The sequence below is a fragment of the Aquitalea sp. ASV15 genome, assembly GCF_016429115.1.
Classification (GTDB): domain Bacteria; phylum Pseudomonadota; class Gammaproteobacteria; order Burkholderiales; family Chromobacteriaceae; genus Aquitalea; species Aquitalea magnusonii.
The window spans coordinates 1-44,651 of sequence record NZ_JAELTZ010000034.1; the positions used below are offsets into that span (position 1 = coordinate 1).

The following is a 44,651-nucleotide window of genomic DNA, read 5'->3' on the forward strand; positions in this document are numbered from 1 at the left end:
GCTGTCGCTTAGCCCGGAAGGGGTGCAGGAGTTTGCCCGTAATATCGCGCACTACCGCGAGCGCATCGTGCTGCGGCCGCAGGAAATTTCCAACCATGCCGAACTGGTGCGCCGTCTGGGTTGTATCGGTATCAACGGCATGGTGGAGGCGGACATGTATGGCAACGTCAATTCCACCCATGTGGCAGGTACCTCCATCATCAACGGCATTGGCGGCTCTGGCGACTTTGCCCGCAACGGCTTCCTGTCCTGCTTTGTTACTCCCAGCACCGCCAAGAACGGGGCGATTTCCTGCATCGTGCCCATGGTCAGCCATGTCGACCACACCGAGCACGACGTCTGCATCATCGTCACCGAACAGGGCCTGGCCGACTTGCGTGGCCTGTCGCCCAAGCAACGCGCGCGGGTGGTGATTGCCAACTGTGCCCACCCGGACTACCGCCCGCTGCTGCAGGATTACTTCGACCGCGCCTGCCGCGACAGCAAGGGCAAGCACACGCCGCATTTGCTGGGCGAGGCACTGTCCTGGCATGAGCGGCTGGTGGAGCAGGGCAGCATGAAGCCCTGAACCCCGCCTGTGTCGGGGATGGTTGGAAACAAAAAGCCCTTGCCGTACCCGGCAAGGGCTTTTTTGACGGAGCGGGAGGTGTGGGCAGGTTTACAGCTCCACCACCTGTTTGCTGCGCAAGGCCTGGGTGATGGCCAGACCAATGCGGGTGGCCTCGGTGGCATCGGCCAGGCTGAGCGCCAAGGCTTGATCGTGCAGCACGGCATCGACAAAGTGCTGGGCTTCACTGACAAAGGCTTCGGCAAAGCGCTGGTAGAAATCCTGCACACATTCGTTGCGCACGCCATGGGCATCGCTGATGTCTACCCGGTTGGCGCGCGGGTTGGCTCCCACGGTCAACCGGCCTGCCGTGGCAAAGATTTCGGTCAGGGTTTCATGGCCATGTGCCTGGGTACGCGAGGCATAAAAGCAGGCCAGCTTGCCATCGGCAAACTCCAGCATGGCCACGCCATTGTCCACATCCCCGCAATCGGCCAGGGCCGGGTGTAGCGCATTGGTGCCAGTGGCCCAGACACGCAAGGGCTTGGGCGAGCCCAGCAGCCAGCGTGCCAGGTCGATATCGTGAATGCTGCAATCCATGAAAATGCCGCCGCTGCTGGGGGCAAACTTCACAAAAAAACCGTTCTCGTCGTTCAAATCGCAGGTTTGCGAGCGCAATAGATAGGCTTGGCCCACCACACCTTGCTGCAGCTTTTCTGCCGCATCCTGATAGCTGGCATCAAAGCGGCGTACAAAACCCACCATCGCCTTGAGCTGCGGGTACTCAGCCGCTACTGCTTCTACTTTCTGGCAATCCTCCACATTCAGGGCCAGCGGTTTTTCGCAAAACACATGCTTACCGGCACGCAGGCAGGCGATGATCTGCTCGGCATGCAGCGCGGTGGGGGTGACCAGAAACACCGCTTGTACCTGTGGCTCTGCCAGCATGGCCTCCAGCGTGTGGTGGCGGTGTACGCCCGGCAGCTGTTCTGCCGCCCAGGCCAGTTCATCATCCAGCGGCGAGCAGGCGGCTACCAGCTTGGCCCCACGAATGCGATCGCGCAGATTGAGCGCATGACGACGGCCCAGCCTACCCAGGCCGACAATGCCGATATTCAGTTCAGACATGACTTCTCCCTGCCCACCGGCAGCTTTGGCGGCGGGCATGTGATAGAGGAAGGGAAGGCTTACAGGCTGATCAGGCGGTTTTCCTGCCAGGAGCGGCTAGCGGCATCGGCCAGCTCCAGCGCCTTGACGCCATCTTCCACCGTGGTGCGCGGGGTGACGCCGCGTTGCACCACCTCAAAGAAGTGCACCATTTCCAGTGCGTAAGCGGCACGGTAGCGTTCCAGGAAAAAGTGTTCCGGCAGATCGGTACTGACCTGCTGTCCGCCATAAGCCGTGACTTCGGTCGGGCGGTGATTACCGGCCTGCAACATGCCCAGGCTGCCCAGCACTTCAAAGCGCTGGTCGTAGCCATAGGCGGCACGGCGGCTGGTGTTGATCTGGCACAGGCGGCCGGAACGGGTGCGGATGGTGACGGCGGTGGTGTCGGCATCACCGGCTGCGCCAATCGCCGGGTCGGTCAGCACGCTGGCGGTGGCCTGCACGCTGACGGCTTCGTCGGCCAGAATCCAGCGGCAGATGTCGAAATCGTGAATCAGCATGTCCTTGAAAATGCCGCCGGAGCGTTTGATGTAGTCCACCGGCGGCGCACCCGGGTCGCGGCTGGTGACCACCAGCACTTCCGGCTGGCCGATTTCCCCGGCCTCGATGCGTGCTTTTACTGCGGCAAAGGTCGGGTCGTAGCGGCGCTGGAAACCGATCAGGCAGGCCACGCCGGCTTCCTTCACTGCCGCAGCGCACTGGCGGGCGCGTTCCAGCGTCAGGTCTACCGGCTTCTCGCAGAAGATGGCCTTGCCACGGGCGGCGGCGCGCAGGATGAGGTCGGCATGGGTGTCGGTACTGGAGGCAATCACCACCGCGCCCACTTCCGGGTCGGCCAGGGCGCTGTCGATGTCAGTCACGCTGGCACCGTACTGGCCCGCCAGCTGCTGTGCCGAAGGCTGATGGGTGTCGACGACATACTTCAGGCGTGCGCCGGGCTGGGCGGCCAGGTTGGCGGCGTGGATCTTGCCGATACGGCCGGCACCGAACAGGGCTACTGCGGTCATTGCTGTCTCCTCATGCGTGTTATTGGCCAACCGTGCTGCAGTTGGTGTGCTTGCAGAACAGTATATATTGGAAAATAATTTCTGAAAATTATTTATTTGGAAATTTTATTTTATTTGGCGCAAATAGAAAAAATGCCACAGTCGCTGTCGGCCACTGTGGCAAGTCCGAGGAAGTGTGCTGCAGAAGCAGGGTTCAGTAGAAGTCGGGGCGTTCCGGCATGTTGATGTCCACCACTGCGCCATTCTGTTGTGCCAGTACGCAGGCATCCGCAGCCACGGCAGCGGCATAGCCATCCCAGGCTGAGGGGCCGGTGAGGGAGCCGGCCTGCACGCCGTTGATGAAGGCTTGCAGTTCCACGTCGTAGGCGGCGATGAAGCGCTGTTTCCAGTCGGTGAGGATGGCGGTGGAATAACTGGCGGCACTGCGCAGCGCTACGCTGGACGGCTCGGGCAGGCTGGCAATGCCGGTCTCGCCGACAATCTGGCACTGGATGTCATAGCCGTACTGGCAGTTGACGAAAATTTCCACATCGATGCGCACGCCGCTGACGGTTTCCAGCAGCACAATCTGCGGGTCGGCCAGATGGGGCAGGGCGTGGCTGCTCTTGCGTGGAAAGACCACCTGGGCCGACACATAGTCTTCATCCAGCAACCAGCGCAACACGTCCAGTTCGTGAATCAGCGTATCGGTAATGGCCATTGGCGTGGTGTAACCTTCGCCCACGGAGGGGTTGCGGTGGGCGCAGTGCAGCATCAGCGGTGCGCCGATGCGTCCCTCGTTCAGTAGCTGTTTGAGCGCACGGTAACCAGCGTCATAGGGCCGCATGAAGCCAACTTGCACCAGCCGTTTGCCGTGGGCACGCTCGGCCTGGACGATACGCATGCAGCCTGCGGCAGTGACCGCCAGCGGTTTTTCGCAGAACACCGGCTTGCCGGCGGCAATGGCATCCAGCACGAATTCTTCATGGCTGGGGCCCCATGAGCTCACCAGCACGGCCTCCACTGCCGGGTCGCGAATCAGTGCCTGGCCGCTGTCATGCACGCTGGCAGCCAGTTGGTATTGCTTGACCGTGGCCTCGGCTTGCAGTGGGTTGATGTCGTGGACGGCGACCACGCGTGCGCCGGACAGGGTCTGGCTGATGCGGCGGATGTGGTCCTGACCGATGGCTCCGCTACCGATGACGCCAATGGCTAAACTCATGTCTGTCTCCTTGTTCTTGCTTGTGGTGTGATGTGCCGGTTTAGCTGGCGAGTTGCTGGCGGATGTAATCCATGCTGTTACGCAGCAGGGTTTCGCTGTCCGGCGCTTCCATGATGTCGTTGGCAAATGGCTCAAACGACACCACCCCCTGATAGCCGCGCGCCAGCAGTTCTTTCAGCTGCGGGATATTGCCCAGCCGGTCGGCACTGCCCACCAGCACGCGGTGGCCGTCGCGCATATCCGTGCTGGCCAGGGTGGTCGATTCCACGCCGGAGATGTGTACCAGCCCGGTCAGTTCCGGAAAGAAAATGTCCTCGCCAGCCAGATGGTGGTGGAAGGTGTCGTGCACCAGGCGGAAATGGCGCTCACCAGCGGCGGCGTAAATGGCGGTGACGGCTTCGGACTTGCGACGCAGCGCACATTCCTCGAAGCCCAGTGCTTCCACCAGGCCGGTGATGCCGTGGTCGTCCAGAATCGGCTTCAACTGCTTGAGCGCATGGATAAGGTCTTGCTGGCGCTGGCTGGCGGTGCGGGTATCGTCACGGCTGTTGAGCGGACACATCACCAGCGCCTCTGCACCACAGTCACGGGCGTAGCTGGCCAGCTGCAGCGCGCGCTGTTGCAGGTCGGCATCGAATACATCAAACGGGTAGAGCGCATTGATGGTGCGGATGGTGATGCCGGCTTCGGCTGCGGCAGCGCGTAGCTGGGCCGCCGGGGTGCCATTGCTGATTTCCACGCCATTCAGATCGTTGCGGATTTCGATATCGCTCACACCCAGTCGGCGGCACATGGCCAGATAGTCGGGAAAGGACAGGCGCGGCGCGCTGATACGGTTGATGGCAAAGCGGATGTTGGGGGCCATGGTGGTCTTTCTGTGAATGAGAGGGACGACTTACTTTTGTTGGTAGTGCTTATCCAGATAGCGCTGCATCTCGCTCAGCATGAAGCGCGACGATTCATCGGCGCGTTCCTCCCAGGCAAACACACAGGAGGACAGCACGCCGTCAAAACCGATCTCGGCCAGGGTGGCGAAGAACACATCCCAGTCGATTTCGCCCTGGCCGATGTCCAGATGCTGATGCACGCGCACATTGGCACCGGGTGGGTTGACGATATAGCGCAGGCCGGATGAGGCCTTGTGATTGAAGGTGTCGGCCACCCGCACATGCGCCAGCACCGGCGCGGCGGCGCGCAGCATGGTGGCCATGTCCTCGCCGTAATAGAAGGTGTGCGGCGCGATATAGGACAGCTTGACATGGTGCGAGCCAATCACCTGCACGATGTCCAGCGCTGGCTGGAAGGTTTCCACCCAGTCTTCCGGATGCGGCTCGATCGACAGTTGCAGTCCTTCGCGCTCGAAAATCGGCAGCAGTTCTTCCATGGAGCGCCAGAATGCGGCTTCGCATTGCTCCGGCGTATTGATGCCGGCACCCAGCCCGACGCAACGTTCCGGCGCTGCGCCCCGGCCAAATTCCGAAATCATGGTGTCGCATTCCAGTTCCACCGCAATTTCAATGGCACGCTTCCAGTATTTCATCGCCGCCTGGCGTTCATCTTCAAACGGGCTGGACCAGCGGTACATCGGTTGCAGCGTGGCCAGGCTGACACCGTGTTGGCGCATGGCCTGCTTGAAACCGGCCAGGCGTTCACTATTGGCACGTGGCATGGCCCACCATTGCAGCAGGTCGGCGCGCGGGGAAAGTTCGATATGGCGGTAGCCCAGCTCCGCCGTCTTGCGGCATAGCTCCGGCAGGCTGAGCTGCCGGTGCATGTACGGGTCCAGCGCAATCTTCATGTCGTCCTCCATTTCTTGTGGTGTTGGCTGATAACCATGTTGCAGTGCACCCAATGCCAAACGGCTAGGTCATCGTGGTAAAAGGGCTGCAGCGTGGTAGCGCTGGAGGCAATCTAGGGGAAGCGAGACAGGGTTTCAGTTGCTGATTTGACGATAAATCGTCAATGTGGGCCGATTGGCACACCGCAGGAAGCCAGAGGTAATACGCATGACCCAGCCGCCACGTCGCAAGAAAACTGCCCGCTTTGTTGAAATTGCCGCCCAGGCCGGGGTGAGCGTGGCCACGGTGGACCGGGTGTTGAACGAACGTGGCAGCGTGTCGGCCCAGGCCCGCGCCAAGGTGGTGGCCGCCGCGCGTGAGCTGGCCGTGCCACGGCTGTTGCCGGATACCCGCCACGGCCTGATCCATATCGACATCCTGCTGCCGGACAACCACTCCCCCTTTTTCCGGCGGCTACGGCAGGCCTTGCAAGCGGCACTGCCCATGCTGGACCGACGGGTGGTGGTGCATCAGCAGACGCTGGGGGAAAAGGATGAAGCCGGCATGGTGCGCGCCTTGCGGCCCCGGCCTTACCCCCGGCAGGGGTTGATTGTGGCGGCACCGGATACCCCGGCCGTGCAGCAGGCCTTGCAAGCCGCCATCCAGCGCGGCGAGCAGGTGGCGCTGGTGGTCAGCAATGTGGCCGCTCTGCCGCAGGCTCGTTATGTGGGCATAGACAACCATGCCGCCGGGCGGACTGCCGGCTGGCTGCTGGGCCGCCTGTGCCAGCAAGCGGGCCGGGTATTGCTGCTGTCCAGCCGGCCGGACTACCGTGGCCATCTGGAGCGTGCCAGCGGTTGTGCCGAGGTGCTGGCACAACGCTTTCCCCATTTGCAGTGTGATCAGGTGGCGACCGCCACCCATGACGATGCCGACCGTTGCTATGCCGCGGTCAGCCATGCTTTCAAACAGGGCCGTCCGATTGCCGGCATCTACAACAGCGGGGCCGGTTCACCCGGCATTGAGGCTGCGCTGCGCCGCTATGCCATCCACGACAAGGTGTGCTGGGTAACGCACGAGCTGTCGGACGACCACCGCCATTATCTGCAACAGGGGCTGCTGGACGTGGTGATTGATCAGGACCCGGATGGCCAGGCCATCAAGGCCCTGCAACATGTGCTGGCGGCGCTGGAGGTGCTGCCGCCGGGAGGAGAAAGCGGAGCGGCTGAATTCCGCCTGTATCTGGCAGAGAACATGTCGGCCTCGCCCTATCTGTCAGCCTGAGCAGGCGGTGTTTGTGTTGCGGAAAATGTTTTTCAAAATAAAATTAAAATGAAAAATAATTTGCAATAATCCGGAAATCTTATATCGTAGTGGCAGGCTGTTCCTTACTCTCGATCACGTCATGCTGGCACCGCCCGGTCAGCTGGCCTCATCGCCCCCTGGAGAATGGATGTGAAAACCGTACGTCTCACCGTGGCCCAGGCGCTGGTGCGCTATCTGGCCGCGCAGTTTGTCACCCAGCCGGATGGCCGCCGCGAGCGGCTGTTTGGTGGCGTGTGGGCTATTTTCGGCCACGGCAATGTGGCCGGCCTGGGCGAAGCCTTGCAGGCGGCGCAGGATGTGCTGCCCACCTTGCGTGCCCACAACGAACAGGGCATGGCCTTGGCTGCCACCGCTTATGCCAAGGCACACTTTCGCCGCCGCATGATGGCTATCAGCACTTCCATTGGCCCCGGTTGTACCAATCTGGTTACCGCTGCGGCGGTGGCCCATGTCAATCGCCTGCCCATGCTGTTGCTGCCGGGCGATGTGTTCATCTCGCGCGCGCCGGACCCGGTGCTGCAACAAGTGGAAGATTTTCAGGATGGCGGTGTATCGGCGGTGGATTGCCTGCGGCCGGTATCGCGCTACTTCGACCGCATTGTGGTGCCGTCCCAGTTACTGACCGCCTTGCCGCGTGCGATTGCTACCCTTACCGATCCGGCGCAGTGCGGCCCGGTGACACTGGCCCTGCCGCAGGATGTGCAGGCGCAGGCCTTTGACTGGCCGGAAGCTTTCTTTGCCGAGCGTGATATCCACTTCCGTCAGCCACCGCCCGAACCTGCCGAGCTGGCGGCTCTGGCCAGCTTGCTGCGCCAGGCCAAGCGCCCGCTCATCGTCTGTGGTGGCGGGGTGCTGTACAGCGTTGGCGGTGTGGAGGCACTGAAAAGTTTTGTTGAAAACCATGGCATTCCGGTTGGCGAGAGCCAGGCGGGCAAAGGGGCATTGGCATGGGATCACCCGCTGCTGGCCGGTTCCATCGGCGTCACCGGTTCCCCGGCGGCCAACGAGCTGGCCGCGCAAGCCGACCTGGTGCTGGCGGTGGGCAGTCGTTTGCAGGACTTCACCACCGGCTCGCATGCGCTGTATGCCCAGGCCACCTTGTTGTCCATCAATGTGAATGGTTTTGATGCCATCAAATGGGGGGGCCACAGCCTGCAATGTGATGCCGCCGTCGGGCTGGCCGTGCTGAGTGCAGCGCTGGAAGGCTGGCAGGCCGATGCCGACTGGACCGCGCACAGCCAGCGACTGTGCAATGGCTGGCGCCGTCAGGTGGACGAGATTGTGCGCAGCCCGCGTGCCAGCCTGCCCACCTATGCCGAGGCCATCGGTGCAGTACAGGCGTCGGCGGCGGATTCGGCTGAGCGAGACATCGTGGTGTGCGCTGCCGGTACGCTGCCGGCCGAGCTGCACAAGTTGTGGCGCACCAGTACGCCCGGTGGTTATCACATGGAGTACGGCTTTTCCTGCATGGGTTATGAAGTGGCCGGTGGCCTGGGGGTGAAGATGGCCCGCCCGGAGCGCGAAGTCATCGTGATGGTGGGCGATGGCAGTTACCTCATGCTGAACAATGAGCTGGCCACTTCGGTGATGCTGGGGCACAAAATCATCGTGGTACTGCTGGACAATGCCGGCTATGCCTGCATCAACCGCTTGCAGCAGGCCTGCGGCGGTGCGCCTTTCAACAATATGCTGGCCGATTGCCTGCATGGCGAACACGGTATCCCGCAGATCGACTTTGCCCAGAATGCCCGCTCCCTGGGGGCCGAGGCCGAAACCGTCGGCTCGGTGGCCGAGCTGCTGGCCGCCATGGTGCGTGCTCGCGCCGCCAGCCGCAGTTACCTGATTCAGCTGCGTATTGATGGGCCGCAATGCACGCCGGAAGGCGGTAGCTGGTGGGAGGTGGGTATTCCGGAGGTCTCCGAGCGCGAAGCGGTACGTAGCGCCCGTGCCGACTACGAACAAGCCCGCTTGCGTCAGCGGCTGTAGCACAGCCATTACACATACATATATAAGGAGTGAGACAGTGCAGCAATTTGATGTGCGCATCGGCATCAACCCGATTTCCTGGAGCAACGACGACCTGCCGCAGCTGGGCGGGCATATCCCGCTGGAAACCTGCCTGCAAGAAGGCGCAGAAATCGGTTACGCCGGTTTCGAGCTGGGCAACAAGTTTCCCAAGGACCCGCAGGCATTGCGCGACAAAATGGCCGAATACGGCGTGGCGGTGGTGTCTGGCTGGCATTCCGGCCATCTGGCAACCGGCACGGTGGAGCAGGAAATAGCCGCAGCCACTGCCCACGTGGACAAGCTGCTGTTCAATGGCTGCCAAGTGCTGGTGTATGGCGAAGTCGCGGACTCGGTGCAGGGACAGCAGCAGACACCGTTATCGCAACGGCCACGCTTTGCCAGCCAACAGCAGTGGCAGGATTACGCGGCACGGCTGGACGCCTTTGGCAGCTGGCTGAAGGGCAAGGGCATCACCCTGGCCTACCACCACCACATGGGGGCGTATTGCGAAACCAGTGCCGACCTGGACTCGCTGATGTCAATGACCGGGCCGGATGTCGGCCTGCTGTTTGATACCGGCCACATCACTTTTGCCGGGGGCGATGCCTATGTCGAGCTGCTCAAGCATGTCGACCGGGTGGTGCATGTGCATTGCAAGGATGTACGGCGGGCGGTGATGCAACAGGCCAGGGCGGAAAACTGGAGCTTTCTGGACGCCGTGCTCAAGGGCGTGTTTACCGTACCGGGCGACGGCATGATCGACTTCGCCCCCATCCTGGCCACCTTGCAGCGCCATGGTTATCGGGGCTGGCTGGTGGTGGAGGCCGAGCAGGACCCGGCGCTGGCACCCAGCTATGAATATGCCAAGAAGGGTTACGACTATCTGGCGGCCTTGTGTGCCAGCCTGCGCCAGCCGGTGGTTGCCTGAAAACCCCGTGTTGCCGGTAAAGCTGGCAGCAGTGTCAGTAGCCATGCCCTATCGGCATGGCTTTTTCATTTTTCACTAGCGCACGCTGTCTTTTTTGAAGAAAAAACCATTTGAATCAGCTGGATAGGGCGTTTCCAGCAGGGTAAGACCGGGCTGCCTGATCACTGTGTTGCCGCTGTTGTTGGCAAAATATAGAAAAACATTTCTAAGTGCGGTGCAGCATGAAATTTTATTTGCAATATTGATGCGGCTCACTTATCTTAGCTGCACGACAACACGATATGCGCTTCGCATTGCACTGCAACATGAGCGGTCGGCGGCATGTCGGGATCGAACCCACACCATAAGGACAGGAGACGCATCAATGAAACGCATCACCAAGCTTGCTGGTTCCGCAGTGTTCTTTTCCCTCACCATGCTGGCCATGCCGGCATCCGCCGCCAAACTGGGCGTGACCATGTCCGCCTTTGACGACAACTTCCTCACCGTGCTGCGCAACAACATGAAAACCTATGCCGGCACCCAGAAGGGCGTGGACATCCAGTTTGAAGATGCGCAAAACGATGTCGGTCGCCAGCTCAGCCAGGTACAAAACTTCATTGCCCAGAAAGTGGACGCCATCATCGTCAATGTGGTGGATACCGATGCCACCCCGAAAATCACCAAACTGGCGCAAAGCGCCGGCATTCCGCTGGTGTACGTAAACCGCATGCCAGCTGACAAGACCCTGCCTGCCAAGGTGGCCTTTGTCGGTTCCAACGAGGCCGAATCCGGCACCGTGCAGATGAAAGAGGTGTGCCGCCTGATGAAGGGCAAGGGCAATATCGTGGTGATGATGGGTGACCTGGCCAACCAGGCCGCACGTCAGCGAACCAAGGATGTGGAAGAGGTGATTGCCAAGGCGCCGTGTAACGGTATCAAGATTGTGGAAAAGCAGACCGCCAAATGGTCGCGCACCGATGGCCGTGACCTGATGATGAACTGGCTGAGCGCCGGCCTGCAGTTTGACGCCGTGGTGTCCAATAACGACGAAATGGCACTGGGTGCCATTCAGGCACTCAAGTCTGCCAAGCGTCTGGACAAAACCATCGTGGCTGGCGTGGATGCCACCCAGGATGCCCTCACCGCCATGAAGAACGGCGAGCTGAAAGTCACTGTGTTCCAGAATGCCGCCGGTCAGGGCAAGGGCGCGGTGGATACCGCTCTGAAGCTGTCGCGTGGCGAGAAGCTGCCGTCCATGATCTGGGTACCGTTTGAACTGGTCACCCCGGCCAATCTGAAGAACTACCAGTCGCGCAACTAATGCTGAAGCGGGCAGCCCGGTAGCGGGCTGCCCGGTACTCAAGGAGGAGAGCAAGCCATGTTGAGCCTGGCCCCGGAAAAACCGCAGGCAGCTACAGCGTCCCACCCGCCCGTGGAGCGTGAAACGCTGTTGATTGAAGTGGAAGGCGTGCGCAAGGCCTTTCCCGGTGTGGTAGCGCTGGATGATGTGTCCTTCCGCCTGCGCGCCGGAACCGTGCATGCGCTGATGGGCGAAAACGGCGCCGGCAAGTCCACGCTGATGAAAATCCTGGCCGGGGTATATATCCCGGACAAGGGCGTGTACCGCCTGCACGGCCGCGACATCGCACTGACTTCGCCACTGGATGCCCTGGAAAACGGCATCGCCATGATTCATCAGGAACTCAACCTGATGCCCTTCATGAGCATTGCCGAAAACATCTGGATCCGCCGCGAGCCGCTGAACCGCTTCGGCCTGATCGACCACGCCAGAATGTACCAGATGACCCGCGAGCTGTTTGCCCAACTGTCCATCGAGCTGGACCCCGAGGCCAAGGTGGCCAGCCTGAGCATTTCCAGCCGCCAGATGGTGGAGATCGCCCGCGCGGTGTCGTACAACTCCGACGTGCTGATCATGGACGAACCCACGTCTGCACTGACCGAGCACGAAGTCGCCCATTTGTTCCGCATCGTGCGCATGCTGCGCGAGCAGGGCAAGGGCATCATCTACATCACCCACAAGATGAACGAGTTGTTCGAGATTGCCGACGAGGTATCGGTATTCCGCGATGGCCATTTCATCGGCTGCAAGCGGGTGGAGCAGCTGACTCATGATGAAGTGATCCGCATGATGGTGGGGCGCGAAATCACCGAGATGTTCCCCAAAACCATCGTGCCGATTGGCGAGGTGGCGCTGGAAGTGGAGCAGCTCACCCTGGATGGCGTGTTCCGTGATGTGACATTTAGTGTCCGCCAGGGGGAAATCCTCGGCGTGGCGGGGCTGATCGGCTCCGGCCGCAGCAATGTGGCGGAAACCCTGTTTGGCGTCAGCCCGGCCAGTAGCGGCCAGATCCGCATCAATGGCCAGGCAGTGACGGTGGACTCCCCGCGCACCGCCATGCAGCACGGCATGGCCTTTCTGACTGAAGACCGCAAGGACACCGGCTGTTTTCTCAACCTGAGCATTCAGGAAAACATGCAGATTTCGGTACTGGGTGGCGACAACCTCAAGGCCGGTTTTGTCCGTCAGCAGGCGCTGGACGCCATGTGCGAAGCCATGTCCGGCACGCTGCGGGTGAAAACGCCGAATCTGGACGAACGCATCGAAAACCTGTCCGGTGGCAACCAGCAAAAAGTGCTGATTGGCCGCTGGCTGCTGACCAAGCCGAAAATACTGATTCTGGATGAACCCACCCGCGGCATCGACGTGGGCGCCAAGGCCGAAATCCACAAGCTGATCTGCAAGCTGGCCGGGCAGGGTGTGGCGGTCATCATGATTTCGTCCGAGCTGCCCGAGGTACTGGGCATGAGCGACCGCATCATGGTGATGCACGAGGGCAGGGTGACCGGCATTGTCGACCGTGCCGACGCCACCCAGGTCAGCATCATGACACTGGCTGCCGGCTGACACTGCCGCAAGCCAGGCAAAGCACAATAACAGCAGGAGAAGACGAGATGGCAATCAGCAATACGCAGCCGCTGGACAAGGCAGCAAAATCCGGCGCATTTGGCTTCAGGATTCCCGCCGAAGCACGCATCTTCATGGTGCTGTTGGGCGTGGCCCTGATATTCGAACTGTTGGGCTGGATTTTCGTCGGCCAAAGCTTCATCGCCAACAAGGAAAGACTGATCGTGATGGTGCTGCAGGTGTCGGTGATCGGCATCATCGCGGTGGGCGTCACCCAGATCATCATCATGGGCGGCATCGACCTCTCATCCGGCTCGGTGGTGGCACTCACCGCCATGGTGTCGGCCAGCCTGGCACAGACTTCGGACTTTGCCCGCGCGGTGTTCCCTTCGCTCACCGACCTGCCGGTGATTGCACCACTGGTGGCCGGTTTGCTGGTGGGGCTGGTGTGCGGCCTGATCAACGGTGCGGTGATTGCCCGCACAGCCATTCCGCCCTTCATCGCCACACTGGGCATGATGGTCACCGCACGCGGCCTGGCCAAGTGGTACACCAAGGGTGAGCCCATCAGCATGCTGTCCGATAACTATGCGGCTATCGGTGCCGGCATCAACCCCATCATCATCTTCCTGCTGACGGCGCTGGTGTTCCACATCGTGCTCAGCTACACCCGTTACGGTAAATACACTTATGCCATTGGTGCCAACCGTGCCGCTGCGCGCGTGGCCGGCATCAATGTCAACCGCCACCTGATTCTGGTGTACACCGTGGCCGGCCTGCTGTCCGGTCTGGCCGGCGTGGTGACCTCGGCAAGGGCGGTGTCCGGTCAGGCTGGCATGGGCATGATGTACGAGCTGGATGCCATTGCTGCCGCAGTGATTGGCGGCACCTCGCTCAATGGCGGTCTGGGCAAGATTACCGGCACGGTGATTGGTGCGCTGATTCTGGGCACCATGACCTCCGGCTTCACCTTCCTGCGTATCGACGCTTATTACCAGGAAATCGTCAAAGGCATCATCATTGTGGTGGCCGTGGTGGCGGACCAGTACCGCCAGCGCAATCGCCGCAGCTGATACCCTGGCATCACACAGCGGGTGTGGCAACAGTTAAACTGTCGCCGGAGTCACACCCGGCTGTCCTGATGCGGCATGACAATGCGGCAGGAATCTCTCAGCAGGGTGTTGATCGGGAAGGTGCGCCTTCCCGTTTTTTCATTGTTGCGGAAACGTGTTGTGCGCCCGAATCCAGTTGTGAGAGTAGATCAAGCTGTACGTCCCGGACTGGCAGAAGCCACGCTGGTGCTGGTTACCCTGATTGCCGGTTTTGGCTGGCTGTGTTCCAAGGAAGTCTTGCGCGGCATGCCCCCCTTGTTGTTTCTGGGAGTGCGCTTTGGCAGTGCCGGTGTGGTGCTGGCCTTGCTGGCGCGCTGGCGTTCCCAGCCATTGCCTTGGCGTTTGCCTGCCAGCAGCTGGTGGAGTGCGCTGATGCTGGCCTTGGCCATGGTGCTGTGGATGTTGGCCTTGCAGCAAAGCAACAACCTGGGCGTGGGTGCCTTCATCGGCAGCCTGGGGGTGGTGCTGGCACCAGTGCTGGCGCGGCTGATGTTTGGCACCGTGCTGCTGGCGCAAACCTTGTGGGCGATGCCGCTGGCAGCGCTGGGCGTGGCGGCCATGGCCTTGCATGGTGGCTGGCAGCTGGGTGCGGCCGACAGCCTGTTTCTGGCTTCGGCCGTGGCGATGTCGATATTTCTCAATCTGAACGGCAGGGCAGGGGCGAAGGCTCCGGCATTGAGCCTGACCGCCTTGCAGCTGCTGCTGGCCGGAGTGGCCGGTTTGGTCGGCAGTGTACTGGTGGAACACTGGCCATCCCGACTAAGCGGCGGGGTGACGGCCTGGCTGCTGGTGAGTATCCTGCTGGCCACCTGTGGCCGCTTCTTCCTGCAAGGCTGGGCACAGGCGCGGGTGCCAATGCAGCGTTCCGCTTTCATCCTGCTGCTGGAGCCGGTATGGACGGCCTTGCTGGCCTGGTGGTGGTTTGGCAGCAGCATGAGCGCCAGTCAGCTGACCGGCGCGGGACTGATCATGTCGTCCTTGCTGATCAGTCGTCGTAAGCCCCGGCGTCGCGGGTCTCTTCAATCACCAGTTCCAGCCGGTAAGACAGGGCAATGAACAAGGCCTGACACAGGCTGATGGTGCTGGTGAGTGAGCGGAAGGAAAACGCGGTTCCCTCTTTTACCGTCAGCACCGCATCGGCATTGCGTGCCAGCGGGCTCAACTGGCTGTCGGTAATCACCAGCTGCTTTGCCTTGTTTTGTCCGGCCACGCGTGCGCAGTAGCGGGTTTCCTTGCCATAAGGCTGGAAGCTGATGGCAATCATCAGGTCGTTTTCACGGATGCTGCGGATCTGGTCGTGGTACATGCCGCCCAGGCCCGAAACCAGATGCACCCGCTTGGCCGTGTGTTGCAAGGCATAGCTGATATAGCTGGCAATCGGAAACATGCGCCGCACCGCCACCACATAGATATTATCTGCCTTCACCAGCAATTCCACCGCCTTGTCGATGGCCGCCGGGTCCAGCGCTTGCGACAACTCGTCCAGCCCTTGCTGGCAGGCAGCAATGAAGTTCTGCGTCACCTGGGTGTTGCTCAGCGGCGTGTCCTGCGTGGCAATCACGCTGCGGATGCGCTTCTGGTAATTGTTGACATTGCCACCTGCCGGGGCAAAGGCATCGCGGAACACCGTCTGCATGTCGGAAAAGCCGCTGAAGCCAAAGCGCTGGGCAAAACGCACGATGGCGGAAGGTTGCACCTCGCAGGCCTGGGCAATGTCGGTAATGCGCTCCAGCACCAGCGTCTGGCGGTGTTCTTCTACGTATTTGGCAATGACTTTCAGCTGCTTGCTCAGGTCTTCGTATTCCTCGGCAATGCGTTGCATCAGCTGATCGGCGCTTATTTCCTTGGTCATGGGGCGTGGTTTCATCAATCCGGATGGGCATATTTTAGTGTGAAACCGCTGCGCTACAAAAACATTTTTCGGAAAATATTTTCTATTAGAAAATAAATACGAAAAAAAAGTTGCATTCATCAGGCCGGCGATTTATGCTGGACTTCACCGATATGGCTGACGGCGCACTTCCCCGGGCGGGTGGAGGCGGGCCGCAGCGGCGGACAGTCACTCAAACGAGACAAAGAATGCACATCATGCAAAACACCACCCATTTTGCTGCCGACCGACCGCTGGACCTGATCTGCCTGGGCAGACTGGCCATCGACTTGTATGCCCGCCAACTGGGAGCCCGGCTGGAAGACGCCAGCAGCTTTGCCCGCTATCTGGGCGGCTCCTCTGCCAACATCGCTTTCGGTACTGCCCGCCTCGGCCTGAAGTCCGCCATGCTGTCACGCGTGGGCGACGAACACATGGGCCGCTACCTGCTGGACACCCTGACAGCGGAAGGCTGTGATGTCAGCCAGGTGAAGGTGGACCCGGAGCGGCTTACCGCGCTGGTGCTGCTGGGCATCAAGGACCGCGATACCTTCCCTCTGCTGTTTTACCGCGAGAACTGTGCCGACATGGCGCTGGAAGAAGCGGATATCAATGAAGACTTCATTGCCTCCAGCAAGGCGCTGCTGATTACCGGCACCCACTTTTCCACTGCCAAGGTAAATGCCGCCAGCCGCAAGGCGCTGGTGCTGGCACGAAAGCATGATGTGCGCACCGTGCTGGATATCGACTACCGCCCGGTGCTGTGGGGCATTACCGGCCGTGGCAATGGCGAAGAGCGCTATATCGCCAGCGACGGGGTGACCGCCCATTTGCAATCGGTACTGCCGCTGTTTGACCTGATTGTCGGGACTGAAGAAGAAATCAATATCGCCGGAGGCTCGGACGATTTGCTGACCAGCCTGGCCACCGTGCGCCAGCTGGCTCCGCAGGCCACGCTGGTGGTGAAGCGTGGCCCGCTGGGCTGCGCGGTGATTCCGGGTGCCATCCCGGCGCGCATCGAGGATGCGTTTTCGGTCAAGGGCGCGCAGGTGGAAGTGATGAATGTACTGGGCGCAGGTGATGCCTTTCTGTCCGGCTTCCTGTCCGGCTGGCTGCATGGCCGCGACTACGGCTGGTGCTGCACCCGCGCCAATGCCTGCGGTGCGCTGGTGGTGTCGCGCCATGGTTGCTCGCCGGCCATGCCCACCCCGGCCGAACTGGATTATTTCCTCGGTCTGGAACAGACACCGCTGCGACCGGGTGACGACGCCACGCTCAGCCGCTTGCACCGGGTCAGTATCAAGCGCAAGCAGTGGGATGACCTGTGCGTGTTTGCCTTCGATCACCGCAACCAGTTTTTCGAGCTGGCGCGGCAAAGCGGGGCGGACGAGGCGCGCATTTCCGTGCTCAAGCGCCTGTTGGTGGAGGCCGTGGCGCAAACCGAAAGCGCGCTGCAACTGCAAGGCCATATCGGCATTCTGGTGGACGACCGCTACGGCGAAGACGCCATGTATTCCGCCACCGGTCGTGGCTGGTGGATAGGCCGTCCGGTGGAGTTGCCCGGCTCCAACCCGCTGGAATTCGACCGTGGCCGCACCGCCACCGCCCGGTTGGAAAGCTGGCCGCAGGAACACATCATCAAATGTCTGGTGCAATACCACCCGGACGACACGCTGGAAAACCGGCTGGAGCAGGAAGCCCAGGTGCGCGCTATCTACGAAGCCGCTCAACTGAGCGGACATGAGCTGCTGCTGGAAGTGATTCCGTCGAAAAAGCTGCCGCAACAGCCGGACACCGTACTGCGCGCGCTCAAGCGCTTCTACAACCTGGGCATCTACCCGGAGTGGTGGAAGCTGGAATCCATGTCGGCCACACAATGGCAGGCGGTGGACGCGCTGCTGGCCGAGCGTGACCCCTATTGCCGTGGCGTGGTGCTGCTGGGCTTGCATGCTTCGCTGGATGTACTGCGTCAGGGTTTTGCCGATGCGGCTGCCAGCAGCAGCTGCCGTGGTTTCATGGTGGGACGCACGCTGTTCCACGAACCGTCACAACGCTGGCTGGCCGGCGAACTGGACGACGCCGGGCTGATTGCAGCCGCCCGTGGCAATTTTGAAACCCTGATCGACATCTGGCGCAGCCGTCGCCAGCCGCGCTGAGCACCCGGGAGAACAATAATGAGCAAGCCATTCAAGGTAAAAATCGGCATCAACCCCATTTCATGGTGCAATGACGACCTGCCCTCGCTGGGCGGGGAAGTCACGCTGGACACCATTTTGCGCGAAGGTGCGCGCATCGGTTATCAGGGCTTCGAGCTGGGCAACAAGTTTCCGCGCGACCCGCAAGCGCTGGCGGCGGTATTGCAGCCCTACGGCGTGGAGTGCGTGTCAGGTTGGCATTCCGGTTATCTGGCGGAAAGCAGCGTGGAGGAGGAAATCCGCCGCGTGGAGCCACACCTGCAACTGCTGGTGCAAAACGGCTGCAAGGTGATGGTGTATGGCGAAGTGGCCAGTGCCATCCAGGGCCAGCCCCAGCCCTTGTACAAGCGCCCGCGTTTTACCAGCCAGCAGCAGTGGCTGGCCTATGGCGCGCGGCTCAACGAATTTGCCCGCCATCTGCAATCCCGCGGCATCACCCTGGCCTACCACCACCACATGGGAGCCTATGTGGAAACCGCGCAGGACATCGACCAGCTGATGGCTGTCACCGGCCCGGAAGTCGGCCTGCTGTTTGATACCGGCCACATCACCTTTGCCGGTGGCGATGCGCTGGCAGTGCTGAACAAGCATATTGCCCGCGTGGTGCATGTGCATTGCAAGGATGTGCGCCCGCAAGTGGTGAAGCAGGCGTGGAACGGCAACTGGAGCTTTTTGCAGGCGGTGATCAATGGTGCGTTTACCGTGCCGGGCGATGGCTGCATCGACTTTGCCGCCATTTTGCATGCTCTGGCGGTTCACGGTTATCAGGGCTGGCTGGTGGTGGAGGCCGAGCAGGACCCGGTCGTCGCGCCCAGCTATGAATACGCCGACAAGGGCTACCGTACCCTGTCGTCGCTGGTGGCGGCCATCAATCAGCAGGAAAGGAATGTGGCATGAGCTTGTTGGTCAAGGCAGGCAAGGGGCGCGAGATTGCCGACATCACCCCGCAAAGTGCCGGTTGGCAGCATGTGGGTTTCCGCGCGGTGCGGCTGGACGTGGGCGAACAGGAAAGCTGGCAGGATGCCGGGCGCGAATGCTGTCTGGTCGTGTTGACCGGCAAGGTGGCGGTGCAAGCGGGTGCGCAGTACTGGGACAGCCTGGGCGAGCGCAGCAGCGTGTTCGACGACCAAGCCCCGTGGGCGGTGTATGTTCCGGCGGGAGAGCCGCTTACCATCACCGCACTGACCCCGGCCGAAGTGGCCTTGTGCTCGGCACCCGGCCAGCCTGGCCGCGAGGTACGGCTGATTGCACCTGCCAGCATGCAGCGAAGCGTGCGCGGCAAGGGGGCCAACACTCGCTATGTGACGGACATCCTGCCGCAAACGGAGCCTGCGGATAGCTTGCTGGTGGTGGAAGTCATCACCCCGTCCGGCCATTCTTCCAGCTACCCGCCGCACAAGCACGATCTGGACAATCTGCCAGCGGAAAGCGCACTGGAAGAAACCTATTACCACCGCATCGATCCGCCGCAGGGCTTTGCCTTTCAGCGGGTCTACACCGACGACCGCAGCCTGGACGAATCCCACGCCGTGGAAAACCACGACGTGATGATGGTGCCGCGCGGCTACCACCCGGTGTGCGTGCCTTATGGCTACCAGTCCTATTACCTCAACGTGATGGCCGGGCCCAAGCGCCAGTGGCATTTCCACAACGACCCGCAGCACGAATGGCTGCTGCAACTGCCTGACTAAAGCCATGGCGCCGGGCTGCCCTGGTCCGGCGCTGGTCGTCACATTCCCGCTCATTATCCATTTGATGCCCACCGCTCAAGGGCAGGTCCCCGGCTTGCCCGCAGCAAGGAGAAACCATGTTGCAGATTCCGCATTTCATCAATGGCCAGCGTACTGCTGGTGTGGCACAGCGTTACAGTGCCGTGTTCAACCCGGCATTGGGACGTCCGCAGGCCGAAGTGGCCCTGGCCGAGCCGCAGGATGTAGCCGCCGCCGTGGCAGCCGCTCACGCAGCTTTTCCGGCTTGGGCGGCACTGTCCCCGCTCAAGCGCTCGCGCATCCTGTTCCGCTTCAAGAGCATTCTGGAAGAACGCCAGCGCGAACTGGCGGCGGTGATTTCCAGCGAACATGGCAAGGTGGAGTCCGACGCACAGGGCGAAGTACAGCGCGGGCTGGAAGTGGTGGAGTTTGCCTGCGGCATTCCGCAACTGCTCAAGGGCGAATACACCGAGCAGGTGGCCACCGGCGTGGATGCCTGGACCATGCGCCAGCCGCTGGGCGTGGTGGCGGGCATTACACCGTTCAACTTTCCGGCCATGGTGCCGATGTGGATGTTCCCGGTGGCGCTGGCCTGCGGTAATACCTTCATCCTCAAACCCTCCGAGCGCGACCCGTCCGCTCCCTTGTTGATTGCCGAGTGGCTGAAAGAGGCTGGCTTGCCGGATGGCGTGTTCAATGTGCTGCAAGGCGACAAGCTGGCGGTGGATGGCCTGCTTACCCATCCGGATGTGGCTGCAGTCAGCTTTGTCGGCTCTACCCCGATTGCCCGCTATATCTATGAAACCGGTGCCGCGCATGGCAAGCGGGTGCAGGCGCTGGGCGGGGCCAAGAACCACATGGTGGTGCTGCCGGATGCCGATCTGGACATGACCATCGAAGCGCTGATGGGCGCGGCCTATGGTTCGGCCGGTGAGCGCTGTATGGCCATTTCCGTGGCCGTGGCCGTGGGCGATGTGGCGGACACACTGGTGGCGCGGCTGGCCGAGCGTACCCGCCAGTTGCGCATCAATGCCGGCACCGACCCCAAGGCCGAAATGGGCCCGCTGGTCACGCGCCAGCATCTGGATAAAGTGACTGCTTACATCGCGCAGGGCGTGGCGGAAGGGGCCACATTGGTGGTGGATGGCCGTGGGCTGGTAGTACCCGGTTGCGAGGAAGGCTTCTTCATCGGCGGCACGCTGTTCGATCACGTCACCCCGGAGATGACCATCTATCAGGAAGAAATCTTCGGCCCGGTGCTGGCCGTGGTGCGGGTAGACAGTCTGGACGCGGCAGTCCGGCTGATCAACCAGCATGCCTATGGCAATGGTACGGCCATCTTTACCCGCAACGGCGGTGCCGCGCGCGAGTTTGCCCATCGCATCCAGGTGGGCATGGTGGGCATCAATGTGCCGATTCCGGTACCCATGGCCTTCCACAGCTTTGGTGGCTGGAAAGCCTCGCTGTTTGGCGACCATCACATGCACGGCCCGGAAGGGGTGCGTTTTTACACCCGCATGAAGGCCATTACCAGTCGCTGGCCGGCCGGGCAGGTGCAAAGCGCAGAATTCGCCATGCCGACGCTGGGCTAGGCCGGGTCAGCGTACTACCCCTCATCCACAGTGGGACTTCCGGGGCAGCTCAGGCTGCCTGTTTTTTTACTCTGCATCATGCAACAGGCCCGCCCTCATTCACTGAGGGCGGGCCTGGCATGCCGGTAAGCGTTTTCTTGTCAACGGCCCTTACTGCGCGGCGGGGGCCAGCAGCGGGGTATAGCCCAGATTACGCAGCTTGGCCATGGCTTCGTCAGCCTCGGCGCGCGTCTTGAACGGGCCGAGCTGGACGCGGGTTTCCGTGTGCGCTTCTATGCCCTTGGCCTTGAGTTCCTTCACCAGCTTTTCCGCGTTGCCCATGCTGGAAAACAGCCCCAGCTGCAGCTTGTAACCCAGCGAGCTGCCTTCGGGCTTGGCTTTGACCACGGCGGGTGCAGGCGGCGGAGTGCTCACGCTGTTGTCGCTGTCGGGAACACTGCGTACTGGCTGTGGGGCAGGGGCGGCCTTGGTGGGAGCACTGTGGGTGGTGACCGCAGCCACGGGTGCTGTGGCCGGGGGCGGGGCCGCAGGGGCTGTGGCTGCCGCAGCAGGTTTGCCAGCTGGTTTGGCGGCGGCATGGACAGCCGGTGGGCTGACCGGTTTGCTGCTGGCAACCGCCGGGGTCTTGCTGATATCCGGGGTTTGCGGCGGTGTTGCCGTTGGCGCCGCGGGCGAGGGCGAGCTGCCGGCATCGGTTTGCGGGGCGCTGGCCTCTTCGGCCGGCGCACTGCTCTGCGCGACGGGCTCTGCTGCTTGCTCCAGTGCCGGGGCCGAACTGGGGTTGACGATCTTGCCGGAGCTGCCCGCTGGTGTGGTGGCGGTCATTTCCACCTTGGGTTTTTTCATGCTGTCCAGCACGGGGATGGCCGCCAGCGCCACGGCAACCAGGCCGCCGGCAATCGCCAGCCGCTTTTTCAGCTTGCTGTTGAGATCTTTTTCATCCGGAGCCGAGCCGGGGTCTTGCCCTTGATTTTGTTCTGTCATGGCCTTGAATTTTTATGCAGCAGAGGCTTGAAAAGGCTGGTAAAATATCGGGTTCCTCAGAATTGCGTAACCCGAGTGGCTGAGCTACAGCCTAGTTTAGCCACTTGTTCTGTTATTTGGGAGTATTTGGGAGATTTTTATGGCAATTGAACGTACCCTGTCCATCGTTAAGCCGGATGCCGTAGCCAAGAATGTTATCGGCAAGATCTACGACCGTTTCGAATCCGCCGGTCTGAAAATTGTTGCAGCCAAGCTGAAGCAACTGTCCCGCGCCGAAGCCGAAGGCTTCTACGCCGTGCACAAAGAACGTCCTTTCTTCAAGGACCTGGTTGATTTCATGGTTTCCGGCCCGGTGATGATCCAGGCTCTGGAAGGTGAAAACGCCATCGCCAAGAATCGCGAACTGATGGGCGCCACCGATCCGAAAAAGGCTGACGCCGGCACCATCCGCGCCGATTTCGCCGAATCGATCGACGCCAATGCCGTACACGGCTCCGACAGCGCTGAAAACGCTGCCATCGAAGTGGCTTACTTCTTTGCTGCTTCCGAGATCTACTCCCGTTAATCTCGCTTTGTTGTAATGGATGTATCTGGCGGCAGCCCGGTGGCTGCCGCTGTTTTACCGAGGACTGCATGAAAACCAACCTGCTCGACTTCAATCTGGACCAGTTGACCGAACACTTTGCCGCCATGGGAGAGAAAGCCTTCCGTGCCAAGCAGGTGATGCGCTGGATGCACCAGATGGGCGAAGACGATTTCGACGCGATGACCGACCTGGCCAAAAGCCTGCGTGCCAAGCTGCACCAGCATGCCGAGGTACGCGTACCGTCGCTGATGACCGGGCAGGCGTCCAGTGATGGTACCCGCAAGTGGCTGCTCGACGTCGGCACCGGCAACGGTGTGGAAACCGTGTTCATTCCGGAAGACGACCGCGGCACCTTGTGCGTGTCATCCCAGGTGGGTTGTGCGCTGGAGTGTACCTTCTGCTCCACCGGCCGCCAGGGTTTCAATCGCAACCTCAGCACTGCCGAAATCATCGGCCAGCTGTGGTGGGCCAACAAGGCCATGGGGATTACCCCGAAAAACGAACGCGTGGTGTCCAATGTGGTGATGATGGGCATGGGCGAGCCGCTGGCCAACTTCGACAATGTGGTCAGCGCGCTGCAGATCATGCTGGATGACCACGGCTACGGCCTCAGCCGCCGCCGCGTCACGCTGTCCACCTCCGGCCTGGTGCCGCAAATGGACCGCCTGCGCGAAGCCTGTCCGGTGGCGCTGGCTGTCAGCCTGCACGCCCCCAACGATGCCATTCGCGATGAAATCGTTCCCATCAACAAGAAGTACCCGTTAAAAGAACTGATGGCCGCCTGCCAGCGCTACCTGGAAAAGGCCCCACGCGATTTCATCACCTTTGAATATGTCATGCTCGATGGCATCAACGACCGTCCCGAACACGCCCGGCAGCTGCTGGAGCTGGTGCGTGACGTGCCGTGCAAATTCAATCTGATCCCGTTCAATCCCTTCCCCAATTCCGGCTATGATCGCTCCAGCAATAATGCGATCCGGATTTTCCGGGAAATGTTGCAGGAGCAGGGTTACGTGGTTACCGTAAGAAAAACCCGCGGTGACGACATCGACGCAGCCTGTGGCCAGTTGGCCGGACAGGTGATGGATAAGACCAGGCGTCAGGTCAAATGGATGCAGATAGCCCAGGAGCGCGAAGAATGAACAAGTGGCGAGTGTGGATGGCGGTGTGCCTGTTGGCGTATTCCCTTGTCGCATTCGCCGCGCCGGCCAACCGCAAACTGGCAGAAATCCGCAGCCAGCTGGCCGTTGAATATGCGGGGCTGGGCAATCTGCCGATAGCGCTGGAGTCCGCCAATGAAGCAGTGCAGGCCGACGACAGCTTTGTCGGTGCCTATCTGACCCGTGCCTATGTATACAATCTGATGCATCTGGATAGCGATGCCGAGAAGAACTTTCTCAAGGCGCTACAGGTCGATCCTTCCAGTCCAGAGGCAAACAATAACTATGGCCAGTTTCTGTGCGAACATGAACGCCCACGGGTGGCCATGAATTACTTCGCCAAGGCCATCGCCAATCCACTGTACCAGACACCCCAAACGGCCTATCTCAATATGGGCCGTTGCAGTGTCAAGCTGGGCGAAACCACCCAGGCCAACGATTACCTGCTGACCGCCTTGCAGATGGCTCCCGATTATCCGCCCGCATTGCGCGAATTGGCTGCCTTGCATCTGGAGCTGGGCAATGCCAAGCTGGCGTCCTTTTATTTTGGACGCCTGCAACAGACCGCAGGCAATGCGCCACTGGGAGCCGATGTGCTGTGGCTGGGCGTACAGATTGCCAGGAAAGGGGGAGACCGGGTGCATGAGGCGGAATATTCCAACGCGCTGAAAAACCGCTACCCGGACTCCAAGGAAACACAACTGTTGTTGAGCGGAAGCTGAAGATGGAACAGGAAGCGCATGGCCAGTCGGCCAGACTGGGTGTCGGCGCAGCGCTGAAAGCAGCGCGCGAACAGGCCGGCATGAGTCTGGGTGAAGTGGCCGAACGGCTGAAACTGTCTGTCCGGCAACTGGATGCCATCGAAAAAGATGACTTCCAGCAATTGCCGGGTGCAACGTTTGTCCGTGGTTTTGTCAGAAACTATGCCCGTTTTCTCAAGGTGGATGCCGAGCCCTTGATGGCGCAGCTGGAAGAGCATTTCCCTTCTGCCGTCAATGACGTGGTCAATCTGGTCAAGCAGGAGCAGGCCGGCCAGCCGGCCAGCATGGCGGAAACCCTGGCCCGGGTGCCGCCCCCGGCAGCCGCTGCCGGCAAAACCGGCAAATGGCTGCTGCTGTTGGTCGTGGCGGCGGCGGTGGCTGGTGGCGCCTTATGGCTGGCTGGCCGGCAGGGCAGTGCTGCGCCGGCGCCGGCCCAGGCATTGCAACCCATGCTGACGCAGCAGGCCGCTTCCGCGCCTGCCGCATCCGCACCGCTAGCGGCTCCGGCCTCGGCCGCTGGGGTGGCCGAACCGGCCACCCCAGCGGCTGCTGCGGCCAGTCAGGCTGCCGCTCAGCCGACCGCGGTGGCCGCTGCGGCAGTGACTGCCAGTGCAGCCAGCCCGGCCGGCAGTGCCGGCAAGGCAGCAGCCAGTGCGGCGGTGGCCACCGCTGCCAGCGGGCACATCCAGCTGAATGCACAGCAGGCGGCATGGATTTCAGTCATCGATGCCACCGGCAAGAAACTGCAGTACGGCACACTGGAGGCTGGCAGCAGCAAGGAATTGACCGGCACGCCGCCGTTCCAGCTGAAAATCGGCAATGCGGCCCAGGTACAGCTCAGCTTTAACGGACAGCCCGTCGCCCTGACGGACAAGATTCGTGGCACTACCGCCAAAATTGAACTCAAGTAGATGCGGATTTTTGCATGAATAGCGTGAATATCGCGCGACGTCCCACCCGCCAGGTCAGGGTGGGACATGTCATGGTGGGGTCGGATGCGCCGGTTGTGGTGCAGTCCATGACCAATACCGACACGGCAGATGCCATCGCCACAGTTGAACAGGTTTACCAGTTGTCCCAGGCCGGCTCCGAGCTGGTACGCATAACCGTGAACTCGCCGGAAGCGGCGGCGCGGGTGGCGGAAATCCGCCAGCGGCTGGATGACATGGGTTGCAATGTGCCACTGGTGGGTGATTTCCACTTCAATGGCGAGCGTCTGCTGAAAGACTATCCGGACTGTGCCCGCGCACTGGCCAAGTACCGTATCAATCCGGGCAATGTCGGCAAGGGTGCCAAGGGCGACGACAAGTTTGCCTTCATGATCCGCACCGCCGCCGAACTGGACAAGCCGGTACGCATCGGCGTCAACTGGGGCAGCCTGGACCAGGCGCTGCTGGCGCGCATGCTGGATGCCAACAACAGCAAGCCGCAGCCGCTGCCGTTGGAACTGGTGATGCGCGAGGCGCTGATCGTCTCGGCCCTGGAATCGGCCGACAAGGCGATGGAACTGGGCCTGCCGGCTGACAACATCCTGTTGTCGTGCAAGGTCAGCAATGTGCAGGACCTGATCACCGTTTACCGCGATCTGGGCAGCCGCTGTGACTTCCCGCTGCATCTGGGCCTGACCGAAGCCGGCATGGGCAGCAAGGGCATTGTGGCATCTTCTGCCGCCCTGGCCATCCTGCTGCAAGAGGGCATAGGCGACACCATTCGCATCTCGCTGACCCCGCAACCGGGCGAAGCGCGTACCCGCGAAGTCGTCGTGGCGCAAGAACTGCTGCAAACCATGGGTTTGCGCAGCTTTACCCCGCTGGTGACTGCCTGTCCCGGCTGCGGCCGCACCACCAGTACCTTCTTCCAGGAACTGGCCGACCAGATCCAGAGCTATCTGCGCGAGCAAATGCCGATCTGGCGCTTGCAATACCCTGGCGTGGAAGACATGAAAGTGGCGGTGATGGGCTGCGTGGTCAATGGCCCGGGCGAAAGCAAGCTGGCCGATATCGGCATCTCCCTGCCTGGCACCGGCGAAGTGCCGGTGGCACCGGTGTATGTCGACGGCCAGAAAGGCGTGACACTCAAAGGCGACAATATCGCCAGCGAATTCAAGGCGCTGGTCGACGATTATGTGCAAACCCGCTACGGCGAAGGTGGCAGCAAACGTCGCGAAAGCAGCAACCGCATCATTCCGATCCAGCCACAACGCTGAGCGGACCGGCTGGCTCCGCTGACAAGATCAATCGAATAGCAAGAAGAACTGAACAAATGGCGCAAAAATTGCAGGCAATCAAGGGCATGAATGATGTGCTGCCCGCCGAATCCTACCAATGGGAATATTTTGAAGGTGTGCTGCGCAAGCTGCTGGCCGACTATGGCTATCAGAACATCCGCACGCCCATCGTGGAAACCACCCCGCTGTTTGTGCGCGCCATCGGCGAAGTGACCGATGTGGTCGAAAAGGAAATGTATACCTTCATCGACAGCCTCAACGGCGACAGCCTGACCCTGCGCCCGGAAGGCACGGCCGGCACCCTGCGTGCGGTGGTCGAACACACCCTGCTGTACAACACCACGCAAAAGCTGTGGTACATGGGCCCGATGTTCCGCCACGAAAAACCGCAGAAAGGCCGCTACCGCCAGTTCCACCAGATGGGCATCGAGGCGCTGGGCTTTGCCGGCCCGGATATCGACGCCGAAATCATCGCCATGACCGCCGACCTGTGGCAGCGCCTGGGCCTGAGCCAGTATGTGCGTCTGGAAATCAACTCGCTGGGCAATGCCGAAGAACGTGCGCAACATCGCCAGGCACTGATTGCCTATCTGGAAGGCTTTGTCGACATCCTGGACGAAGACGGCAAGCGCCGGCTGTACACCAACCCGCTGCGCGTGCTGGATACCAAGAACCCGGCCTTGCAGGACATGGCCGACAAGGCCCCGCGCCTGTCCGATTACCTGGGTGAAGCCTCACGCGCTCACTACGAAGGCTGGAAGAGCATGATTGCCAGCCTGGGCATCGAGTTCGTGGAAAATCCGCGGCTGGTGCGTGGCCTGGATTATTACAATCAATCGGTATTCGAGTGGGTCACCACCGAGCTGGGCGCCCAGGGCACGGTGTGTGCCGGCGGTCGCTATGACGGCCTGATCGAACAGCTGGGCGGCAAGCCGGCACCTGGCATCGGTTTTGGCATGGGCCTGGAGCGGGTCCTGCTGCTGTTGCAGGACAAGGGCCTGCTGCCCGCTGCCCGCAGCGTCGATGTCTACATCGTGCAGCAGGGCGCCGGTGCGGCCATGTATGCCATGAAGCTGGCACAGCAACTGCGCACGGCCGGCCTGTCGGTCATCCAGCATCTGGGTGAGGGCAGCTTCAAGTCGCAAATGAAAAAGGCCGATGGCAGCGGTGCGGAATTTGCCGTCATCATCGGTGAAAACGAAATGGCTGCCGGTCAGGCCGTCGTCAAACCGATGCGTGCCGATGCCGCACAGCAGACGGTGGCGCTCGACCAGGTAGCTTCGACCATTGCCGCTATCAAGGCTTGATATAAGGGGGGTGCGCCATGGCGTACGACTTGCAGGAACAGGAACAGATCGACTCCATGAAGGCCTTCTGGCAACAGTGGGGCAAGCTCATCAGCGGCGCAGTGCTCGCCATCAGCGTGGCCTATCTTGGCTACAAGGGCTATGGCTACTATCAGGCTGGTCAGGCCAGCAAGGCTGCTGTGGTGTTTGCCGATGTCGAGCAGGCAGCCCAGAGCCAGGATCTGGCCAAGGTGAAAAGCTCGGCCGGCTTGTTGCAGTCGGATTATTCTTCCACGGCCTACGCGGCAGATGCTGCCTTGCTGGCTGCCAAAGTCGCTTTCGAAAAGAATGATCTGGCCACTGCCCAGGCCCAGCTATCCTGGGTAGTACAAAACGTGAAGGACGAATCCATGGTGGCCGTCGCGCATTTGCGTCTGGCTACCATCGAGCTGGACCAAAAGCGCTATGATGCAGCGATTGCCGAACTGGGGCAGGCACATCCGAGTGCATTTGATGCGCTGTTCCTGGATCAAAAGGGTGATGTGCATGCAGCCAAGGGCGACAAGGCCGCGGCGCGTGATGCTTATAAGGCCGCCCTGGCCAAACTGGTAGGCGAATCGCCCAACCGCCAGTTCATACAGACCAAACTCGACGCACTGGGAGGTTAATTGATGCGCCGCCAACTGCTGGTTACTGCTGTTCTTTCCTCGTTCATGCTGGCCGGCTGCGCCAGCTGGTTTGAAAGTTCTTCCGCTGCAAAACCCACACCGCTGGCGGCCATCAAGCCCATCCAGGCCTTGAATGTGAAATGGACGCTGTCGCAAGCAGCCTCCGACAGCGGCTTTATCCCGGTATACGCCAATGGCAATGTCGTGGCGGCCGACCCTTCCGGCCATGTGCGCACGGTGGATGCACTGAGCGGCCGGGTCAGCGCTGATGTCGCGCTCAAGCGCCAGCTGTCATCCGGCGTGGCCGTGGCTGGTGACACCGTTGTGCTGGGAACCCAGGAAGGTACACTGCTGGCGGTGGATCGCAGCAGCGGCAAGACGCTGTGGGAACAATCGCTCACCAGCGTGCTGCTGGAAGCACCGCAAATCGCCGGTGGCATGGTGGTGGTACGCAGCAATGATGGTCGCCTGACCGGTTTCAGCCTGGCGGACGGCAAGCAGCAATGGTCGATTGCCCATGCCCAGCCGCAACTGCTGGTGCGCAACACCGGCTCCATGCAAGCCGTGGGTAACGAAGCCGTCATGGTCGGCCTGCCTGGCGGCAAGCTGGACATCATCAGCCCGGCCAACGGCAATACGCTGTGGGAAGGCGTGGTGGCCAACCCGCGCGGTGCAACCGAGCTGGAACGCATCACCGACATCACCAGCCGTCCGGTCTATGACGGCGGGCAGGTCTGCAGCGTCGCCTATCAGGGGCGTGTCGCCTGCTTCGATGCCAAGAGCGGCAGCCTGATGTGGGCACGCGAACAGTCCTCCAGCCGCGGAGTGGCGCTGGATGGCAGCAAATTGTATGTGACTGCGGAAGACGGCTCGGTCTGGGCCTATGACCGCAGTACCGGTCGCAGCCTGTGGAAGACCGATGCCCTGAAATTCCGCAATGTATCCGGCCCCGCCATGCTCGGACGTTTTGTCCTGGTGATCGATGGTGAAGGCTATGGCCACCTGCTGTCCAATGAAAGCGGCAGCCTGGTGGGCCGTGTGAAACTTGGCAGCGAAGGCGCAACCGCCCAGCCCATCTCCCTGGGCGCATCTGCCCTGGTACAGGGGAATAATGGTCGCCTGTCGCTGCTGTCTATTGAGTAAAAGCTGTAACCATGAAACCTACCGTAGCGCTGGTCGGCCGCCCCAATGTGGGCAAGTCGACCCTTTTCAACCGGCTGACCCGCAGCCGTGACGCCCTGGTCGCCGACCAGCCTGGCCTGACCCGCGACCGCCATTACGGCCATGGTCGAGTGGGCGGCAAACCCTATCTGGTGGTCGACACCGGCGGTTTTGAGCCGGTAGTGGATGAAGGCATTCTGTTCGAAATGGCCAAGCAGACCCTGCAGGCCGTGGACGAAGCCGATGCCGTGGTATTCCTGGTGGATGGCCGTACCGGCATCACCCCCCAGGACAAGATCATCGCCAATCGCCTGCGCCAGATCGACCGCCCGGTCTTCCTGGTGGTCAACAAGGCCGAAGGCATCAGCCACGCCATTGCCAGCGCGGAATTCCACGAGCTGGCCCTGGGCCAGCCGCTGGTGATTTCTGCCGCGCATGGCGATGGTGTGCGCGAACTGATGGAAATGGTGCTGGAAGACTTCCCTGACGAAGTGGAAGAAGAAGCCCGTTACCACCCCAAATTCGCCGTGATCGGTCGTCCCAATGTCGGCAAGTCGACCCTGGTCAACGCCATTCTCGGTGAAGAGCGCGTCATCGCCTTTGACCAGGCCGGTACCACGCGCGACAGCATCTATATTGATTTCGAGCGGGATGACCATACCTATACCATTATCGACACCGCCGGCGTGCGGCGTCGTGGCAAGGTCAGCGAAGCCATCGAAAAGTTCTCCATCATCAAGACCATGAAGGCCATCGAAGATGCCAACGTGGCGGTGCTGGTATTGGATGCGCAACTGGACATCTCCGAGCAGGATGCCACCATCGCCGGTTTCGCGCTGGAAGCAGGCCGTGCCTTGGTGGTGGCGGTGAACAAGTGGGACAATCTGGACTTCGAGAAAAAGGAAACCGTGAAGCGGGAAATCGCCCGCAAGATCAGCTTCCTCGACTTCGCCAAGTTCCATTACATCTCGGCCATCGAAGGCCGTGGTGTGACCGACCTGTTCAAGTCCATCGATGAAGCCTACCAGGCTGCCATGGTCAAGCTGGCCACGCCCAAGCTGACACGGGTGCTGAATGTTGCAGTGGAACGTCAGGCACCGCCGCGCTCGGGTCTGATGCGCCCCAAGATGCGTTATGCTCACCAGGGCGGCATGAATCCACCTATCATCGTGATTCATGGCAATGCACTGGATGCGATCCCGGCCAGTTACACGCGTTATCTGGAACATACCTTCCGCAAGGTGTTCAAACTGCAGGGCACGCCGTTGCGTGTACAGTACAAAACCTCGGAAAACCCCTTCGATACTGAAGAATCCAAGGAAAAGTCCCGGGCCAAACCGAAACCGATGTCCAAGCTGCGTGGGCGCGAGAAGGAAGTACGCTGGGGTAAGAGTGGTAAAAAATAGTAGGCTGGGTTTTTTTCTGCTAAAAATAAGCATGCCAGCCGGGCTTTAAAGATTATTTAATACAACAATCAACGATTCGGAGAAAACGAATGAGCTCTAAAGGGCAAATGTTACAAGACCCGTTCCTGAATATTCTGCGTAAGGAACATGTGCCGGTATCCATCTATCTGGTGAACGGTATCAAGCTGCAGGGTCAGGTTGAGTCTTTTGACCAATACGTAGTGCTGTTGAAGAACACGGTTACCCAGATGGTTTACAAGCATGCCATCTCTACCGTTGTTCCGGCCCGTCCGGTTAACATCCCGCACGAACATCCGGGTCAGAAGCAGGATCAGCAAGACGCCTGATCAGGCTGATCGCTGCATCCCCGCGGGCCGCCAGGCTGTGTCTTGCTGACACGGTCTGACGGCCTTTTTTCATGCATGATTCTGCCACGCATGCTTGCAGCTGCCGTGACGGCGGAATCCACATCTACGGTTGTCTATACAGTGTTTGATCGTCCCGATATTGGAGACCAGGCAGTGCTGGTCTGTCTGGATTTTGGTGATCCGGATCATCAGGAAAATGTTGCCGAATGTGCCGAGCTGGTTCGCTCTGCCAATGTCACTGTCACCGGCATCATCCAGGGCAAGCGCCAGCGACCCGACGCTGCCTTGTTTGCCGGCAAGGGAAAAGTGGAAGAGGTCGGGGTGATGGTGCGGGCCACCGGTGCCAATGTGGTGATTTTCAATCACCAGCTGTCGCCAGCGCAGGAGCGCAATCTGGAACGCGCGCTGCAATGCCGGGTGATCGATCGCACCAGCCTGATTCTGGACATCTTTGCCCAGCGTGCCCGCAGCCACGAAGGCAAATTGCAGGTGGAACTGGCGCAGTTGTCGCATATTGCCACCCGGCTGGTGCGTGGCTGGACGCACCTGGAACGGCAAAAGGGCGGGATCGGCCTGCGTGGACCGGGTGAAAGCCAGCTGGAAACCGACCGCCGGCTGCTGGGCAATCGGGTCAAGGCGCTCAAGGAGCGGCTGGCCCAGGTGCAAAAACAGCGCAATACCCAGCGCCGTGGCCGCCAACGTACCGGCATCGCTGCGGTTTCCATTGTCGGCTACACCAATGCCGGCAAATCAACGCTGTTCAATGCGCTGACCAAGGCCCGCAGCTATGCCGCCGACCAGTTGTTTGCCACGCTGGATACCACTAGCCGCAAGCTGTTTCTCAATACTGAAACCTCGATCATCGTTTCAGACACCGTCGGTTTCATTCGCGATTTGCCGCATACCCTGGTGGCCGCTTTCCGTGCCACACTCGAAGAAACCATTCAGGCCGATTTGCTGTTGCATGTGGTGGACTCCTCCAACCCACTGCGCGACGTCCAGATTGATGAAGTCAACAAGGTGCTGGCAGAAATCGGTGCCGATGGCGTGCCGCAACTGATCGTATGGAACAAGACCGATTTGCGGCAGCTGCCGGCAGCCATCGAGCGCGATCAGGAGCAGGTCGCCCAGGCGGTCCGCCTCTCCGCGCTGACCGGTGAAGGGCTGGAACTCTTGCGGACAGTACTTGCCGAACGTTTGCAGTCACCTGATAACCAACACGAAGAACAAGACGAATATGTCGCAGAATGATCCAAATCGGGGACGTCAGGGCAGTGACGGTCCGCCGGACCTTGACGAAATTTTCCGTAATCTCAATCAGCGCCTGGCCCGTCTGCTGGGCGCCAAGCCATCGGGCGAGCAGCCCAGCCCCGAACCGCGTGCCGCTTTCAAGGGCGGTGCCGTCGCCGTAATCGGCGTGTTGGCAGCCTTATGGCTGGGTAGCGGTTTTTATGTCGTGGATGCCAAGGAACAGGGCGTGGTGTTGCGCATGGGCAGTTTCAACCGCGTGACCGACCCTGGCTTGCAATGGCATGCACCTTATCCTTTTGAAAAGGTGGAAATCGTCAACCTCACCGAACTGCGCAGCGTGGAAGTGGGCTATCGCAGCAATGCCAAGAACAAGGTGCCGGAAGAATCGCTGATGCTGACGGCCGATCAGAACATCATCGATGTGCAATTGTCGGTGCAGTACGACGTGAAGGATCCCAAGGCCTTCCTGTTCAATAATGCTGCTGCTGACCGCAATGCCAACGACATCGTGAAGCAGGCAACCGAAACCGCCATCCGTGAAGTGGTGGGCCGCAACAAGGTGGACTTCGTCCTCAATGAAGGCCGGGCGCAGATCGCCGCCGAGTCGCAGAAAGTCATCCAGGATATTCTGGACCGCTACGACCTGGGTGTGCGTATTGCCAAGGTCAATATCAATGCCGTGCAGCCGCCCGAGCAGGTGCTGGCCGCCTTCGACGACGCCGTGAAGGCGGGTCAGGACAAGGACAAGCTACGCAACGAAGGCCTGGCTTACGCCAACGATGTGGTGCCCAAGGCCAAGGGCATGGCCGCCAGACTGGAACAAGAGGCAGAAGCCTATCAGCAAAAAGTGGTGTCGCAAGCGGAAGGGGATGCCTCCCGTTTCAAGCAAGTGTTGTCTGAATACAACAAGGCTCCCAAGGTCATGCGTGACCGCCTCTACCTGGACATGATGCAACAAGTGATGAGTGCCACCAGCAAGGTCATTGTCGACCAGAAAAATGGCAACAGCCTGCTTTACCTGCCACTGGACAAGCTGACCCAGGCCGCCAGCCCCGCCGCGCCTGCCAGTGTTGCACCGCCTGCCGCCGCGCCTGCACCGGCAGCTGCGCCGGCAACGCCACCGGCACGGGGCAGCAAGAATGGTCGGGATTTCGGCCGTAGTCGCGATATTCTGGGCGGGGAGCACTGAAATGCAAAAAATCATGCCAACCCTGCTGGCTGTGCTGGGTATTCTGTTTGTTGCCAGCCTGTCGCTGTTTACCGTTGACCAACGCCAGTACGCCATGGTCTTCCAGTTTGGCGAAGTGGAACGGGTGATCAAGCAGCCCGGCATCCAGTTCAAGATTCCGCTGCTGCAGAATGTGCGCTATTTCGACAGCCGGGTCCTGACCATCGATGCCGAAGCACCCGAGCTGTTCAATACGCGCGAGAAGAAAAACGTGCTGGTGGATAGCTATGTAAAATGGCGCATTGTCGATGTGGAACAGTTCTACAAGAGCGTTGGGTCGGAGAATGCTGCCGTGGCCCGTCTCAAGCAGACCATCAACGACGGATTGCGTGCCGAATTCGGTCAGAAGACCGTGGCTGATGTCATTTCCGGCAAACGCGACCAGGTGATGGAGACGGTTCGCAAGCGCGCAGACGCAGATGCGCGTAAAATAGGCGTGGAAATTCTCGATGTCCGCTTAAAACGTGTCGATTTTCCGGATAAAATAAGCAGCTCCGTCTACGACCGCATGCAGTCGGAACGCCGTACCGTCGCCAGCCAGTTGCGTAGCGAAGGTGCTGCCGAGGCCGAGCGCATCCGTGCCGAAGCGGAAAAGCAGCGCGATGTGCTGTTGGCCGATGCCTACAACAAGGCACAGCAACGCAAAGGCGAGGGCGATGCCAAGGCGGCCGCAATTTACGCGGAAGCATATGGGCGCAGCCCGGAGTTCTATGCCTTCTGGCGCAGCATGGATGCCTACAAAGAGTCGTTCAAGAACAAGAATGACGTGATGGTGCTGGACCCCAACAGCGAGTTCTTCAAGTATTTCAAGAACCCGCCGGCGGCTGGCAAGGGCAGGTAAGCACTGCCTGGCAGTTACAATCAGTTTTCATGACTGGCCGGACACCCCGGCCAGTTTGCCGTAAACAGGGCGGGGTGATGAATCCCGCCTTTTATTTGTCGAAACCGGAATATGCGTAACTGGCTGTTACCCGAATACATTGCAGACATCCTGCCGGCTACTGCCCGCCAGGTGGAATCTGCCAAGGCAGCGATGCTGGAACAATTCCGCTGTGCAGGCTATGAGCTGGTCCTGCCGCCGCTGATCGAATATGTCGATTCGCTGATCGCCGAAGGTGATACTGCGCTAGACCTGAAAACCTTCAAGCTGGATGACCAGTTGTCTGGTCACCAACTGGGTCTGCGTGCCGATATCACCCCGCAGGTGGCGCGTATCGATGCTCACCTCTTGGGCCATCGCACCGGCGTGACCCGTCTGTGCTATGCCGGCAGTGTGGTGCATACCCGGCCCAATGGCTTGATGAGCTCGCGCCAGCCGATGCAGGTCGGTGCCGAGTTGTACGGCTATGCCGGTATCGAGGCCGATATCGAAATCATCGAGCTGATGTTGTCCACGCTGGATCAGGTCAAGGTGCCGCAGCTGCGACTGGACGTTGGCCATACCGCCATCTTCCGTGGGCTGGCCACTGCGGCCGGTCTGTCGCCACAGGCGACGCGCGAACTGTTTGCCGTGTTGCAAAACAAGGACGCCGCCAGTATTGCCGAGCAGGTCGCAGGTCTGGCCGAGCCTTATCGCAGCGCCTTCCTCGCCTTGCCCGAGCTCTACGGCCCGGCATCGGTGCTGGAAAAAGCCCGCACCCGCCTGCCATCCCTGCCGGAAGTCGAACTGGCGCTGATGCAGCTGTCCGCCATCGCCCGTGCCTTCGAAGGCCGTGTTGCCATCAGCTTTGACCTGTCCGAGCTGCGCGGCACGCATTATCACACTGGCCTGATCTTTGCGGCCTATGCGCCTGGCTGGGCAGTGGAGCTGGCCCGTGGTGGCCGCTACGACAATGTTGGCCGCCGCTTTGGCCGTGCCCGCCCGGCCACCGGTTTCAGCCTGGATCTGCGTGATCTGATCCAGATCCTGCCGGAACGTGGCAGCGCCATGGGTGTACGTGTTTCCAATCGCCACCTGCCGGCAGCCCAGAGCGAAGTCGCGCGCCTGCGCGCGGCAGGCGAGGTGGTGATTATTGATTACCTGGGGGAATCAGCCGAGGCCATCGGCTGCAACCGTGAACTGATTCCGGCCGCTGACGGCTGGCAGATCGTCCCCTTTAACTGATTTTTAGTTTGACTGAAGAAGAGGTTTTTCCAATGTCCAGAAATGTTGTCGTGATCGGTACCCAATGGGGTGATGAAGGCAAGGGCAAGATCGTTGACTGGCTGACCGACCACGCACGTGCTGTGGTGCGTTTCCAGGGTGGTCACAATGCGGGCCATACCCTGGTGGTGAATGGCAAGAAAACCGTACTGCGCCTGATTCCGTCCGGCATCCTGCGCGAAGGCGTCGAATGCTTCATCGGTAACGGTGTAGTCCTGTCGCCGGAAGCACTGCTGAAGGAAATCGACGAGCTGGAAGCCGCTGGTGTGAATGCCTCGGCCCGTCTGAAGATTGCCGAAGGCTGTCCGCTGATCCTGCCTTACCACGTGGCACTGGACCAGGCGCGCGAAGCTGCGCTGGGTGCCGGCAAGATCGGTACCACCGGTCGCGGTATCGGCCCTTGCTATGAAGACAAGGTAGCGCGTCGCGCCCTGAAGGTGATCGACCTGTTCAACCCGGAACGCTTTGCCAGCAAGCTCAAGGAAAACGTTGAATACTACAACTTCCTGCTGACCAATCTGCTGAAGGCCGAGCCGGTAAGTTACGAAGAAATCCTGGCCAATACCATGAAGCTGGCCGAGCGTATCAAGCCGATGGTATCTGACGTGTCGCGCACCCTGTACGACATGGACAAGGCCGGTACCCCCATCCTGTTTGAAGGTGCCCAAGGCACCCTGCTGGACATCGACCACGGTACCTACCCCTTTGTCACCTCGTCCAACTGTGTGGCGGGTGCCGCCGCACCGGGCGCAGGCGTTCCACCGCAAATGCTCAGCTACGTGCTGGGTATCGTGAAGGGCTATTGCACCCGCGTGGGCTCCGGTCCCTTCCCGAGCGAACAGGAAAACGAGATTGGCGCCTTCCTGGCCAAGCGTGGTAACGAATTCGGTTCGGTGACCGGTCGTCCGCGTCGTTGTGGCTGGTTCGATGCCGCTGCGCTGAAGCGTTCCATCCAGATCAACGGTGTGTCCGGTCTGTGCGTGATGAAGCTGGACGTGATGGATGGCCTGGAAGAAATCCAGCTGTGCACCGGCTACATGCTCGATGGCAAGAAGATCGACATTCTGCCCTTCGGTTCCGATGCCGTGACCAAGTGCGAACCGGTCTACGAAACCATGCCGGGCTGGACCGACTCCACCGTTGGTGCCAAGCGCTGGGAAGACCTGCCGGCTAACGCCCAGGCTTACCTGAAGCGTATCGAAGAAGTATGCGGTGCGCCGATCGATATCGTGTCCACCGGTCCGGACCGCGAAGAAACCATCGTATTGCGTCATCCCTACGGCCTGTAAGCCTGGCATGACCCCTAAAACCCACCGCGTGCGGTGGGTTTTTTTATGGCTGCGATTCGGTATGATAGCGCTAACATTGTCGCTTTCTTCCCTTCCTACCAACCTCAGCTATCTGTGTTGCTGCAGATGGCGCAGTCAGGATGATGCATGTCCACTCCTTTGAATGTCGTGCTGGTCGGCTATGGTTATGCCGGTAAAACCTTTCATGCCCCGTTGATTTCCGCCTGCCCGGATTTGCAGCTTTATGGTGTGGTCAGCAGCAAGGCCGATGTGCTGAGTGCAGCTTGGCCAGCACTACGGCAGTGGCCCACCCTGCAACAGGCCCTGCAGGATACGGCGGTCGATCTGGTGGTGATCGCCACCCCGAATGATCTGCATTTTTCCCACGCGGAAGCAGCTTTGCTGGCAGGCAAGCACGTAGTGGTGGACAAACCCTTTACCCTTACCCTGGAGCAAGCGCGACAGTTGGATGCGCTGGCCAAGCGGCTGGGTCTGCTGCTGTCGGTATTTCACAACCGGCGCTGGGATGCCGACTTCCTGACCGTGCAGCACTTGTTGGCAAGTGGCCGTCTCGGCAGGATCAGCCAGTTTGTCGCGCATTTTGATCGCTACCGGCCTCAAGTACAGCAGCGCTGGCGTGAGCAGGGAGGCGCCGGGAGCGGTTTGTGGTATGACCTGGGTCCGCATCTGCTGGATCAGGTCTTGCAACTGTTTGGCCAGCCGCTTGCCGTGTCTGCCTATCTGGCCAGGCAGCGACCAGCCGCACAAGCAACTGATTATTTCCATGTGCAGCTGCGTTATGCGGAAATGCATGTGGTCTTGCATGGCTCCTGCCTGGTCAGTGGCGGCATTCCCCGTTTTGCCGTGCACGGTGATCTGGCCAGTTACACCAAGTACGGGCTCGATACACAAGAGGCTGACCTCAAGCTGGGCAAAGCGCCGGGTGGGAGCGGCTGGGGGGTCGACCCCTTGCCGGGCCAGCTTTTCCTGCCGGCCGCCGCCGGGCCCCAGACAGAAAGCCTGCCCAATCTACTAGGTGACTATCGCGCATATTATCGCCAACTGGCTGCGGCCATCCGTGGCGAAGCGGATAATCCGGTCACCGCCCAGCAAGCGACCCTTGTCATGGACTGGCTGGAGCGTGCTGAATACAGTGCGGCAAAGGGCAGGGAAGTGAGTGCACAGGAGCTATTGCCATGAGTGTGGAAGCGGATTTGCAAATCATCGCCGAGCAGGAGGCGCGGCTGGAGTTCAGCCAGTTTGACGGGGATACGCTGTGGGAGCTGGGTTGTCGCCTGCGTGAGGCCGCCCGCCAGCGCGGCGCGGCACTGGCCATCGTCATTACCGTCAATCAGGTACGGCGTTTCCAGCTGCTGATGGCCGGGACCAGCGCCAACAATGAAGACTGGGCCCGCCGCAAGCATAATGTGGTGCAGAAATTTGAACGCAGTTCACTGGCGGTCGGTTTGGATTGCCAGCGCCAACAAACCACTTTGCAGGAAAAAAACGGCTTGTCCCTGGCCGAGCATGCGACACATGGCGGTGGTTTTCCGCTGCGGCTGCGCGGTGTCGGTTGCATCGGCTCCATCGTGGTATCCGGCCTGCCGCAACGGCAGGATCACCAGTTGGTGGTCGATGTGCTGGCCAGCATGCTGGCCATCGATGATTTGCCGGCACTGGCTGGCTAGCTTTTGCGCCTCATCTGCTGGCCGGTAGCACATCCGCATCGGTCAGCGTCTGCAGAAAAGCCAGCATGGCATCTATATCACGGGCATTGAATGCTGCCCGTGAGCCTGGCTTGCCGCCAAAGGGAGCTTCCTGATTGATATTGCCGTGATAAGGGCTGGGCAGGTCATCGAAGCGCTGGCCTGCTTGTCCATGTCCATACCATTTGGCCGGATCGCTATCGCGGCTGGCGTAAAACTCCAGTACCTGGCGTAAATCATGGAATATGCCATTGTGGAAAAATACCTTGCGGCTGGCGACATTGCGCAGCGAAGGCGTACGGAACAGCCCGCAATACTCGTCACGATGCATGTCCTGCCGCAGTGGCCCGCACAAGCCCATGTCAAAATAAGCAGGATCACGATTGACGGCCAATGCCCTGTTGCGTGGCACGCCCAGTGCGATCAGCCCGAAATCACTGAAGGCGGGAAAAGCCCCGTCAGGCTGCCGCTGGCTGAGATGACAGGCCGCACAATTCCCCTTGGCCGGATCGTTAAAGACCTGCAGGCCGCGTAATTCCAGCTTGCTCAGCGCGGCCTCCCCGCGCAGCCAGGCATCGTATTTGCTGCTATAGGGATAAAACTCGGCCGGAGTTTGCTGGAACACCTCTAGCGCCAGTACCAGTTTGCTGAATGCCACCTGCTTGTCCTGAAAAATATCACGGCCAAACAAGGCTGCAAACGAGCCGGCACTCGGGCTGGCCTGCAGTTGCGCAATCACTTGCTCCGGGCTGCGATTGGCCATTTCATTGGCGGCCAGCAAGGGCAGGCTGGCTTGTTCATGCAGGCTGGCGGCACGACCATCCCAGGTAAAACCTCCTGTCGGGCCGGCATCTTCGCTGTCATTGCCATCGTTATCGCGGAAATGCTCGCTGAATGGCGGCACGTTTTGCAGATAGCGCAGGGATGGCACGGCGCGGTTGCCCTGCTGACGGCCATCCACCCCGCCGAACTGGGCAGGCTTGCCATCTGGTGGACCATAGGCATGAGCCGGACTGTGGCAGCTGGCACAGGATTGTTTGCCGGACGCTGACAACGCCGTCTCATGGAATAATTGCCGCCCCAGCCCGGCCAGTTGTTGCGCCGGTAGTGGATGGCTGTCCGCATAAAGGGCCGGCACGGGCGCTGCTGTCTGGTGGCAAGCGCTCAGCAGCAAGAGCAAGTTCAGCCACGACAGAAACATGCGCAAAGCTGACGGGTGGGGAGGGCAAGACGACATGGTCGAGAGCAGTCAGGTTGAATCGGCAGCAGCATACGCCAGTTTTATCTCCCCTTGATGACGTAACGGCAGGTCTTAGGGGCAGGGCTGTACCACCTTGCTTGTGTCCGGGTTTGGCCGTCTAATTCGTCCATCATACGCGTGCAACACGCTGCCGGCACAATCATCCGAACCCGCACAAGGACACTCTCATGCACAACTGCAAACCCGCTTTGCTTTCCCTGGCGCTGACGGCAGCTCTTGCCGGCTGTGCCAGCAATATGCCGCAGGCTCCGGTCACCAGCGGCTCGCTGGACGTCATTCAGAATGTTGTGGTGATTTTTGCCGAGAACCGTGCCTTTGATAATCTGTATGGCCTGTATCCGGGTGCCAACGGCATACCGGGCGTCAATCCTTCGGCACGCGGCAGCTATGTCCCACAGAAGGATTTTGATGGCTCGGTTTTGCCGGTATTGCCGCCAACCTGGAATGGCCTGACTGCTGCCGGCCAGCGCGTCACCCTCAGCCAGGCACAAACCATGGGCTGGCCCAACAAGCCATTCCGCATTGATGATCCGGCAGGGGTAAACGGCAGCGGCGTGCAAGTCGGGCAGGATGTGGTAACCCGCGATCTGGTGCATCGCTTCTATAACAACCAGATGCAGATCAATGGCGGCAAGAATGACAAGTTTGCTGCTTATTCCGACGCGGGTGGCCTGAGCATGGGCTACTACGACGGCAGCAAGATGGCATTGTGGCAGCTGGCACGCCAGTACACCCTGGCAGACAACTTCTTCATGGGCGCATTTGGCGGCTCCTTTCTGAATCACCAGTATCTGATCTGCGCCTGTGCGCCAAGCTATCCCAATGCCGATGCGGCCGATTCTCCGGCCAAGGATTCGATTTCTGCCATCGACACCGATGCCAGGGGACAGTTTGTACGGCTGACGCCTGCCGCCGGTGCCAAGGCTTCGGTACTGGATGGCAAGCCGACCTACAAGAACGACAGCAATCTGACGCCCAAGGACAGTCAGGGCATGTTCTATGCCGTCAATACCATGCAACCCTTGTACCAGCCCAGCGGCAATGCGCCGGGAGCCAAGGGTCCAAGCCAGTATGCCGATACCACCAAGGCCACCACCTTGCCCGCACAGACTGCAGTCACCATTGGTGATCGTCTGACGGCCAAGGGCATCAGCTGGGCGTGGTATGCCGGCGGCTGGAATGCTTCGCTGGCCCAGCGCAGCAATATCTACAACGGTGGACAGCCGAATTTCCAGGCCCATCACCAGCCTTTCAACTACTATGCCGCCTTTGATCCGCTGACCCGGCAGGCTTACCGTCAGGCGCATCTGAAGGATTTCGATGCGGACTTCCTGCGTGATGCCCAGGCCGGCAGGCTGCCGGCCGTGGCCTTCTACAAGCCGCAGGGCAATCTTAACCAGCATGCTGGCTATGCCAGCGTGGCCGATGGTGACGCGCACATTGCCCAACTGATTGGCAAGCTGCAACAGAGCCCGCAGTGGAAGAACATGCTGATCGTGGTCACTTACGATGAAAATGGCGGCATTTATGACCATGCCCCAGTCCCCAAAGGTGATCGCTGGGGGCCGGGCAGCCGCATCCCGGCCATCATCATTTCGCCCTATGCCCGCAAAGGCTATGTCGACCACACCCAATACGACACGGCTTCCATCCTGCGTTTCATCAGCCGGCGCTTCGACTTGCCGGCACTGCCCGGCGTTATCGAGCGTGATACTGCCTTGCAGGCCAATGGCGAAGCCGTCATGGGTGACTTGAGCAATGCGCTGGAGCTGGGCGCGCATTAAGCCTTGCCGTAGCGAGTGCCCAATGCAAAAGGCAGCCCGTGTGCTGCCTTTTCCTGCACTACCTTTTCACAACTGCTAACACTTCTTCTTCGCCACCGTTCCGGCCGCATGGGTCAAGCTGCTAGACTGAACGCATACATTTTTGCAGACCGATACCATGCAGTTGAAACTGGCCAGCGGCATGCTCACGCCGCTTATCATTGCCACCGCCCTGTTCATGGAAAACATGGACGCGACCGTGATCGCAACCTCCTTGCCGGCGATTGCCCGCGATTTGCTGGTCGATCCGGTTGCCCTCAAACTGGCGCTGACCTCCTATCTGGTCAGTCTGGCGGTATTCATCCCGGTCAGTGGCTGGATGGCAGACCGTTTTGGCGCCAGACGGATATTCCGCTCGGCCATTGCCGTTTTCATCCTGGGTTCGGTCCTGTGCGGTTTCAGTGGCTCGCTGGCCGGCTTTGTGCTGGCGCGCTTCATACAGGGCATGGGCGGGGCCATGATGGTGCCGGTGGGACGGCTGGTCATCCTGCGTACCACCCGCAAGGAGGAGCTGGTCAAAGCCCTGAGCTACCTCACCATTCCGGCCTTGCTCGGCCCGGTGATCGGGCCGCCGCTGGGTGGTTTCATCACGACCTACTTCCATTGGCGCTGGATCTTCTTCATCAACATTCCGATTGGGATTCTCGGCATGGTGTTGGCGGGGCGTTATATCGAGAACCTGAAAGAAGAGCATTTGCCCCCGCTGGACAAGACAGGCTTCGCCCTGACCGGTATCGGCTTGTCCATGTTGATGCTGGGCCTGGCCACCGAAGGCAAGCACATGTTGTCGTTGCAACTGTCGCTGGCGGTCAGCGTGCTCGGCGCCTTGCTGTTGCTAGCCTATCTGTGGCATTACCGGCGTGTGGCTGACCCATTGCTGGACTTGTCCTTGTTGCGCTTGCCTACTTTTCACGCCAGTGTGATGGGCGGCTTTCTCATCCGGATGGGCGTCGGTGCCACGCCATTCCTGCTGCCCCTGATGTTGCAGCTTGGTTTTGGCTATACGCCATTCGAATCCGGCATGCTGACCTGCTCCACCGCCATTGGTGCCATCTTCATGAAAACCATTGTGGCCAAGGTGCTGGAGCGCTTTGGTTTCAAGAAGGTGCTGAGCTGGAATGCCGTGCTGGTGGCGTTGTCGATGGCGGTGTATGGTCTGTTCCGGGTCGATACGCCGCATGTGCTGATGCTGGCGGTGTTTGTGCTGGGCGGATTTTCCCGCTCCCTGCAATTTACCAGCCTGAATGCCATCGCATTTGCCGACGTGGAACAAAGCCGCATGAGCCATGCCACCAGCCTGTCCAGCGTGGCCCAACAGTTGGCTGCCGGCTTTGGGGTAACCGTGGCGGCAATGACGCTGCAACTGGTCACCACCTTGCAGGGGCATGACACCCTGCTCAGCAGCGATTTCGCCTGGTCTTTCCTGGTGATGGGCTTGCTGACTTTGTGCTCGGTGTTTTTCTTTGTGGCACTGGATGCCAGATCCGGTGCTGAACTGGCCGGGGCATCAAGGGATGATTCCACGACGCGCTGATGGCCGGGGCGGGAGGGCAGTTGCTCAGATGGGGAGGGCTGCAGCTGCAAGGCAATGAAAAAAGCCGCTGATCAGAGATCAACGGCTTTTTGATTGGTGCCCAAGAGAAGACTCGAACTTCCACACCCTTGCGGGCGCTAGGACCTGAACCTAGTGCGTCTACCAATTCCGCCACCTGGGCAAAGCAAATTGTCGGTACTGCAAGCCGGCGTTATACATCCGACCTTAAAAATCGTTGGTGCCCAAGAGAAGACTCGAACTTCCACACCCTTGCGGGCGCTAGGACCTGAACCTGTCTCTTATACACATCTGACGCTGCCGACGAACGAACAACAAAAAAAGTGTGTGGGGGGGGGGGGGGGGGGGGGGGGGGGGGGGGGGGTGGGGGGGGGGGGGGGGGGGGGGGGGGGGGGGGGGGGGGGGGGGGGGGGGGGGGGGGGGGGGGGGGGGGGGGGGGGGGGG

40 protein-coding genes and 1 tRNA gene are annotated in these 44,651 nt (G+C 60.5%); 31 read left to right on the forward strand and 10 right to left on the reverse strand.

Annotated features, from left to right (window positions below; translation table 11 throughout):
- Positions 1-568 (forward strand): acetyl-CoA hydrolase/transferase C-terminal domain-containing protein (locus JHD64_RS14635; RefSeq protein ID WP_304506504.1); only part of this gene is annotated, 568 nt, incomplete at its 5' end.
- A gap of 90 nt (positions 569-658) precedes the next feature.
- On the opposite strand, the gene JHD64_RS14640 is transcribed toward JHD64_RS14635, so the two are convergent.
- The 5 genes from JHD64_RS14640 to JHD64_RS14660 all read right to left on the reverse strand — a co-directional run bounded on the left by JHD64_RS14640 (position 659) and on the right by JHD64_RS14660 (position 5,720).
- Positions 659-1,675 carry a Gfo/Idh/MocA family oxidoreductase gene (locus tag JHD64_RS14640; protein ID WP_199053772.1) on the reverse strand — a complete coding sequence of 339 codons (1,017 nt, stop codon included), beginning with the start codon at positions 1,673-1,675 and terminating at the stop codon, positions 659-661.
- A 59-nt stretch (positions 1,676-1,734) separates the two neighbouring features.
- Positions 1,735-2,721, reverse strand: coding sequence for an inositol 2-dehydrogenase (gene iolG / locus JHD64_RS14645; protein ID WP_199053774.1), 987 nt, complete (start codon positions 2,719-2,721; stop codon positions 1,735-1,737).
- A gap of 193 nt (positions 2,722-2,914) precedes the next feature.
- Positions 2,915-3,922, reverse strand: a complete 1,008-nt coding sequence (locus JHD64_RS14650; RefSeq protein ID WP_199053776.1) for a Gfo/Idh/MocA family protein — start codon at positions 3,920-3,922, stop codon at positions 2,915-2,917.
- 40 nt (positions 3,923-3,962) lie between these two features.
- The gene (locus JHD64_RS14655; RefSeq protein ID WP_199053778.1) at positions 3,963-4,787 is read right to left on the reverse strand and encodes a TIM barrel protein; all 825 of its coding nucleotides are present in this window, start codon (positions 4,785-4,787) and stop codon (positions 3,963-3,965) included.
- Between the two features lie 30 nt (positions 4,788-4,817).
- Positions 4,818-5,720 carry a sugar phosphate isomerase/epimerase family protein gene (locus tag JHD64_RS14660; RefSeq protein WP_199053781.1) on the reverse strand — a complete coding sequence of 301 codons (903 nt, stop codon included), beginning with the start codon at positions 5,718-5,720 and terminating at the stop codon, positions 4,818-4,820.
- A gap of 208 nt (positions 5,721-5,928) precedes the next feature.
- Between JHD64_RS14660 and JHD64_RS14665 the strand changes: the two genes are divergently transcribed.
- From JHD64_RS14665 to iolE (JHD64_RS14675), 3 genes are all read left to right on the forward strand, one after another.
- Positions 5,929-6,984: a LacI family DNA-binding transcriptional regulator gene (locus JHD64_RS14665; protein ID WP_199053783.1), complete on the forward strand. Its 1,056-nt coding sequence runs from the start codon at positions 5,929-5,931 to the stop codon at positions 6,982-6,984.
- 171 nt (positions 6,985-7,155) lie between these two features.
- The gene (gene iolD, locus JHD64_RS14670) at positions 7,156-9,012 is read left to right on the forward strand and encodes a 3D-(3,5/4)-trihydroxycyclohexane-1,2-dione acylhydrolase (decyclizing) (protein ID WP_370540961.1); all 1,857 of its coding nucleotides are present in this window, start codon (positions 7,156-7,158) and stop codon (positions 9,010-9,012) included.
- Positions 9,013-9,049: 37 nt separating this feature from the next.
- The gene (gene iolE / locus JHD64_RS14675; protein WP_199053787.1) at positions 9,050-9,961 is read left to right on the forward strand and encodes a myo-inosose-2 dehydratase; all 912 of its coding nucleotides are present in this window, start codon (positions 9,050-9,052) and stop codon (positions 9,959-9,961) included.
- A gap of 75 nt (positions 9,962-10,036) precedes the next feature.
- Here iolE (JHD64_RS14675) and JHD64_RS14680 read toward each other — a convergent pair whose 3' ends face one another.
- Positions 10,037-10,216, reverse strand: a complete 180-nt coding sequence (locus JHD64_RS14680) for a hypothetical protein (RefSeq protein WP_199053789.1) — start codon at positions 10,214-10,216, stop codon at positions 10,037-10,039.
- Positions 10,217-10,325: 109 nt separating this feature from the next.
- Here JHD64_RS14680 and JHD64_RS14685 point away from each other — a divergent pair, with 109 nt between their 5' ends.
- From JHD64_RS14685 to JHD64_RS14700, 4 genes are all read left to right on the forward strand, one after another.
- On the forward strand, positions 10,326-11,264 hold the full coding sequence (locus tag JHD64_RS14685; RefSeq protein WP_199053791.1) for a sugar ABC transporter substrate-binding protein: 939 nt from the start codon (positions 10,326-10,328) through the stop codon (positions 11,262-11,264).
- A gap of 57 nt (positions 11,265-11,321) precedes the next feature.
- Positions 11,322-12,869, forward strand: coding sequence for a sugar ABC transporter ATP-binding protein (locus JHD64_RS14690; RefSeq protein WP_199053793.1), 1,548 nt, complete (start codon positions 11,322-11,324; stop codon positions 12,867-12,869).
- 47 nt (positions 12,870-12,916) lie between these two features.
- Entirely contained in the window at positions 12,917-13,942 is a 1,026-nt protein-coding gene (locus JHD64_RS14695) for an ABC transporter permease (RefSeq protein ID WP_199053795.1), read from the forward strand.
- A gap of 177 nt (positions 13,943-14,119) precedes the next feature.
- Complete coding sequence (locus tag JHD64_RS14700) at positions 14,120-15,037, forward strand: DMT family transporter (RefSeq protein WP_199053797.1); 918 nt, start codon at positions 14,120-14,122, stop codon at positions 15,035-15,037.
- Here the strand turns inward: JHD64_RS14700 and JHD64_RS14705 are convergent.
- Positions 14,967-15,833 carry a MurR/RpiR family transcriptional regulator gene (locus JHD64_RS14705; RefSeq protein ID WP_045846020.1) on the reverse strand — a complete coding sequence of 289 codons (867 nt, stop codon included), beginning with the start codon at positions 15,831-15,833 and terminating at the stop codon, positions 14,967-14,969. The genes JHD64_RS14700 and JHD64_RS14705 overlap by 71 nt on opposite strands.
- A 236-nt stretch (positions 15,834-16,069) precedes the next feature.
- Between JHD64_RS14705 and iolC the strand changes: the two genes are divergently transcribed.
- The 4 genes from iolC to JHD64_RS14725 all read left to right on the forward strand — a co-directional run bounded on the left by iolC (position 16,070) and on the right by JHD64_RS14725 (position 21,347).
- Positions 16,070-18,007, forward strand: a complete 1,938-nt coding sequence (gene iolC / locus JHD64_RS14710; protein ID WP_199053799.1) for a 5-dehydro-2-deoxygluconokinase — start codon at positions 16,070-16,072, stop codon at positions 18,005-18,007.
- Positions 18,008-18,025: 18 nt separating this feature from the next.
- Positions 18,026-18,943, forward strand: coding sequence for a myo-inosose-2 dehydratase (gene iolE, locus JHD64_RS14715; protein WP_199053801.1), 918 nt, complete (start codon positions 18,026-18,028; stop codon positions 18,941-18,943).
- Positions 18,940-19,737 carry a 5-deoxy-glucuronate isomerase gene (iolB, locus tag JHD64_RS14720; protein WP_199053803.1) on the forward strand — a complete coding sequence of 266 codons (798 nt, stop codon included), beginning with the start codon at positions 18,940-18,942 and terminating at the stop codon, positions 19,735-19,737. The genes iolE (JHD64_RS14715) and iolB overlap by 4 nt, the downstream gene beginning before the upstream one ends.
- 116 nt (positions 19,738-19,853) lie before the next feature.
- Entirely contained in the window at positions 19,854-21,347 is a 1,494-nt protein-coding gene (locus JHD64_RS14725; protein ID WP_199053805.1) for a CoA-acylating methylmalonate-semialdehyde dehydrogenase, read from the forward strand.
- A 150-nt stretch (positions 21,348-21,497) separates the two neighbouring features.
- Here the strand turns inward: JHD64_RS14725 and JHD64_RS14730 are convergent, their stop codons facing one another.
- On the reverse strand, positions 21,498-22,331 hold the full coding sequence (locus tag JHD64_RS14730) for an SPOR domain-containing protein (RefSeq protein WP_199053807.1): 834 nt from the start codon (positions 22,329-22,331) through the stop codon (positions 21,498-21,500).
- 139 nt (positions 22,332-22,470) lie between these two features.
- On the opposite strand from JHD64_RS14730, the gene ndk reads away from it, so the two are divergent.
- The 17 genes from ndk (at position 22,471) to JHD64_RS14815 (ending at position 39,553) form a co-directional block, all read left to right on the forward strand.
- Complete coding sequence (gene ndk, locus JHD64_RS14735) at positions 22,471-22,896, forward strand: nucleoside-diphosphate kinase (RefSeq protein WP_059287534.1); 426 nt, start codon at positions 22,471-22,473, stop codon at positions 22,894-22,896.
- Between the two features lie 68 nt (positions 22,897-22,964).
- Positions 22,965-24,059: a 23S rRNA (adenine(2503)-C(2))-methyltransferase RlmN gene (gene rlmN, locus JHD64_RS14740; RefSeq protein WP_059287535.1), complete on the forward strand. Its 1,095-nt coding sequence runs from the start codon at positions 22,965-22,967 to the stop codon at positions 24,057-24,059.
- On the forward strand, positions 24,056-24,799 hold the full coding sequence (gene pilW, locus JHD64_RS14745; RefSeq protein WP_233170512.1) for a type IV pilus biogenesis/stability protein PilW: 744 nt from the start codon (positions 24,056-24,058) through the stop codon (positions 24,797-24,799). Before rlmN ends, pilW begins: the two co-directional genes overlap by 4 nt.
- A 2-nt stretch (positions 24,800-24,801) precedes the next feature.
- A complete protein-coding gene (locus JHD64_RS14750; protein WP_199053811.1) occupies positions 24,802-25,749 on the forward strand; it encodes a RodZ domain-containing protein in 948 nt (315 codons plus the stop codon).
- 14 nt (positions 25,750-25,763) lie between these two features.
- Positions 25,764-27,044, forward strand: a complete 1,281-nt coding sequence (gene ispG / locus JHD64_RS14755; RefSeq protein WP_059287275.1) for a flavodoxin-dependent (E)-4-hydroxy-3-methylbut-2-enyl-diphosphate synthase — start codon at positions 25,764-25,766, stop codon at positions 27,042-27,044.
- Positions 27,045-27,100: 56 nt separating this feature from the next.
- Positions 27,101-28,372 carry a histidine--tRNA ligase gene (gene hisS / locus JHD64_RS14760; RefSeq protein WP_059287276.1) on the forward strand — a complete coding sequence of 424 codons (1,272 nt, stop codon included), beginning with the start codon at positions 27,101-27,103 and terminating at the stop codon, positions 28,370-28,372.
- A gap of 17 nt (positions 28,373-28,389) precedes the next feature.
- A complete protein-coding gene (locus JHD64_RS14765) occupies positions 28,390-29,019 on the forward strand; it encodes a tetratricopeptide repeat protein (RefSeq protein WP_199053812.1) in 630 nt (209 codons plus the stop codon).
- Positions 29,020-29,022: 3 nt separating this feature from the next.
- The gene (bamB, locus tag JHD64_RS14770) at positions 29,023-30,162 is read left to right on the forward strand and encodes an outer membrane protein assembly factor BamB (protein WP_059287278.1); all 1,140 of its coding nucleotides are present in this window, start codon (positions 29,023-29,025) and stop codon (positions 30,160-30,162) included.
- An 11-nt stretch (positions 30,163-30,173) separates the two neighbouring features.
- A complete protein-coding gene (gene der / locus JHD64_RS14775) occupies positions 30,174-31,586 on the forward strand; it encodes a ribosome biogenesis GTPase Der (RefSeq protein WP_059287277.1) in 1,413 nt (470 codons plus the stop codon).
- Between the two features lie 89 nt (positions 31,587-31,675).
- Entirely contained in the window at positions 31,676-31,933 is a 258-nt protein-coding gene (hfq, locus tag JHD64_RS14780) for an RNA chaperone Hfq (protein ID WP_045844760.1), read from the forward strand.
- A gap of 141 nt (positions 31,934-32,074) precedes the next feature.
- On the forward strand, positions 32,075-33,205 hold the full coding sequence (gene hflX / locus JHD64_RS14785) for a GTPase HflX (RefSeq protein ID WP_110313529.1): 1,131 nt from the start codon (positions 32,075-32,077) through the stop codon (positions 33,203-33,205).
- Entirely contained in the window at positions 33,192-34,394 is a 1,203-nt protein-coding gene (gene hflK, locus JHD64_RS14790; protein ID WP_199053814.1) for an FtsH protease activity modulator HflK, read from the forward strand. Before hflX ends, hflK begins: the two co-directional genes overlap by 14 nt.
- A gap of 13 nt (positions 34,395-34,407) precedes the next feature.
- Positions 34,408-35,274, forward strand: a complete 867-nt coding sequence (gene hflC, locus JHD64_RS14795; RefSeq protein ID WP_370540962.1) for a protease modulator HflC — start codon at positions 34,408-34,410, stop codon at positions 35,272-35,274.
- A gap of 111 nt (positions 35,275-35,385) precedes the next feature.
- Positions 35,386-36,537 (forward strand): ATP phosphoribosyltransferase regulatory subunit, encoded by a 1,152-nt coding sequence (locus JHD64_RS14800; RefSeq protein WP_059287410.1) that lies wholly within the window; start codon positions 35,386-35,388, stop codon positions 36,535-36,537.
- A 32-nt stretch (positions 36,538-36,569) separates the two neighbouring features.
- Positions 36,570-37,865, forward strand: a complete 1,296-nt coding sequence (locus JHD64_RS14805) for an adenylosuccinate synthase (RefSeq protein WP_110313526.1) — start codon at positions 36,570-36,572, stop codon at positions 37,863-37,865.
- Positions 37,866-38,012: 147 nt separating this feature from the next.
- Positions 38,013-39,065: an oxidoreductase gene (locus JHD64_RS14810; protein WP_199053818.1), complete on the forward strand. Its 1,053-nt coding sequence runs from the start codon at positions 38,013-38,015 to the stop codon at positions 39,063-39,065.
- Positions 39,062-39,553, forward strand: a complete 492-nt coding sequence (locus JHD64_RS14815) for a heme-degrading domain-containing protein (RefSeq protein WP_199053823.1) — start codon at positions 39,062-39,064, stop codon at positions 39,551-39,553. The genes JHD64_RS14810 and JHD64_RS14815 overlap by 4 nt, the downstream gene beginning before the upstream one ends.
- 10 nt (positions 39,554-39,563) lie before the next feature.
- On the opposite strand, the gene JHD64_RS14820 is transcribed toward JHD64_RS14815, so the two are convergent.
- The gene (locus JHD64_RS14820; RefSeq protein ID WP_370540963.1) at positions 39,564-40,709 is read right to left on the reverse strand and encodes a cytochrome-c peroxidase; all 1,146 of its coding nucleotides are present in this window, start codon (positions 40,707-40,709) and stop codon (positions 39,564-39,566) included.
- Positions 40,710-40,999: 290 nt separating this feature from the next.
- On the opposite strand from JHD64_RS14820, the gene acpA reads away from it, so the two are divergent.
- Both acpA and JHD64_RS14830 read left to right on the forward strand, forming a co-directional pair.
- The gene (acpA, locus tag JHD64_RS14825) at positions 41,000-42,616 is read left to right on the forward strand and encodes an acid phosphatase (RefSeq protein ID WP_082693486.1); all 1,617 of its coding nucleotides are present in this window, start codon (positions 41,000-41,002) and stop codon (positions 42,614-42,616) included.
- A 157-nt stretch (positions 42,617-42,773) separates the two neighbouring features.
- On the forward strand, positions 42,774-44,189 hold the full coding sequence (locus JHD64_RS14830; RefSeq protein WP_233170513.1) for an MDR family MFS transporter: 1,416 nt from the start codon (positions 42,774-42,776) through the stop codon (positions 44,187-44,189).
- Between the two features lie 94 nt (positions 44,190-44,283).
- Here JHD64_RS14830 and JHD64_RS14835 read toward each other — a convergent pair.
- Positions 44,284-44,370, reverse strand: a tRNA-Leu gene (locus JHD64_RS14835).
- Positions 44,371-44,651 lie beyond the last annotated feature (281 nt).

Bases quoted from the DNA above. Each gene is read 5' to 3' on its own strand.
- JHD64_RS14640 (WP_199053772.1), bottom strand. From the start codon at position 1,675: ATGTCTGAACTGAATATCGGCATTGTCGGCCTGGGTAGGCTGGGCCGT.
- iolG (WP_199053774.1), bottom strand. From the start codon at position 2,721: ATGACCGCAGTAGCCCTGTTCGGTGCCGGCCGTATCGGCAAGATCCAC.
- JHD64_RS14650 (WP_199053776.1), bottom strand. From the start codon at position 3,922: ATGAGTTTAGCCATTGGCGTCATCGGTAGCGGAGCCATCGGTCAGGAC.
- JHD64_RS14655 (WP_199053778.1), bottom strand. From the start codon at position 4,787: ATGGCCCCCAACATCCGCTTTGCCATCAACCGTATCAGCGCGCCGCGC.
- JHD64_RS14660 (WP_199053781.1), bottom strand. From the start codon at position 5,720: ATGAAGATTGCGCTGGACCCGTACATGCACCGGCAGCTCAGCCTGCCG.
- JHD64_RS14665 (WP_199053783.1), top strand. From the start codon at position 5,929: ATGACCCAGCCGCCACGTCGCAAGAAAACTGCCCGCTTTGTTGAAATT.
- JHD64_RS14685 (WP_199053791.1), top strand. From the start codon at position 10,326: ATGAAACGCATCACCAAGCTTGCTGGTTCCGCAGTGTTCTTTTCCCTC.
- JHD64_RS14690 (WP_199053793.1), top strand. From the start codon at position 11,322: ATGTTGAGCCTGGCCCCGGAAAAACCGCAGGCAGCTACAGCGTCCCAC.
- JHD64_RS14695 (WP_199053795.1), top strand. From the start codon at position 12,917: ATGGCAATCAGCAATACGCAGCCGCTGGACAAGGCAGCAAAATCCGGC.
- JHD64_RS14705 (WP_045846020.1), bottom strand. From the start codon at position 15,833: ATGACCAAGGAAATAAGCGCCGATCAGCTGATGCAACGCATTGCCGAG.
- iolC (WP_199053799.1), top strand. From the start codon at position 16,070: ATGCAAAACACCACCCATTTTGCTGCCGACCGACCGCTGGACCTGATC.
- iolE (WP_199053801.1), top strand. From the start codon at position 18,026: ATGAGCAAGCCATTCAAGGTAAAAATCGGCATCAACCCCATTTCATGG.
- iolB (WP_199053803.1), top strand. From the start codon at position 18,940: ATGAGCTTGTTGGTCAAGGCAGGCAAGGGGCGCGAGATTGCCGACATC.
- JHD64_RS14725 (WP_199053805.1), top strand. From the start codon at position 19,854: ATGTTGCAGATTCCGCATTTCATCAATGGCCAGCGTACTGCTGGTGTG.
- JHD64_RS14730 (WP_199053807.1), bottom strand. From the start codon at position 22,331: ATGACAGAACAAAATCAAGGGCAAGACCCCGGCTCGGCTCCGGATGAA.
- ndk (WP_059287534.1), top strand. From the start codon at position 22,471: ATGGCAATTGAACGTACCCTGTCCATCGTTAAGCCGGATGCCGTAGCC.
- rlmN (WP_059287535.1), top strand. From the start codon at position 22,965: ATGAAAACCAACCTGCTCGACTTCAATCTGGACCAGTTGACCGAACAC.
- pilW (WP_233170512.1), top strand. From the start codon at position 24,056: ATGAACAAGTGGCGAGTGTGGATGGCGGTGTGCCTGTTGGCGTATTCC.
- JHD64_RS14750 (WP_199053811.1), top strand. From the start codon at position 24,802: ATGGAACAGGAAGCGCATGGCCAGTCGGCCAGACTGGGTGTCGGCGCA.
- ispG (WP_059287275.1), top strand. From the start codon at position 25,764: ATGAATAGCGTGAATATCGCGCGACGTCCCACCCGCCAGGTCAGGGTG.
- hisS (WP_059287276.1), top strand. From the start codon at position 27,101: ATGGCGCAAAAATTGCAGGCAATCAAGGGCATGAATGATGTGCTGCCC.
- JHD64_RS14765 (WP_199053812.1), top strand. From the start codon at position 28,390: ATGGCGTACGACTTGCAGGAACAGGAACAGATCGACTCCATGAAGGCC.
- bamB (WP_059287278.1), top strand. From the start codon at position 29,023: ATGCGCCGCCAACTGCTGGTTACTGCTGTTCTTTCCTCGTTCATGCTG.
- der (WP_059287277.1), top strand. From the start codon at position 30,174: ATGAAACCTACCGTAGCGCTGGTCGGCCGCCCCAATGTGGGCAAGTCG.
- hfq (WP_045844760.1), top strand. From the start codon at position 31,676: ATGAGCTCTAAAGGGCAAATGTTACAAGACCCGTTCCTGAATATTCTG.
- hflK (WP_199053814.1), top strand. From the start codon at position 33,192: ATGTCGCAGAATGATCCAAATCGGGGACGTCAGGGCAGTGACGGTCCG.
- hflC (WP_370540962.1), top strand. From the start codon at position 34,408: ATGCCAACCCTGCTGGCTGTGCTGGGTATTCTGTTTGTTGCCAGCCTG.
- JHD64_RS14800 (WP_059287410.1), top strand. From the start codon at position 35,386: ATGCGTAACTGGCTGTTACCCGAATACATTGCAGACATCCTGCCGGCT.
- JHD64_RS14805 (WP_110313526.1), top strand. From the start codon at position 36,570: ATGTCCAGAAATGTTGTCGTGATCGGTACCCAATGGGGTGATGAAGGC.
- JHD64_RS14810 (WP_199053818.1), top strand. From the start codon at position 38,013: ATGTCCACTCCTTTGAATGTCGTGCTGGTCGGCTATGGTTATGCCGGT.
- JHD64_RS14815 (WP_199053823.1), top strand. From the start codon at position 39,062: ATGAGTGTGGAAGCGGATTTGCAAATCATCGCCGAGCAGGAGGCGCGG.
- acpA (WP_082693486.1), top strand. From the start codon at position 41,000: ATGCACAACTGCAAACCCGCTTTGCTTTCCCTGGCGCTGACGGCAGCT.
- JHD64_RS14830 (WP_233170513.1), top strand. From the start codon at position 42,774: ATGCAGTTGAAACTGGCCAGCGGCATGCTCACGCCGCTTATCATTGCC.